This is a genomic window from Blastopirellula retiformator (genome assembly GCF_007859755.1).
Classification (GTDB): Bacteria; Planctomycetota; Planctomycetia; order Pirellulales; family Pirellulaceae; genus Blastopirellula; species Blastopirellula retiformator.
In genome coordinates this window covers 692057-749727 of the sequence record NZ_SJPF01000002.1, presented here as the reverse complement: position 1 = coordinate 749727, position 57671 = coordinate 692057, and the positions used below count along the sequence as shown (strand labels likewise).

Here is a 57671-nt window from a genome sequence, read left to right as displayed (position 1 = left end):
AGCTACGCACTTCTTCACTCCCTGCGAGTTTCCCCCGATGAAACGCCTCGCCGCGCTGTTTGTAGTGGTCTCCTGTTTCAACTTCGTGCAAGCGGAAGAGCCGGCCCCGCCGCAGACCCGTTTGGTGCGACCGACGAAGTTGATCTCGGCCGAAAAATTTGATCAGCCGTCCGCCTTTGGCGCCAAGGGAAAGCCGGGCGCCAATCTTTGGCGGGCCGGGATTGGCGAGTGGACGATCGACGATGGCGCCGCCTACGAGAAGTCGGAACGCCCGACCGCCAAACGCCCCAACGGGCACGAGGCGGTCAGCGAAGTGGTGACCGACTTGGGCGACCTGGTGTTGACCGGCGAGTTTCGCCTGGGCGAGTCGCCGCAGGTCGGTTTCGTCTGCCGCGATACGAATCAACCGAACCATCACCTCGGCCGCGTGGTAATCACTCCGACGGCGATCTGGATTCAAGAGATGAGCGGCATCGCCAAAGAGACCCGCCGCGAAGAGCTGATCCGCGTGAAGGCCGACATCGATCCCAACGCCTGGCACACGATCACGCTGGAGGTTTGCGGCGATCAGTGGATCGCCAAGGTCGACGACATCACGCTGGAAGCCCAGCACGAGCGGTTCGCCGATCGCAAGGGGCGCGTTGGGATGGTCGCGCGGAAGGATGGCGCGCAGTTTCGCAACCTGGCGATCTGGGCGGCGGCGAAGAAGGAATAGTTGAACGAACTACTAGGAATAGATGCATGGCGATGATTACGTGTGCCGGATGTCAGAGCGAAGTTGACGGCAACTTGGACGCCTGTCCCCAGTGCGGGCTGTCGTTTCTTGTCTCGTCCGAGCCCGTACTTAGCAGTTCACAACTGCATGAGATTGCGAGTGGGCAGAAGTGGGTGATTTATTCACTGTTGTTCAACTTCATTTTTCTCGTCGCAATGATTCTTGCCGGAGACTCGAACTTGCCTCCATTTTTGCGAGGACTGATCTATTTGCCGCTGACCGTGCTGCAGCTGTTCAGCTTCTGCAAGTTGGGGATTGCGTTACGGATGCATCCAGCGGTGATCGCCCTGAGCTGTATTGCCCTGATGATTCCCTGCATTTCTTTGATTGTGTTGCTGGTGATTAACCAAAAGGGGATCGCCGTACTTGAGATTGCAGGCGTCAAGATCGACTTTATGGGAGCAAGGATGGAGAGCCTACCGCCGATCGAACCGTAGCCTAGCGTCCCGATTCGACTATCCTAGAAGCATTACCCCGTCGTTTTCGTCTTGGAGTTCCCCGCATGTCGTTGAAAGCGAACACGCTTGTTGCGTTGCTCTTGTCCGTCGCCGTCAGCGCCGTGGCGACGGCCGCCGATCAAAAAGAAGTAACCATCGGCCTGATTGGTGACTCGACCGTCGCGACGACCTACGGCTGGGGCCCAGGCTTCAGCAAGTTGGTCAGCAGCGACACCGAGGTGCTTAACTACGCCAAGAACGGGGCGACGCTCGATTCGCTTTCCCACAAGCTGGATGAATTGCTGAAACAAAAGCCAGACTACGTGCTGGTGCAGTTTGGCCACAACGATCAAAAGCGATATGGTACGCAAGCGTACGCCGAAAAGCTGAAGTCGTACGTCGATCGGATCAAAGCGGCCGGCGCTGGGCCGGTGATCGTCAGTTCGGTAACGCGGCGGAACTTTGGCCCCGACGGCAAGATCTTGCCGCGGCCTGCCGGCGACCTGCTGAAGGCGCCGCTGTATGAGTACGCCCTGACGGCCGGCGAAGTCGCCAAAGCGGAAGAGGTCCCGTTTCTCGATCTCTACACGATCAGCGTCGCCCATCACAACAAGCTTGGTCCAGAGAAGACTTCGGCCTACGACTTTAGCGAAACCGACACAACCCACTTCAGCCCAGCGGGAACGGCTGCGACTGCCGAGTTGGTAGCGACCGAGTTAAAGGTGGTCGTTCCGCAGTTGGCTGGTCACCTGAAGTAACTTTGCAGATTTCCCAGCGACAACGTGGACTATCGGCAATACACCGACAAGGTGGAGCGCTATTTCGCGCGATTGGGCGAGGACTGTCCGGTGTACAAGGCGAATCTGCAAGCGATTCGTCTTTGGAAGTCGCTGTTGAAACGACAGAGCATTTCTAACGCAGAATTGCCGCAGCTAACGGACCTTATGCAGTCCGAGTCGCTGGGAGACAACTGCGCGCAAAGCGATATGCGTTACTTCTTTGAAAAGTGGCGAAGTCGCCGCAGCCTTCCGTAAATCGGGGTGGCAATGATGCATCTGGCCGGTGGCACTTGGGCGTTCGCCAAAGTTCCGCGCGTTACGGCGAAACCTTTGGCCTTTTTTGGTCATAGGTTTAAACTAAAGGTCTCATTTCGCTGGCAGGCGTTCCTCCTTCCAGGTCCCCCATCTTTCGGCAGTTGTGATGCAGTTCCGTTTTCTCTTGTGCTTTGTCGCCGGCTGTCTGACCCTATGGGTTTCGACAGCCTACGCCGAATCGCCAGCGACGTTTCAGCCCGACGAATCCGCGTTTCGCCAGAACGCCGCCGGTTTTCTGAAGCGGCATTGCCTTCGTTGTCATGGACCCGATGACGACCAGGGAGAGTTTCGCGTCGACACGCAGCTCTCGGCCGCATTTGACGACCTCACCACCAATGGCAAGTGGCGGGAAGTGGTCAACGTGCTCAACAGCCACTCGATGCCGCCGGAGGACGAGCCGCAACCGAAGACGGAAGAGGTCGCCCAGTTGGTTGACTGGGTTACGGCCGAGATGATCCGGGCCGAGCAGATCAAACGGGACTCAGTCATCATCCTGCGGCGAATGAATCGGGATGAGTATCACAACACGATCCGCGATCTGGTCGGCGTCGATTACGATACTTCCCACTTTCCGCAAGATCCGCCGACCGGCGGTTTCGACAATAACGGCGGGGCGCTCACCATCTCGCCTCTGCACATGGAGCAGTACTACGACGCCGCGCAAGAGATCTTGGACGAGGCGCTGGTCGAAGGGGACCAGCCGCCGGCGATTCGCTGGCGGTTCCAGCCCGAGTCGGGGCACTCCGACCGCAATCGGGTCGAGTACGACAAGCAGCGGTTGATCATCAACAGCGGCAAGAACCGGGATGAAGGCGAAACCATCGTGATGCACCATCACTCGTGGGATCGCAATATCAACGTCCGCGACTTCGCGGTGAAGAACCCGGGCAAGTACATCGTGCGAATCCGGGTTGGCGGCCGCGTGCCTAGTCGCGCAGAAGTGGTGAAGTCGGCGACCGGCTTTCTACAGAATCGCCTGGACGAGGGAATCAAAAAGAACCCCAGCCAAGAGAAGTGGAAGCGGCAAGAATTTGAACGGGGCGTCGAGCACTTTCAAACCTACCCCGACTACGACTATGGTCGGCCGCGGCTGAAAGTGACGCAGCACTTGGGAGGCCAGCCAAAGGTGATCGCCGAGTTTGACGTCGACGCCGACCTGCCCGAAATGCAGACGATCGAGATCGAGACCGAATTCTCGACCGAGAAGGCGGGCTTGACGATCGATTACGCCTACGACATTCCTCGTGAACTCGAAAACTTCTGGATGCAAGGGCATGACGAGTTCGCCCGACCCGAAGCGGCGATCGATTGGATGGAACTGGAAGGCCCGGTCCATCCCGAGTGGCCGCCGGCAACCCATGTTCGTCTACTTCCCGATTCGCCGCTGCAGGAGAGCGATCCGCGCGAGTACGCCCGCGGCGTGATCAGGAAATTCCTCCAGCGAGCTTACCGCCGCCCAGCCGACCAGAGCGAGGTCGAGCAGAAGCTGGCGTTGTTTGACGCGGCCTACGCCGATTCTAAGTCGATCGATACGGCGATTCGAGCGCCGTTGACGGCGATCATGATCTCGTCTCACTTCCTGTACCTGGCCGAACCGACGTTGCGTGACGACAAAGCGTCGCCGCTCGACGACTATCAATTGGCGTCGCGGCTGTCGTACTTCCTGTGGAGCAGCATGCCGGATGACGAACTGTTTCGGGCAGCGACTGCCGGCAAGTTACGCGACCCGGCCGAGCTCGATCGTCAGATCGACCGGATGCTGGCCGATCCAAAGTCGGAAGCGCTGGTCGAGAATTTCGCCGGCCAATGGCTGGGCCTGCGGGAAGTGGGCGCCAATCCGCCATCGCCCGATCTGTTCCGCCGCTACGATCGCCACTTGGAAACGTCAATCGTCGCCGAGACGCTTGGGTTCTTCCGCGAGATCTTGCAGAACGACTTGAGCGTGACGAACTTTATTGACTCCGACTTTGTCGTGGTCAACGAGCGGCTCGCCCGCTTCTATGGGATCAAGGGAGTCGAAGGAGACGAGCTGCGACGAGTCGAGCTGCCGGCCGATGTGCATCGCGGCGGCGTGCTCACGCAAGCGTCGATGTTGTCGATCACGTCGAACGGCACGCGGACTTCGCCGGTCAAACGGGGCGTCTGGGTTTTGAAGAACATCCTGGGGACTGATCCGGGGCTGCCGGTCGCCAACGTCGGCGAGATCGCGCCCAAGGCGCCGGGCATCGATAAGGCGACGGTGCGGCAGCGGCTCGAAATTCATCGAGAGCTGGCGCAGTGCGCTCGCTGTCACAACAAGATTGATCCGCTCGGCTTCGCTCTGGAAAACTTTGACGGCTCCGGCGACTGGCGCGAGCAGGAAGGGCATGGCTATCAAGGCCGCGTCGGCTCGAACGATCCGCGGATCGACGCCTCGGCGACGTTGCCCGATGGAACCGAGATCGATGGGATCGAGTCGCTCCAGGCGGCGCTGATGGAGAAACAGGACCTGTTCCTCCGCTGCCTGGCCGAGAAGATGTTCACCTACGCGCTGGGGCGCGAAATGAGTATTGTCGATCGCCCGCAAATTGACGAAGCGGTCGCGGCCATGAAGTCGAACGACAAGACGTTGCGGTCGCTGATTCACGCGGTCGTGCAGTCCCCCACCTTCCAAACGAAATAGCAAACGCAGTTATCAGTACGTTGATTTTCTCGACGGACTGCGTGGTCGCACGGATGCGAGCCGCGAAGAGCTATGCTCTGAGCCTGGCGAGGTTGAAAAATGCCACGATGGCATTTTTCAACAGGCAGTTATCGACCATTGCCGACAAGCGAAAGGATAACCAGAATGTCAAAGACCATTTCACGACGGATGGTGTTGCGTGGACTGGGCGTAAGCTTAAGCTTGCCGCTGCTGGACGCGATGATGCCGCGAGCCGCCGCCGCTCCTTCGCAATTCAAGCCGCTGGCCAAATCATTGGCGACGCAACCGCGGATGATCTGCTGCTATGTCCCCAACGGCGTCAACATTCTGGAATGGATGCCCGAGACCGCCGGGGCCGACTACCAGTTGTCGCCGACGCTGCAAACGCTGGCCGACCATAGGAACGACTTCACGGTTCTAACCGGCATGGGACATCCCAACTCGCAAGGGGGTCACAGCGGCGCCGATACGTGGCTGACCGGCGCCGACTTGAGCGCGACCCCGGGCAGCGATTACACCAACTGGGTTTCGGCCGATCAGATCGCGGCGGAGCATCACAGCAAAGAGACTCGCTTCGGCTCGCTGCAGTTGTCCGATAGCAGCGGAACTGGTTCGGCCGGCCATTCGCATACGCTGTCGTTCAATCGCCGCGGAACGCCGGTGCCGGCGGAGAACTCGCCGAAGCGATTGTTCGAGCGGTTGTTTGTTCCGGAGAGCGCCGGAGACCGGGCGGCGACGCTCAAACGCTACGCCGAACAAAAGTCGATCCTCGACAGCGTGCTCGCCGAGGCGAAGGCGCTGCACAAGAAGTTGGGCAAGAAGGATCAGCGGAAACTCGATCAATACCTTGGCAGCGTGCGCGAAACGGAGCAGCGCGTCGAACGGCTCGAGAACTGGATCGACGTGCCGAAGCCGGAGATCGACGCCAAGTTCCTGCAGCTAAGCAGCAAGTCGCACGACGCCCATGATCGGCCGATGTGGATCGACGTGATGATGGAGCTGTCGTACCTGGCGTTTTTGACCGACACGACGCGGGTTATCAGCTACGAATGGTCGCGCGAAGCCGGCGGCTTGGGGGGCGGCGGGGAAAACCATCACGAGCTTTCGCACCATGGGGGCGACGCGGGGATGTTGAAGAAGTTGGGCGTGATCGACCGTTTTCATTTGTCGCGGTTGGCCCGGTTCCTCGACTTCCTGAAGCAGACCGAAGATGGGGACGGCAACATGCTCGACCACACGATGGTCATGTACGGCAGCGGCATGAACTCGGGCGAAGGTGGCGAGCACTCGCCCAAGAACCTGCCCTTGCTCGTGGCCGGCGGACACCGACTTGGCCTCAAGCACAGCGGGCACGTCGCCCACGACAAAGACAACCATCCGCCGCTCAGCAATCTGTTGCTGACGATGATTCAGAAAATGGGGGTCGAGACCGACAGCTTTAGCGACTCGACCGGGACGATGTTGACCTAACGGCGCTCGTACCCTTCGATCACGTTGGCAATCAACCGCATGCACTCTTCCTCGTTGTGGAAGACCGCCATGCCGCCGTTCAGGTAGGCCGCGGTTAATTCCATCTTTGCCTTTTCGACGTCGCCGGTCTTGAAGAAAATCTGGCCACGTCGCAGGCGAACGGTCGGACTCGCCGCGCCGCCAGGGCAGAAGAGGACGTCATCGAGCAGGCCTTTCGCCTTCTCGTAGTTTTCGAGATAGTAAAAGCAGTCGGCCAGGCCGCTGAGGGCTTGCGTCGATTCGGCGTAGTTGCGCTGCGGCTCGGGGATCCGTTCATACGCTTCCTGAAACAACAGCCGTGCACGGTGATACTCGCCGGCGTTGAAGTAGGTTTCGCCGTCCGCCATGGCGGTTTGAAACAAATGTTGCCAGGGTTTCATCGTTTTCCCTCGGTCGCGGATCGATAAGCGTCGGGCCGAAGGCCGCCAAGGGCCAATTGGGGCTGGGATCTTTGGAAGAGATTTCCCGTGGGAATCCCCAAATTGTAGCGAAGTCGCCTCAATCCACAACGCGTCGACTTCCCGCATTCCGTCGACGCGGAGGCGAATTGTGAGATAGCGGCGACTTACGGCTTCGCCAGCCACGACTGCTGCAGCGATCCGTCGGCCAGTTTCCACAGACGAACTTCGCCTGCAAAGTCGCCGGTCGCCAGCACCCGAGCGTCGCCCGCTTCCTGTTTTGCGCCAAAAATTGCGGCGCTGAGCACCCAATCGCCATGACCTTCAAACTGCTGCGCGACCTTGTTTTCCTTCAGGTCGATCCGCCGCGTCCGCTTGTCGGCGGCGGGGACGAACAGGTCGTCGCCGGTTCGCAACAAGGCTCGACCTTCCGCCCCAATGCCAATCTCGGCGACCTTCTTAGCGTCGGCGATTTGCCAGCGGTGGACCTTCTGGTCGTCGCCAACCGAAACCACCTGCTGATTGTCAGGCAAGATGCAGACGCCGCGGACCGCAGCGGCGTGACCAGGATAGCTGGCCAGCACGGCCCCCGTTTCGGCGTCGAACACCTTGGCCGATTGGTCGAGACTGGCCGACGCCAGCTGCGTGCCGTCATCGCTATAGGCGATCGCGGTGACCCAATCGGCATGACCGGCAATCGTGCGCACTTCGCTCAGCGACGCCGTATCGACGACGCGGATCGAACTGTCGGTCATCGCCGCCGCCAACTGAGTCGAGCCGGGACGAAACGCCAAATCGAGCACCACATCGTCCGAGCGACAAACGACGCCGGTGACTCCGCCCGAAGCAAAGCGCACGAGTCGCACTTCGCCGCTAGCGCCAGGCTGGCCGCAGCCGACCGCCAGCATTTGTCCGTCGGGCGAGAAGCGGAGCGCGTAGGTTCGTTCGCCGAGATTACCGATCCGCCGCGCCAGCTTGCCGCTGGCGACATCCCAGATCGTCAGCTCATGATAGCCGCCGACGACCAACTGCTTGCCATCGGGCGAAAAGGTAACGGCGGTGATTGGCACGGCTCGCGGGTACGACGCTGGGGCTGCGGCATAGGTGGGGGGAGGAATGACCAGGCGAAGCGGCTGCGCCGGATCGGCGCCATCGAACTTCGCCCCGGCGGCGATCCATTTTGTGAACAGGGCGATTTGCGCGGCCGACAGTGGATCGCTATCGACCGGCATGCGTTCAAACTCATCGGTGCAGGTAATCCGTCGCAGCAGTTCGCTCGGCTCGGCAGCGCTGGCGCCGATCGGCGGTTCGCCCGAGTCGCCCGCTTTTTGCAATTGCACGAAGGTATCGACGCGATATCCGCCCTCGGCCTTCTTCGCTCCGTGACACGCCTGACAGCGATCCAGCAAGATCGGGGCGACGTCGCGCCGGAAACTAACCGGCGCCTCTTCGGCGACAGCCGAGGCCGCCGCCGACAACAGCGAGACGAGCGAAACGGAAAGTAACGAACGCATGATGACAATAGCCTGAGGGGATAGGCGAACGAAACGCCGATTGGGATTAGTGCTGCAGCAGGAATTCCTCGGTGTTCAGCAGCGCCCAGCAAACGTCCTCAAGACCCGACGCTGGATCGGGGCTCTGGCTGCAATGCTGAGCGGCCGTTTTCAATTCCAAGTCGGTCGGAGGGCGACAGACGGCGGCCAGGTAAAGCTCTTCGACCACCTGCGGTACGCTCTTTCCTTCGGCCAGCGCCTTGCGAAAGCGATTGCCGCCGCTCTTGAGCTTCTCATGTATTAGCGGACCATTGAACAGTTCGATCGCCATACTCAAATTCGTATCGTCGGAACGCTCACACGCACAAACGGTACTTCGCTCTGGCTGACCAAAGACCTTCAGGAAATCGACCTGCGCGACGTCGGGCGCCGGCAACTGCGTCGCCAGCGTCCCCTTGGCGGTGGAGCCGAAGTTCTGCTGCAGGCCGAGCGTTTGATTGATCGCGTCGAGCAATTGTTCGGCGCTCAGCATCCGCGGTTGTTGGTGCGAGAAGTAGATCGTCTCGTCGGCGTTCAGCGGGTTGGTCTTGTAGCTGGCCTGATAGGTTCGGCTCGATAGGATCGTCCGTAGCAGCTGCTTGCGGTCATAGCCGGTTTCGACCAACTCCTTCGCCAAGGCTTCGAGCAGCGGGGCGTTGGCCGGCGGGTTCGAGTCGCGGAAGTCGTCGATCGGCTCGACGATACCGCGGGCAAACAGCTGGCTCCAGATCCGATTCGCTTCGATCCGAGCAAAGTAGGGGTTGGCGGGATTGACCAGCCACTCGGCGAAGGGAACCCGCTGGTCAACGTCATTCTGTCGCTCGACGTCGCCCACTTGCGGCAGCCAAGGAGTCATCACCTGGCCAGTTCGCGGCTGCGTCACTTCGCCGGCGTCGGAAGTGTAGATGAACATCTCGCCGGGCCGTTCGGTCTTGCGATGCTGCACTCGATTGAAGAAGGCGCCCAGGCCATAGTAGTTGTCTTGCGTCCAGCGCTCGAACGGATGGTTGTGACACTTGGCGCACTGCAGCCGAGCACCCAAGAACACCTGCGAGATCGTCTCAACGCATTGGTTGAGGTCGGATGAGGTGCGATAGAAGTTGGCCGGCGGGTTGGCCAGCGTGCTGCCCGATCCGGTGATCAGCTGCGTAGCGAACTGATCGTACGGCATGTTGTTTTTCAGGGCGTCTTCGACCCAGCGATGGTACTTGTAGACGCCAGCATCGCCGACGTCCTTGCTGGTCATCTTCAGCAGGTCGCCCCATTTAAGCGCCCAAAACTTGGCGTATTCGTCCCGCTCGAGCAATGCGTCGATCAGCGCGGTGCGCTTATTCGCCGAAGTATCGGCCAGGAAGGCGTTCGTCTCGTCGACCGTTGGCAAGATGCCGAGCAGATCAAGATAGACCCGCCGCACGAAGACCGAATCGCTGCAGGTCTCCGACGGCAAGTATTGCAGTTGCTGCAGCTTGTCGTTTACCAGTTGGTCAACGTAGTTGTGGGGCGTGGGCGAAGTCCAGGCGTAGCCCGGCTGGTTTTCGACGAACATTAGCGAGACCGGCTCGATATGCTCGAGGAAACGGACCAGCACGACCACCTCGCCGCGCTCGTGCGGCGTTACCAAGCCATGAGCGTCGACCGTGGCGACCGACTTATTTGAACTTTCGTAGGCGACCAGATGGGTAACGTCGCGCGAGCGGCCATCGCTGAAGTGGGCCGTCGCCGCCAATTGCTGCGGCCCGTCGACCACCAGGCGTATCTGCTTCTCGGCCGGAAAGACCTCCAGACGCTCGATTCGCGGCATATCGGCCGGATCAGCCTTGGCGCCGGCGGCGATCCAGTCGCGCAGGATCGTGTACGCCTCGTCCTGCTGGTGGATCTGCTTGCCGCCGCCATGGGCGACGCTCATCAGCGGCTTCAGTAGCAGCAGACTCTTATCCGGTTCGATCAGGTTGATGCGCCGTCCTGACTCTTCGCGGATCAGCGTTAATTCGTCCAGCTGCATGTCGAAGGCTCGCAGCGAAAGGCGAAAGCCTCCTTTGCCGCTGGGCGAACCATGGCAGGCGCCTTGATTACAACCTTGCTTGGAAAGCGCGACCAGCACTTCCGATTCAAATTCAATCGGTCGCGTCGTCCCGCGATTGGCGACCTGCACTGGGATCGTCTGCCGCACGCCGCCAACTTGCACGGCGATCTCCGCTTCGCCGTCGGCGATCGGATAGATCACGCCATTGCGAATCTCGGCAACCTCGGGACGCGACGAGACGATGCGGGCAAATCGCGTCCAATCGCGGGCAGAACCTTGCTTGTCGGCGCCGCTGACCACCACTCGCTGTCGCCCGAGCGGATCATTCAGCAAAATCGAGGTTGGGTAGAGAGTCAACCGCTGTGGGCCCTCGATCATCGTCGGAACGGCGTGCTTCGAGCGAACCTCAAAGTCTTGGCCGTGATACTTGCTGGCTGCGACAAGCGAGATCGGCGGCGTCTGCAGGGACGCGGCGGCGGCAAACTGCAGGTCGAACTCGACCACCGTTTGATTGGCGGCGATGGTGATCGACTCCGGCGCGGTGACGCCAGATGGCAAGTCAACTAGGCGAAGCGTAATCGGCTGCGGTTCGTTGCCGGCGCGCGTCGCCGTTGCGACAACGCGGGCTGGGCCGCCGCGGATGATCGGCTCTGCGAACGTAAGGGCGACTTGCACCGGATCGAACCATTGGATCGGGATCTGGACCTGCTCCAAATAGCCTTGGCCGTGGATCTCGCCGAACGCGGTAACGGTCAGCTGTTCCGGATGCGGGGCCGTTTCAGCGCCACGCGTCACGGTCAGCATGTAGTTGTCGCCGTCCGCTTTGGCGGTTCCGCTCCAGCCGGTAGAGAGCGTGTTGGTTAGGATCTCGACGCCGGACTTGAACTGGTCATGAATCCGCTTCAGCGGAAGCGTCGCAGTGTGGGTTGGGACCGGGCGAGCTAGTTGAACGGGCGCCGTGGGCGAGAGCGAGAAGATCGGCGGCAGTTGCCCAATCGCGACCAATAGAATCGCGCCATCCTGATCGGCATTCGGTGCGAGCACAAACGGCTCCCTCGCCCGGTGAATCGCGTGACTGTTAACCAGGCGGCGATTGTTGGGATCGTCGGCGGCGGTCGCTTGCAACTTCAGCACTTCCAGCCGATCGGCGCGCCAGGCGTCGTCGATGGCGACATGCACGCGAAAGTCGTTGGCGCCCGCTGGAATGCGAGGATTGAGCAAGCGAAACCCTTCGCCGCCACTGACCAGCGACAGGTCGATTGGCCCGTCATAGCCAAACCGCGCGACGCCTAATTGAAACGCGCAGGCGCCATTTTTGACCGCGACCGGGAAGTGCTCGCGAGTCTTGGCGTCGCCAGCCAGGACGATCGCAAACGTGCCGACCGGGGCGATCTCGATGTGATACGTGAACGGGTCGCCGCCTCGTTTCAGCAGATCAGCTACTTCTAGGCGATACGGGCCATCGGCCGGGAAGGTGGCGTCCATGCTCCACTCGTCCGCGTCGGTGACCTTGGTTTGGGCGATGACCTTGCCGTCGGTCGCCAGCAGCTTCATGGTCAGCAGGGTTGGGCTATTCAAGCTGCGCGTCTTGGCGGCAATTCGTACGGTCTGTCCCTTCACGCCCTGCACAACGAAGGCGTCGACCTCTTTCGCCTCCGCCAAGCGGCCGGTGATGCCGACCGGCGCTGTCAGCGAACCAGCATCTGGCGATTCGACCACTTGCGGATAGCGGCTCGTGTGTAACGGAACCCAGGTCGACGATTTTCCGGAGGGGGACTTGGTAGCGACGTTGATCGTTGCTGGTGAGGTCGTCGCGGCGGTTACTTCGGGTGAGTTCGCTTGATCGGCAGTGGCGCCAACGAACGTGACGCTGGTCGGGTGATCTTGTTGCACCGCCAGCGGCCAGCTTTGGTTGACGACGGGGAAATCGCCGATCCGCAGTTGATAGAGGGCGCCGGCGGCGGCGTTGCCGCTGTCTTGGACTTCGATCCAGTACTCTCCGGCGGCCGAGAATGTGTGGGCGAAGCGAGTATCAGGTCCGACCTGCGTATCGTCGGCTTGCAGCAAGACGTCGCCGTTGGCATGCAGCAGACGCACGACTGGATCCATCGCGGAATGGAGCGCTTGCGTATGGATCTCGAACGAGAGCTGTTGCCCTTCGGCTGCAGGAAAGCGATAGAAGTCGCTGACCGCGGCGTCGCACTTGCCTTCGATTGACGCCAGGGTGGGGATCTCTTGCGCGGTATCTCGCGAGTGATTGCCGCCGTTATCGGACACTGCCGGCAGGTCGTCGATCAGGATCGTCCGCCCATGCGCGGCGCCGCCGGGACCGGCCAGCCAAACGGGCAGCGGGCCAAGGGGCTGATTGGCCGGAATCGTGACGGCGACGACTGCAGCGGTTGGCTCGAGCTGTTCCACCTTGGCTGTGACGCCGGGGCGACCAAACGCCAGACGCAGCGGCGCCTTGAGATCTTTGCCGGTGATCTTGATCTGCGTCGTCTGCCCAGGCGGGCAAGTCCACGGTTGCAGCGAATCGAAGCTTTGCCCTGCGGCCAGCGCTGGCCAAACTGCAAGTAGGACGCCAACAAGCCAGATCGAACTCGACGGGATTCGCATGGTTGGTTGTGGGGGCAGGAGGGAAGGGAGGGCGCTGCGTGGAGGACGCAACGTAGGCGTCTAGCCGATCAGCAAATCTTGCAGCACTCGGCCCGAGCATACGTGGTGCGGTCGATTCTCGCGGTCGAGCAGCGTCGCGGAGGTATCGACTCCCATCGCGTGCAGGATCGTCGTGGCGAAGTCTTGCGGCGTTACGGGATCGGAAACGGGATAGGCGGCGTGCTTGTCGCTTTCGCCATAGACGGCGCCACCCTGGATGCCGCCGCCGGCCAGCAACCCGCTGTAGCAGAAGGGCCAATGTTCGCGGCCGGCGTTGTTTTGGGAGATCCGCGGCTTGCGACCAAATTCGCCCACCCACGCGACGATCGTCTCATCCAGCATGCCGCGGTCTTCCAGGTCCTGCAGCAGCGCGGCAAGCGCCATGTCGGCCGGCGGCATCAGATCGTTCTTCATTCGATTGAAGTTGTCGCCGTGGGTATCCCAAAAGTTCTTGCCGTCGTTGTGCCAGTTGACCGAGACCAACGGCACGCCATGTTCGACCAGGCGGCGCGCCATCAAGACCGACTGGCCATGGATGTTGCGTCCGTAACGTTCACGCGTTGCGTCGGTCTCTTGGGTCAGATCGAAGGCGCTGCGGACCTTGGCCGAACCGACCATTTCGATGGCCCGCGACTGATGATTGTTGAAGGCGGCGCCAGCGAGCGACTGATGTAGGTCGGCCCGTTGGGCGTCGAGCTTCTTGAGCAGCGCAACGCGCGACTCGAGGCGGTCGAGTCCGAGGTCGGCCGGCAAACCAAGTCCTTGCGGTCGCCACTTCGGATCGTTCAGGTCGCCGGTCAGCAACATCCCGTCATACGCCGAACCGAGCCAACCGCCATGTTGCCCAGGAGCTTCGCCGCCGGGCGCGGCCGGGTGAAGCGCTTTCCAGGGCATCGCCACAAACGAAGGAAGCCCCGCGTCGCCGGGACGAAACTTAGAGATCAGCGAGCCGAGATGGGGTGAGTCTTTCGAGCTGGGTGGATCGGCGTCGCTCTTGACGACCGGCGCCAGTTGCCCAGTCAGCGTGGCGTGTCCGCTGGAGAGGTGAGCTGGATCGTTGTGGGTCAGCGAACGGATGATCGCCAGCTTGTCGGTCCACTGGGCAATGCGGCTGAAATGTTCGCAGATCTGCGTGCCGGGGACTTTGGTGGAGATCGGTTTGAAGTCGCCGCGGACTTCGGCGGGGGCGTCCGGCTTCAGGTCGAACGTCTCCAGCTGGCTGGGCCCGCCCCACATGAAGAGGAAGATGCAGGCCTTCGCCTTGGGCGCCGGACCGCCATTGGCTGCAGCGGCCGCCAGTTGGCTATGAAAGTCGCCCAGGCCCAATCCGAGGGCGCTCAAGGCGCCGGCTTGCAGCATCTGTCGCCGACTGAACCGCGTCGCTTGGCGAAAACCTGGACAACCGCGCACAGAATTGCTGGTCGATTTCGACATGATTGGATGGCCGCTGGAAGGAGTCGGAAGAAGGTAGGCGTGAGGTTCGTCGCAAGCGGCTTCTCGAGTTGCGAGGACGAACAGGGAGGGAAGGGACGCAGCGGCGTTTGGTGAGGAAGGATTTGTGCTGATTGCGGGGGCCAACTGCGTCGCTTCAGTATCCGTGATTGCACGTTCTAATGCAACAGAAGTAGGACGCCCATGGGGCTGGATCAGGTCTGTTGTTGTCCACGAAGTCTCGCCCCAGATCGCCCGGCTTCCATACTTTCCAATACCTCGCCCGATCGGTTTCTGGAGGTCGACCAAGCGGATTAGCAGGACTCGACGAGCCAACCTGTGGCGAGTTAGCTGGTGAATATTCACCAGGGAGGCGAATCAGCGTCCATTGGCGCCGGAAATATAGGCATTTCGCGTCAATCGTTGAATATCGCGGATTCATTGCGGAAAAAGGCCATTGTTTAAGTGGTTTTAATGCGGGCTTGATTTCACTCTTGGGAGACGAATCTGGCGAAAGTCGTGAATATTCACGGATATTTGTCTTGCTGGGGCAGCGGGGCTGGTAGGTTGGAGCTCCCCAAAGCGGCGGATGAACTCCGCAAACGCTTCCATCCTGCTCCTTTTGAGAAAATCACGGGAGGTACCGGTCGATGACTTCTCTGGCTCCGACTTCCACCAACGCCGCCCGCCGCCGCTGGCGCGGTTTTACGTTGGTCGAACTGCTGGTCGTGATCGCGATCATTGGCGTGCTGATTGCGCTGTTGCTGCCGGCTGTTCAACAGGCCCGCGACGCTGCGCGGCGAATGAGCTGCACCAACAACCTGAAGCAGCTGGCTCTAGCGCTGCACAACTACCACGATACTTTCGGATCGTTTCCGCCGTCGGGCATCGACGGGGGCAAGTCGCATGGAATGTGGATTCGCCTGGCGCCGTTTTACGAACAGTCGGCGATCTACGACCAGTACAACTTCACCGGCACGTGGCGCGACAATCTGCCGCTTTGCAGCGAGTCGTCGATGGATGCGCTCCATTGTCCCAGCGGCTCGACGGTGATTACGACGTTGGCTTCGGAGCAGCCCTGCCCGACGACGCACTACTTTGGCAATAGCGGGCCGATCGGGCTTAACGCGACGACCAACGCCAACTATGCCCGCGACACGTCGCGAGAGAACGTCTCCTCGTTTGGCGAAGTGGCCGATGAAGGGGTGTTCAAACTGCGCAGCAATCTGGGCCTGCGCGACGTGACCGACGGCAGCTCGAACACGATCCTGGTTGGCGAACTCTCATGGAATAAGTACCCGTTCTATCGGGCCTGGAATCGTGGTTTGCACTGGACGTCAAACGGCTTGTACATGGCGACGACCAAGAATCATCGCTATCCGATCAACATTGGGATCAAGACTCCGAGCTTTACGATGGTCGCCAACAATGGCGGTTACGGCAGTCAACATCCTGGCGGCGCCAACTTCGCCACGGCCGATGGAGCGGTGAAGTTTTTTCCCGCAACGATCGAGATGGAAACCTATTTGGCGTTGGCCAGTCGCGCCGGCGGCGAAGTGGTCGAGATGCCGTAGTCCCATGCGTGAAAAGGAAGATAGCCAGGTGAAACGTAGAACCGCGCTACCGATGTTGCTGCTGTCGGCGATGTTGCTGGGATGCAGCGGCGGCGATGCGGCCGACGCCTTTCGCATTCAGGGAACCGTCACGCACCAGGGAAAACCAGTGCCGATCGGATCGATCATTTTTCAGCCTGACGGTTCGAAGGGAAACTCCGGCGCCTATGGCAGCGCCGCGATCAAAGATGGTCAGTTTGATACCCGCAACAACGGTCAGCCCATGGTGGGCGGGCCCCATCTGGTGATTGTCGAAGCGTTCGACGGAGTGGATCCCAATCCCGACTTCGCGCCGTATGGTAAGTCGCTGGGCGAAAGTTACCAGGAGGCGTTTGAATTGCCCGAAGAAGATACGACGTTGAACATCGAATTGACCGATCGCAAACGCCAGGCAAAGTAGAAAGCGTATGACCAGCACCGTAGAAATTGCCGAGATCGCCGGCGTCTCGCAAGCGACTGTCTCACGCGTGATCAACAATCACGCCGGGGTGTCGCCGGAGACGGTCCAGATTGTAAACGAGATCATCAAGCGTCTCGGTTACGAGCCGCGCCCCCGCAAGGCCCGCCGCGAAGGCGGGGGCCAACTGCGGGTCAAGAACGTCGCGGTGTTGATGCTCGACGGCAGTTCGCAGCGTCACCCAACGTTGGCGATGGCGAAGCTGCGCGGCGTCGAGCAGGCGCTTTCGGCCGCCGGCATGAACATGATTCTGGCGGACGTCAGCAGCAAGCAAGCGTCGGCGCCGGCGCTGGAGCGACGGCAACTGGACGGCGTCCTTTTGTGGGGACATCGCGCTTCCAAGAAGTTGATGGAGAAGCTGACCGGCATTCCCGCGGTCTGGTTATCGTCGCACGTCAGCAGTTCGGATGGCGCCGTTTCGCAAGGCAACGCCGCTATCGGACGCCTGGCAGGCGAATATCTACTTCAACGAGACCTGGATCGTCTTTGCTTTCTGACGGTCAAGAGCGACCACCCCGGCTTCGCCGCTCGGGGTGACGGTTTTGGTTACGCCGCTCACTTGCAAGGCGTCGAAATCGAGCGATACGAGAGCGATCAAGATCCTCCGTTCGAGCAGATGTCCAGTCGCCAACTCGAGGCGGCCGTGGCGCCGCTCGTCGAAGGAATGTTGCGTGATCCGCGTCGCCCAATTGGTCTGTTCGCGCCGGATGATCAAATTACTGCGGCGATTTACCGGCAACTTCACCGGGCCAAAATCGAAATTGGTCGGGAGATCAACGTCGTCTCTTGTAACAACGAAGAGCCTTACCTGGCCGGGTTGCATCCGCGGCCGGCGACGATCGATCTGGCGCCGGAATTGACCGGGCGTCGCGCTGTAGAGCAATTGCTCTGGAGCATGCGTCGGCCCGACGACACGGATCGCCGTATGGAGTTGATCGTCGAACCGATTCTGATCGAAGGGGACGCTCTGCCAGAGAGTGAGTAAGTCGTTTCGCTGCGTCCCGCCGTCCTGTTTCCCACCCTTGGAGTTCTCCGCTCATGATTCGATTGTCGTCCCTGGTTTTGTTCGCTTTGTTGATGTCCGCTGCGGCGCCGGCTTGGGGGGAAGAGTCGACCGTGATGTTGCAGGGAGATTGGGTGCCGGAGAATCCGCATGATATCGACTTCGACCGGCTGCCGAAGATTCCATCTCAGCATGCGGTGGTCAGCGATGTCCGCGCCAAGCATGGCGTGAATCAACACAACTACTTGACGTACTTCGACGGTCGCTATTGGGCGATGTGGAGCGATGGCCCCGAGGTCGAAGATCGCGTCGGCCAGCGCGTCGCGTATGCGACCAGCAAAGATGGCCTGATGTGGAGCGAGCCGCAGTATATGACGCCGGTTCCGCCCAACTCGGGCGAAGATTCGCCGCTGTACAACACCCGCAGCGCGGAAGGCTTTCGTTGGATTTCGCGTGGGTTCTGGCAGCGCGATGGTCAACTGCTGGCCCTCTGCTCGCTCGACGAAGGGGCCGGCTTTTTTGGCAAGAGTTTAGAACTGCGGGCGTTTCGTTGGGATGAGCCGCAGCAACAGTGGATCGATCACGCGCTCGTCCACAAAAACGCAATCAACAACTTTCCGCCCAAGAAGATTCCGACCGGCGAATGGATGATGTCGCGAAGAACGTATGACTACTCGCGGCATGGGGTCGAGTTTCTGACCGGCGGCGTCGACGCGATCGACAAGTGGGAGTCGTTTCCCGTTTTGGGATCGAGCCAGGAGCTGGCCGCTGAGGAGCCCTATTGGTGGGTGCTGCCGGATGGTCGACTGACGGCCCTGTTTCGAGACAACTGGCAACGCGGCTATTTGTATCGCTCCTTCTCAAGCGACAACGGCCGGACCTGGAGTCGCCCGCTGCAGACCGATTTTCCTGACGCACGCTCGAAGTTTAGCGGCGTGCGACTGGCCGACGGTCGGTATGTGTTGGTCTCGAACCCGCATCCAAAACGCCGCGATCCGCTCGCGCTGTCGATCAGCGATGATGGAGTCGTCTTCACCAAGATGGGCTACCTGGTTGGTCGGCGACACGTTGATTATCCCCACGTGATTGAGCAGGATGGGCATGTTCTGGTCGCCTTCGCCGGCGGCAAGCGAACGGTTGAAGTGCTGAAGATTCGCCTGGAAGATATCGATTCGCTTCCCATGCCCAACAAGCCGCTGGCGAAACCGCCGGCGTTTAAGCCGACCGACAAAGACCTGATCATCGACAACCACCAAATCGATCTGGTCACGATCGAAGGAGATTGGCAAGCGAGCAGTCGCGACGAAGATCGCTACGGCGAGGACTATCTTTATCTAGAGCCGACCGCGACCGGATCGGTCCGATTTGCACTCAATCCAGAGCAGGCGGGCGAATACGAGGTTTTCGCGATCTGGAACAGCCGAGGTCATCGCTCCGATCAGGTTCCGTTTACCGTCTCGCATGCCAAGGGGCGAAAGACGATCGAGGTGAATCAGCGCCGCGAGGGGGGAACGTGGAACAGTCTCGGTACGTTTACCCTGAAGCCCGGCGAATCGTTCGTCGAGGTGGCGGCCGATCGCGTTGGCCAATATATCGTGGTCGATGCGATTGCGATTTCGCCCCGTTGAGGTTTTGTCGGTCGTCCTTCCTGCTGTTGATGTTGCACCTGAGAATTTCATGGACCTTACGCTTCGCCCGCTCGATGTCGCCGCCATTCTTGTCTATTTGGCGGCGATGTTCGGCATTGGGATCTACTTCTCGCGGCGGAATGAAACGACCGAAGAGTACTTTGTCGGCAATCGTGCGTTCCCCGGCTGGGTGATCGGGCTGTCGATGCTGGGGACGATCGTCAGTTCGGCGACGTTCCTGGCGCTTCCGGCCGCCGCCTATGTGCTTGACTGGAGACAATTGGCGGTCAATTTAGCGCTGCCGCTGATCGCAGTGATGGCGGTGCTGGTCTTCATTCCATTCTTTCGCCGCGGAAAGTTGACCTCGGCATTTGAGTACCTGGGGATGCGGTTTGGCATGGCCCCGCGGATTTACGGAACGCTCAGCTTTATCGTGCTGCAACTGATCCGGATGGCGCAGATCTTGTTTCTAGTTTCGATTCCGGTGCAGTTTATGACGGGGCTGTCGATTGAAGTGGTGGTAATCGGCGCTGGGCTGTTTATCGCGTTCTATACGATTGCTGGCGGGATCGAAGCGGTCGTTTGGACTGACGTCGTGCAGGCGATCGTCTTGCTTGGGGGCGGACTGCTCTGCTTTCTCTACATCGCTTGGGAGCTGCCAGGCGGAATGACGCAGGTCTTGGAGGTTGGCGTCGCCGAGGGGAAGTTCAGTCTCGGTAGCTTTGAGTGGAACTTGAGTGAGCGAACCTTCTGGACGGTCGCCATTTTGGGAATCATCAACTGGCTGGCGATCTACTCGGGCGATCAGAATATCGTCCAGCGGTACGTCGCCGCCAAGTCGACCTACGAAGCGCGGAAGGCGACGATCATCTACTCGGCGATTGCGCTGCCGATGTGGACCATGTTTTTCTTTATCGGAACGGCGCTGTACGTCTACTTTCAGACCTATCCCGAGCCTGCACTTGCGGGACTGGAGACCGATCAGGTCTTTCCCTACTTTATTTTGACGCGGATTCCGGCGGGACTGGCGGGCTTGATCTTGGCGGCGGTGGTCGCGGCCGCGATGAGTTCGCTCGATTCCGGCATTAACTCCATTTCGACCGTGGTGGTGGTCGATCTGTTGCGGCCCAATCTGGGAGACGTCTACAGCGATCGTTTCTATTTGCGAACGGCTCGCGTTATCGCGGCGGTGGTGACGGTGCTGGTGATCAGCGGCGGAATCGCCTTCAGCCGGATGGAAAAGGAAAGCATGAACGATATCAGCCTGATCGTGACCAGCCTGTTTGGCGGGTGTCTGATGGGGCTGTTCATGATGGGGTTCTTTACGCGGCGGATCGACGGCGTTTCGGCGACGATCGCGATGTGCCTGGCGGTCGTCTTTAACGCTTATCTAGGCCTGGGGCTGTTGGGTTGGCTGCCCCAGGCGTGGACGTTGGGCGTACATAGTTATTGGGTCGGCGCGCTGGTGAACTTGTTTTTTGCGGTGACCGCCTATTTGTTGAGTTTTGTCGTTGGTTCGTCTCGGCTTGACCTGACGGGGCTGACGGTCTGGACGCTAGGAGATCGGAAGGAGAGCCAAGACCGGGCGGCTCCGCTGACTCCGAGCGTCGATTGATTATTTGGAATTGAGGAAGAGGACTTTGAGCGAAATGGCGAATAGTTGGGATCTGGTCGTGATTGGCGGAACGCCCGGCGGCATTGCGGCGGCGATCGCCGCGGCGCGACAAGGGCGAACGGTCGCATTGGTCGAACGGCAGTCGCACATTGGCGGCATGTCGACCAGTGGACTCGGCAAGAGCGACATCGAACACCCCGAGGCGATCGGCGGACTATTTCTCGAGTTCATTGCGCGGATCCGCGAAACGTATGTCGCGTCGCTGGGCGCCGAGAGCGAGGCGTTCGCACTTTGCCGCGAGGGGTATTACTTCGAGCCGTCGGTCGCCGAAGCGGCGTTTCTGGAGATGCTGGCCGAACTGCCGACGATTGAGCTGTTGCTCGATCATCAGTTGGAAGGCGCGGCTGTTCAGCAAAATCGGGTTACCGCCGTCGAACTGCAAAACCGGATTACCGGCGAACGGATCCTGGCGTCGGCCAGTGCGTTTGTTGATGCGACCTACGAAGGAGACCTGCTGGCCGCGGCTGGCGCCGAGTTCCGACTGGGACGCGAATCGCGGGAAGAATATGGAGAGTCGCATGCCGGCGAGATCTTCTTTGACTATCGAAACGGCGAAATCTTGCCCGGCAGTACCGGTCAGGGAGACGATCGTCTGCCCGCCTACACCTATCGGTTGTGCTTGTCGAGCGACCCGGGCAACAGCGCACCGCTGACCCAGCCGCCGGCAGGGTATGACCGAACGAACTATCTGGGATATCTCGATGACCTGGAGTCGGGTCGACTGAGCGCTCCCAAGGTGCTCAAAGATGGCTGGGGTTACTACCCCGAACATTTCGATACGCTGGTGCGGGCGCTGTCGGTCACCGATCTGCCGAATGGCAAGGTCGACGCCAACATCAATCCCCGTCCGCTCGCCTTTCCGTTTGCCGAAGAAAACGTCGGCTATATCGAAGCCAATTGGCGTCGCCGCGACGAAATCGCCGATCGCCATCGGCAGTTGACGCTGGGGCTGTTGTGGTTTTTGCAACAGGACGACGCCGTGCCGGCCGAGCATCGCGAAATGGCGGGCAAGTACCATCTGCCGGCGGATGAGTTTACCGATAACGGCAACTTCCCGTGGCAGTTGTATGTTCGCGAAGGTCGCCGTTTGGTCGGTCTGGCGACCTTGACCGAGCATGACGTCACCTTCACGGGAGACGCGCCGGCCGCAGGCGACTACGAAGATACGATCGCGGTGGGAGAGTTTCCGATCGATAGTTTTCCGGTTCAAAAGCGACCGTCCGACTGTGGCGTGGTGCTGGAGGGCTATCTCGGCATGTTGGCCCACATCACCCGGCCCTATCCGATCCCGTATCGGGTGATGATACCGCAAACGATTGAAGGGCTGATCGTGTCGGTTGCGGTGTCGGCGACCCATGTCGCGTACTCCTCGATCCGAATGGAGCCGACCTGGATGGCGCTGGGGCACGCCGCGGGATTGGCCGCTCACAAGGCGATCGAAGCGGGCGTCGCACTGCGAGACGTCGACATCGACTCGCTGCAAGCGTCGCTTGCCGCCGAAGGGCAGGTGCTGGCTTGCGCTAACTTCTCTGGCGGAAGCCAGGCCGAGAAATCGGCCGGGTTTAACGTCAGTACCGAGGCGACCTTTTGAAGTGCAGGACAGGTGACGAGCCCGGTGATCGGGGGAGAGATTTCTAGTGCGCCGGCGAGCAGCGATTCGCACCCGGTGCGGGTAAAAACGTCGGCTTCGATACCGGCCGCATCGCAGCCGCTGTTGCGCAAGTTGGCGACCGCACCCGGAAGATCCGCAATGCCGGGGCGATCGTTGAGAATGATTTTCGCGCCTGATCGAGCCAGCGCCGCTGCACAACCAAGCCAATCCCGCGACCAGCGGCTGTATCGATGATGGTTTGCTGGAGCATGGTGGTGAATCGTGGTTTTAGAGCGACAGGTGAACTGGCTGATCGGCGACGGCGTCCGGCGCCGATTCGGTGGCGTGCAACAGCGCGGTACGCAGCCAGGCCGGCGATTGCCAGCTGCCTGTTGAGAAAATCAACGGACTGCTAGAGTTGCGGAGAGAACGCAATTAACTTGCAAGCTCAGGCGCCAGGTTTTCGAGCGCCTCTTGAATCTGCTTCCAGTGGAACGGTTTCGTAAAGAAGGCGTTGGCGCCCATGGTGAGCATTTGCCGGCGGATGTAGCCCTCTTTGCGTCCGGTCAGGACAATGACCGGAATGTGGGCGGTGGAAGGCGTTTCTTTAAGCCGCCGCAGCACGTAGGCCCCGTCTCCTTCCGGCAATTCGTAGTCGAGCAAGATCGCGCTGGGCGCCGACATGAACGCATTGCGATAACCGGACGTTCCTTCCATCGCATGCATCGACAGGATGCCCAGCTCCTTCAGTCGCATGCGGAGCGCAATCGCAACGTCTTCGTCGTCTTCGATCGTTAAGACCCAGGGGACTTTCTCGTTCGCTTCATTGGCGTTCAGGTCGACGATGGGGCTGTCGAGCGCTTCGGTTCCCAAAACCGCAAACAAGCGGTCGAGCATCGTGATGGCGTCGGGCGGCGATTCGTGTTGGCCAGCTGGCTGAAGCGGCGTAGGGGCATCCGCCTCCGGCGATAGCAGTTCGCACAAGACTGGTTCGACATGCATCCAAACGTCGGGCGATTTCGGAATGTAGTAGGCGCACATCTGATGGCAGCGGCGCATGATCTCGGTCGAAGACTCGCCGGTCAGCACGATCACTGGAATCGATTGAAAGCGTTCGTGGCGCGCGATCATCTCGCAGACCGAGAGCCCATCGCCGTCCGGCATGTTGACGTCGATCATGATCGCGTCGGGCAGATGCGTGCTAGCCGCGCGGACCACTTCGATCGCCGACGACGCGGTAATCACGTTCAAACCCAAACGTTGGCAGCGCCGCTGTAATATCTCAACAATATCAGGATGATCATCGGCAATGAGAATCGTCTTTTTCATCGTTCTTTCTCTGGGCGGCCAGGAAGGAGGGCAGCGGGTGGTTAGGCCATGCAGACGGGCGACAGCACGGCATGGACGGCGGAAAGAAGGCACTTCCCTTCGTACGGCTTCTGGAGGAAAAAGCGAGCCCCGGCGTCGAGCGCCCGAACTTCTTCCGTCAGGCTCGCCGAAAGCATGATGACCGGAATCTGACTCGTCATTTCGTCGTCCCGAAGTTCCCGTAGCGTGGTGATGCCATCCTTATCCGGCAACTGCACATCGAGCAGGATGAGATCGGGGCGATTACGACGTGCGATCTCGACGCCGCTGGTCGAGTCGCCGGCCGACAGCGGAGAGAATCCGGCGGCACGGAGCCGATACGAAACGCCTTCGCAGATGTCGTGTTCGTCCTCGATGATCAGAATCTGTTGTGACTCATTCATCACATTGCGCCTCTACAAAGGATTTCTTGGTTTGCTCAGCTAGTACGCCGCCAGGTAGTCGGCCACTGGTCGCGTTGACTGTTGCGCGATCAGCGCGTCGAAATCGGTCAAAATCGATTCCTTGTCGGCGTCTGCGAGCCAGGTCTTGAAGACGCTGCGACAAAAGCCCGGGATCGGCCCTTGGGGGCGATTCCGAACGAAGCGAGAGAAATTGAGGTCGGCCTGCGCCTCCCAGTGAGGGAGATCCAATTCGGCCATCGGTAACATCAACAGCCACTCTCGCGGCGCCAGGCGAAAGAGAATGTCTTGCCGGCGGAGCAAGTAGTTGGCGAAACGGTCGAAGTCTTCCGCGTGGGCCGCTTCGGCGTCGTCACCCAGCGAGATCTTCATGGCGACGAGCGGAGTGTCTGAGCTGCCCCTCAGTTCCATCCAACGCCAGAAGATCTCGCCAGGTTCCGCAACAGGGATCGTGAAGGAAAAGACGCTTCCTGTTCCTACCTCGCTGGCGACATCCAGGTCGCCAAGGTTGATGCGGGTCAACCGTTGGGCGATATTGAGGCCAAGCCCGTGCCCCTTTACGGTGGTTGCGACGTCATCTTTCAACTGCTCGAACCGCTGGAAAATCTGCTGGAGCGATTCTTCATCGATGCCTGGTCCGTGGTCGGTGACGCCGATGCGGATCTCACCATCGACGGGGTTGTGGCTGGCCCACAATACGACGGTCTGACCCGGCTGCGAGTATTTGAGAGCGTTGATCGCCAGGTTGACGATCACCCGAACCGCTTTCTCGCTGTCGCAGTAGGCTTCCGGCAGATCGTCGGGGCACTCGATGACGAGCTGGACGTCATGAATCGCAGCGCGTTCGCGCAGCAAACTCGAGGCGTGGGAAATGAGCTGCGGAATGGAGACGCTTCGTCGCCATGCCCCCAGCACTCCAGCCTCCAGCTTACTGGCGTCCAGGATATCGTCGACAATATTGTTGAGGTCATCCGCGCGAATCGCCACTTTGCCCAGCAGACGCATTTGTTCGTCGTTCACTTCTCCGGCCATGCCGTCGCGAAGGATCGACACGTAGTCTTTGATGACGGTAAGCGGCGTCCGCAAATCGTGCGAGACGTTGTCGACAAACTCTCGCGCGGTGCGATAGAGCTTGCGAAGTCGGCGGTTCTTGCGCTGCAGTTGTCTGGCTTGATCCCGAAGTTTCGCCCGCTGGCCTTTTAAACGTCGAGCCAACCGTCGATTCTGGTTCAGGGTTTCCTGGCGCCGTATCGCATGCAGGATGGCCCGGCTAAGCGAGTTGCCCTGGACTTCCCCCTTTTCCAGGTAGTCTTGCGCACCGGCCAGCAAGATCTTCTCGGCCAGTTCGGCATATTCCTTCGCGGTCAGGGCGATCAGTGGGGTCTCGCCGCAGTGGACGTGGAGCGTCTGAATGGTCTCGAACCCGGAACTATCCGGAACGTCCATGTCGGAAACGACGACGTCAAAATCGCTTTGGCGAATCTGCTCAATCGCGTCGGCCAGTCTCGATACGCAAGTGACTTGATAGTCGAACCGGTTGTCTCTTAGGTTACGAACGATGATTTGCTGGTCGGCCAGATCGTCTTCCAACAGCAGTACTTTCACGGTCGTTTGGCTCGATACCATATCCCTTACCTTTTTCCTAAGGTTTTCGCGTAGGGGATCATCAGAGCCCTAGGCGGCGACTACCCCAGCCAAGCCTGTTCCTGGCTAATGTGTGACGTACGAAGTAACGCCAGGTACGAGATGGGGCAGTCGCATCGACTTGGCAAAAAGAACCTACACCGCCACGCCCCGGTCGCAAGTTCCCACAGCTAGATTGCGGATTTACGCAGATCGGTGTCGATCAGATGCCCATTGGGGGAGTAAGATCGATGATTCGATGACGATTACCGATCCGAGAATCACTAGAGCCGCAAAAGGCGGAATCACGAGATTCTGCTGCTGGTCGTTCAACGACCGGCGAGCGATTTCCGCGTCCGAACGTAGCGACTGGTTGTGGCACTCTCCGCATCGTAGCGGCGTTGCGGCGTCCCGCCGCGCGAGGTCGAAACGGCACATCGCTCATTTCCGGAAAGGATGTCGGCCGGATATGATGCTTTGCTGCCTGCTGAAAAATGCCCTCGTGGCATTTTCCAACCTCGCCAGGCTCAGAGCATAGCTCTTCGCGGCTCGCAAAATAACGACTTCCGTCGCTATTTTGCGAGCGCATCCCTGCGATCCAGCAGTCCGTCGAGAAAATCAACGGACTGTTAGCGCGAGACCACCGGAAATAGATTCATAGGTTTGTTCCCTACTATTGGCGATGCAACATGCACTTGCTCATCATTGACGACAGCCTGGCCGACACCCGATTGTTGCAAGCGATGCTGAGCCAGGCCTGGCCGCAGCGGTTTGATGTGGCTCACTCGCTGAGCGGCACAGAGGGGCTGCACCAACTCGAAGAGAGCCAGTTTGACGCCGTTTTTCTTGATTACCGGCTTGAGGACGCGCACGACTGGGAGGTGCTGACCAAGATTCGCGAGTCGGGCAGCGACGTGCCGATCATCGCCATTTCTGGCCAGGGGAACGAAAACGTCGCCGTCGAAAGCTTGAAGCTGGGAGCACAAGACTATCTGGTCAAAGATACGCTAACGCCCGATACGGTTCGCCGCGCGCTTTCCAACGCGATCGAGAAAGTCAGTCTGGTGCGAGAATTGGCCCAGCGCCAGCGGGAACTGACCAATTTCGCGCGGATGGCGGCTCATGATCTGCAAGCGCCCTTGCGGCGGATCACCCAGCTTGCCGATTTCCTGCACGAAGATCTGGAAGGCAAAATCAACGAAGAGTCGGCGAGCTACGTCCAGATGATCGGCGTGAACGCCGAGCGACTGCAAGCGTTGGTCAAGAGCTTGATCGATTTCGCGCTGCATGGCGATCTTCGCCGTCCCCAGGAAATTGCCTCGCTGGAAGTGGCCAAAGAGGTCGCCCTGCAAAACCTGGTGGTGCCAATTGAAGAATCGGGGGCGATCGTCGAGTGCGATTGCCCCTTGCCCGCGGTTTGTGGCGATCTAGTCGCCCTGGGCCTGTTGTTCCAAAACCTGATCTCCAACGCGATCAAGTTCTGCCGTAACGCCAAGCCGCATGTACGGATTTCGGCGACGCGAGAAGCGACCGGCTGGCGGATTTCGGTCGCCGATAATGGGATCGGCATCGAGCCCAAGAACTGCGAATCGATCTTCGCTCCCTTCCAGCGTCTCCATACCCAAAAAGAATTTGAAGGATCGGGGATCGGCCTGGCGATCTGCAAACGCATTGTGCAAAAGCATGAAGGTCGCATTTGGGCCGAATCGGAAGTTGGCGAAGGTACGACCATCTCGTTCACGATTCCCGATGCTGAAGGCGAGCAAATCCGCAACTGACCGTACCGCTATCTTGTTTCGCCCAGCGCTCGCAGGCCCAAAGAGCAACGGCGCCGCTCCAATACGCCCGTCGGGAACTGTTCGACATGACTAGGAACGCATTGTCAGCGAGCTCACGTGAAATGCAGGTGGTTTCCGCCGCCTGGTTGTTGATCTTGGGGCGAATTCTTCTCGGCTTGTCGCTGGCGACGACGTTGATGGTGATGTTGGCTTGGCCGGCAGGTTGGATCACGCTCCGTTCGCTGATCGACGGTCTGCCGACGATGAAGTTCAACACGGCCCTCGGGCTGGCCGTCTTGGCGGCGATCGGCCTGTTAAGAGCGCGGATGAACGCGATTGGCGACCAGGTGAATTGGTCGGCGATTGGCTTGGCCGCGTTCGTCTTGTTGTTGGCGAGTCTGAGCCTGGTCGAAGACGGCCTGCAGATCGACTTGGGCATTGATACGCTGGTCAGCGCCGATGCCCGTTCGGTCGATCAGGGAAATCCACCGGGACGGATGTCGACTGGCACCGCCATTGGCTTGGCGCTGTTAGCGATCAGCCAGTTGATCTCTGGGTTCGTGCCGTCGTGGGTTCGCAAGACGATCGCATCACTGGCCGGCGTAATGGGTTTGATCAGCATCTTCTTGTTCCTGCTGCGTACCAACGTCCGCGACGCCAGCATCTTTTCGACGACGGCTATTCATACGGCGATGTTGCTAGCGCTGATCGCGGCCGGGTTCTTTTTGGTATGGCGCGGCTTGCGGTTTATTCGGACCGACGCTGATCGCCAGCTGGCGCTGGCCGAACTGCGCCGTTCTCGTCCGGTCGCCGGCATTATCATCGGTACGCTGGTCGTCGGTCTGCTGGTTACCGGCAACCTGGTGAGTGACGCTCAAAAGACGATTCGCGATTCGAGACAGGCGGAGTTCTCGTACTTCACCGACTTGGTTGTGGAGGATATCGAGCGCAACGTCAATCGCGTCGTATACGGCCTGCGAAGTTTGCGCGGCTTGTATTTGTCGCGCGAAGAGGTGTCTCGGAATGAGTTCGCTACGATGGTCAAGTCGCGCGATTTGGCTACCGAGTTTCCGGGGGCGATCGGCCTGGGCTTGATTCAACGCGTCGAACGATCCGAGTTGAAGAACTTCGTGCAGGAGGTGCGAGACGACGACGGCCCCGATTTCGAGGTGCTGACCAAGGGAGACGCCGCGGACTTATTCATTATTCGCTACATTTTCCCACTTGACCGAAATCGGCAGGCCTGGGGTTTCGATATCGGTTCGGAGTCGACCCGACGAACCGCCATCGAGCAGGCGGCGTTGACCGGGAAACCAACGATCACCGGGCGGATCGAACTGCTGCAAGACAACGCCAAGACGAGCGGCTTTCTTTACTACTTGCCACTCTATGATTCTCTGGAAACGCCTGACTCTGAGGCGGAACGATTGGCGCGGCTGCGCGGCGTATTGTACGCGCCGATCATTTTGAACAAAGCGCTCGCGGGCATCGATAGTCGGACTCAAGGGAACGTCGAGATCATGATCTTCGACATCGAAGAAAATGAAGCGGGAATCAAACTGTACGGCGATCGCACCCCTGACCAGGTCGAGGCCGAACTGCAGGGGCAAGGCTTTCGCAAGTTTGTGGAGCGAACCGTAATTGACGCTGGCGGGCGCAAGTGGGCGGTGACGACCGTTAGTTCACCGGTGTTTGAGAGTCGCATCGACCGCACCATGCCGGCGATGATTGGGGTTGCCGGCTCGATATTGTCGCTGCTGTTGGTCGGCGTCATGTGGTCGATGGGAAGAAGCATGGCCCTGTCGCACAATCTGATGGTCGAAGTTCGGCAAAGCGAAGAGGAGGCCCGCGAGGCGCGACGGATTGCGGAAAAAGCGAATCTGGCGAAGAGCGAGTTTCTGGCCAACATGAGTCACGAGATTCGGACTCCCATGAATGCAATCATCGGTTTGACCGACTCCGTTTTGCGAACCGACCTGTCGAGCGAACAACGCGAATATTTGAACACCGTCGCCGAATCTTCCAGTACGTTGTTGCAAATCATCAACGATATTCTCGACTTCTCGAAGATCGAAGCGGGGAAGTCCGATCTGGAGGAGGCGCCGTTTCAACCGCACGAGTTGGTCGCGAAGCTTCTCAAGCCGATGGCCGCAAAAACGCTGGATCAACCCGTCGAGCTGAGCTATCACGTCGCCCGCAACGTTCCCGGCGAACTCCGGGGAGATGCCCGCCGACTGGGGCAGGTATTGATCAATCTGACCGGCAATGCGATCAAGTTTACGACTCAGGGAACGGTCGATGTTCGCGTCGCCGCCGTCGAGCAGGAGGATCTCGACCCGCAGGAAATCCTGCTGAAATTCTCGGTCAAAGATTCCGGCATCGGCATCCCGGCGGAAAAGCAAGCGTCGATTTTCAACGTGTTTGAACAAGCGGATACTTCAACCACGCGGCGGTATGGCGGCACCGGGTTGGGACTGACGATTTCGTCCCGGCTGGTGCATCAACTGGGAGGAGAAATCGGCGTCGAGAGCGAGTTGGGCGTCGGCAGTACGTTTTGGTTTACGGTGCGCCTCCGTCGCAGTGAGGGAGAGATCTCGGAGCCGTGGTGGACGATTGTGGAAGGCCTGCGAGGTCGGCGAGCGCTAATCGTCGACGACAACGAACTCGATCTATTGACGCTGTGCGACGTGGCGGAGTCACACCAAATCGAGACGCTGCAGGCCCAATCGGGTGAAGCGGCGCTGCGCATCTTGCAGGCCGAAAAGCAGGCTCAAAGGCAAGTTGATCTGTTGGTTACTGACCTGAAGATGCCGAACTTTGATGGTCTGGAGTTGATCCAGACTGTTAACGGCGCCCCCGAGCGATATGGCCTACCGGTGGTGATCCTGGTCTCCGCTGGACGAATTGAAAGCCTCGGTAACGCCGCTCGAGTTCCAGTCGCGTCGAAGATTTGTAAACCAGTGAAACCGTCCGAATTGTTGGAGGCGATGGTCGAGGGGCTTGGCTTGAGTGGGAACATCGACCAGGCGGCGTCGACGCTTCCGCCGCCGGCCGAATCGGCCACAGCGGGAATGCGGATCTTGTTGTGCGAAGATAGCCGCGCCAATCAGCAAGTGGCGACCGCAATTCTAAGGCGTCGAAACCATCAGATCTCCATTGCGGAGAACGGCGTTGAGGCGCTACAGGCGGTCAAAGACGGTCAGTTTGACGTGATCCTGATGGATGTGCAGATGCCGGAGATGGATGGCCTGACCGCCGCCTATCTGATCCGCGAGTACGAACAAAAAACGGGCGGCCATGTGCCGATCGTCGCGACGACCGCCCACGCGCTGAAGACCGATCGCGAGCGTTGTCTGTCGGCTGGGATGGATGCGTACGTATCGAAGCCGCTTTTGCCGGACTCGCTGTTCGCGGCGATCGACAGCGCGATGCGAATTGCCGGCCCAGAGGCGGTCGCGGTAGAGGCCCAAAGCGAGCGGTCGCCGGAGACGCCGGCGGTGGTCAGCGAAGACTCGCCGGTGCCTTGGCGGAAAATCTTATCGCGCTTGGGGGACAATCGTCCCGTGCTGGTCGAAATTGTCGCGACCTATGCTGAGGAAATGGAGGAGAGTATTCGCAGCGTCCAGCAGGCGATTGCAGAGCAGGACGACCATCGGCTGACCGTCTCGGCCCACAAATTAAAAAGCGGCCTTCGCTTTTTTCACCAAATGGAAGCGGCTACAATAGCGTTAGATCTGGAGCAGCGGGGAACCCGCGGCGATTTCGATTCGGCCGACCAGCAAGCGGCGAAGTTAGCCGCGATGGTCTCGGGCCTGCTGCCCTATCTCCACCGCTATTGCCAAACCAATTGACGACGCTCGATTTCAGCGAGGGAACGGAAGTATGGTTGCGAGCGAGATGACGATCCTGATCATCGATGATGACGACATCGACGCCGATTCGATGCGGCGAGCGATTACGCGTCAGCGAATCGCCAATCGGGTCGTGCGAGTTCGCGATGGAGAAGAAGGTTTGGAAGTCTTACGGGCAACCGCAGCGGCGCCGGAGCATGATTCGGTCTACTGCATACTGCTCGACTTAAACATGCCGCGGATGTCGGGACAAGAGTTTCTGGAAGTGGTCCGAGACGATCCGCAGCTCCAATCTCATCGGATCTTCGTATTGGCAAGTTCCTGGTATGATCCGGGCGCACTCGACGCATGTAAGCCGCATATTTCCGGCTATCTGTGCAAGGGACGACAGTTCGCCGATCAACTGAGCAAGCTCGATGTTGAGTGGAGCTTACAAGACTCGCCATCGGATCGCTAATAGGCGCCTATGAGACCGATTGGAAAATAATTGCAAGTTTTCCATACAGATCGCACTTGTTTGATGTTGTCGAATTTCGTCAGTCCCGTTAGAACTCTTTTCCGACGAGACGCGGGGAAGTGATTCCCGGCAGGTTTCCATACCAGTCCGACTGGACGTCACGCTCTTGTCACGATGGCCCTCGGCTATGCAGACCGTCGTCTGCTCTACATGTCGGTGAGGTGCTATTCACGACGTCCAATCATTAGTCGGATACTAGCAGTTCAGGTAGGAAGTTGCCTGAAAAGTTCTCTTGGAAAGGAAACCCTGTATGCTCGTTCTGTCTCGCAATTCGTCCGAATCGATTGAGTTCTCAAACCTCGGAATCACCATCAAGGTTCTGCAGCTTTCCAAGTCGAAGGTTCGGCTTGGCATCGACGCTCCTCCCGAAGTGCATGTTCGCCGCAAAGAACTTCCGCCGAGCGAGTTCAGCGGTCTGGCCGTCAATCGCGACAAGCTCGGCCTCAGCCCGATATCCGATCATCTGCACCGGGCGATTCAATCGCTGGAACAGGTGCAAAAGGCGGCGGAAATTACCGACTCCGGGCATGTTCTGGCCCTATTAACGCGAATCATTCGTGATCTGGACGCGCTTGATCGCCAAGTCAAGCAATGGTCGCCGCCAGAGCAAGATGCTTCCGGCGCGGTGATCCGCCGGGCGCTAGTCGTCGATGACAACGTGAACGAGGCCCGCTTGTTGGCCAGCTTTTTGAGTCTCAAACAGTTCGAGGTGGCGACCGTCAATAATGGCGCCGATGCGATCCGCTACTTGGCGCAAAACACGATGCCCGACGTGATCTTGCTCGACATGAACATGCCGAAGTTCAACGGCGGATGGACCGTTCGCGAGATTCGCCGGAACGCCAAGTACGAGCATCTCAAGGTATTCGCCGTCAGCGGGATTCATCCGACCGAATATGGCGTCGAACTGGGGCCGCAGGGCTGCGATCGCTGGTTTCAAAAGCCGATCAATCCTAGCAACCTCGTTGAAGAAATCATCGAAGGTTCGGGCTGCCATCGCGAAAGCGTACTGAACTGAAATTCCGTCACCGACAGGAGCCTGGATCGCCACAGCGAGCACGGCGGCGATTGATAGGAAAAATGCGGCGTAGTACGGCTCTCTATTTGCTTCCCTATGAGGGGATTGTGGAGAACTGAATGGCAACCGGAAATCCAATTGCTACAATACGGCAGAAAAAAATTGTCGCTTTTGGGGCAGAATTGGATGACCACACCAGACGCCACGTCGCCTGCGGACGAGGCCGGCGCGGACGAAACGCCCGCTGAAGCTCCGTTTTATGTGGTAGGCATTGGCGCTTCAGCCGGTGGGCTGGAGTCGCTAGAACTGTTCTTCGATCATATGCCGAAGAATAGCGGCATGGCGTTCGTGGTCGTGCAGCATCTGTCCCCCGATTTCAAGAGCCTGATGGATCAGCTCTTGGCTCGGCACACGCAAATTGCGATCCATCGCGTGGAAGATGGGATGCGTGTCGAGCCGAATGCGATCTATCTGTTGCAACCGAAACACGATATCACGATCGAAGGCGGCGTTCTCCGCCTTACCCAACACGATCGGGACTCCGGCTTTAAACTGCCGATCGACGTCTTTTTTCGTTCGCTGGCGAAAGACCAGGGGAAACATGCCATCGGCGTCGTCCTTTCCGGTACCGGATCGGACGGATCGCGGGGGATTCGTGACATCCATCAAAGCGGCGGCTTGGTCGTCATTCAAGATTCAGAGTCGGCTGGATTTGACGGCATGCCCCGGGCATCGGCTGCGACCGGATTCGCCGACCTGGTATGCCGACCGCAATCGATGCCGGGCAAGATTTTGGAGTTTATCGGCAAGCCGGGCGATTTTCAGCGGGGTCAGGTCGAAGACGCGGGCTACTCGGACGAAGGTGCTCTTCCGGCGCTTTTTCGCCTGTTTCGTCAGCGGTTTGGGATCGATTTTACGCACTACAAGGCGGCGACGATTCAGCGGCGCATCGAGCGACGGATGCAACTTTCGCAGGTCGCCGACCTGGGCGACTACGTCAACAAATTGGACAACAACACCGACGAGCTCGACTTGCTGTATCGAGACTTATTGGTCGAAGTGACCTCCTTCTTTCGCGATCCCGAGGCGTTCCGCCGGTTGGAGACGGACGTCATTCCGAAAATTGTCGCCGAATGTGCCGCGGATGATGAGATCCGGGGGTGGGTTTCGGGCTGCGCTACCGGCGAAGAAGCGTATTCGATCGCGATGCTGGTGCATGAAGCCGCCGAGAGAATGCAGCGATCGTTGAGCGTCAAGATTTTCGCCAGCGACGTTCATCAAAAATCGATGGAGATCGCCAGCGCTGGGGTCTACGCTCCGAAATCAGTTGAGAATATGCCGGCGCGCTATCGCGACAAGTACTTTTCGCTGCACGGCGACTTCTACCATATCAAGCCCGAAATTCGGCGGATGGTCGTCTTTGCCCGGCATGATCTGACCCGCGACCCACCCTTTACCCGCATTAACTTGATCAGTTGTCGCAATGTGTTGATCTATCTGGAACCCGAAATTCAAAAGCGAATTTTGGCCATGTTCCACTTCGGTATGCGTGTCGGTGGAACGTTGATGCTGGGACCGAGCGAAACGATCGGCAACCTGGCGAAAGAATTTGAGACCATCGACCAGCACTGGCGAATTTATCGGAAACTGCGCGACGTGCGGCTACCCGAGTCGGCGCGAATGCCGATCGCTCCCCCGCCGGCCGCCATCTCGCAAGGGCGGACGCAGATTGGCGGCAATGGCGGATCGAAACCGGAGGACTCCTGGTTCCTGCCGGGCGCCTATGAAGACCTGTTGGCCAAGTATGTGCCGCCCAGTTTGCTTGTGAATGAGTTCTTTGAGTTGATTCACACCTTTGGCGAGGCTCGCAAGATGTTGGTCCAGCCGCCGGGACGAACCACTTTGGATGTGTCTCGGATGGTCGAAGGCGATCTGCAAACAGCCGTCACCGCGGCGCTGCATCGCGCCAATCAACAGGACGAGACGGTCACCTTTCGCAGCGTCATCGCGAAGACGGCGATCGGCGACCGCCGTCTGAATGTGCGGGTCGAGCCCTATTTAAAGGGTAGTCGCAAGTTGTTCTTGATCTGTTTGGAAGAGCAGCAGGAAGTGGCGCAGGCGCCTGTCGAGACGACGCAAACGATTGAGTTTGACCAGCAGCGCAGCGGTCGGATCGACGAGTTGGAGCAGGAACTCGATCATACCCGCGAGTCGCTGCAAACCACGGTTGAGGAATTGGAGACCAGCAACGAAGAGTTGCAGTCGACCAACGAAGAGTTGATCGCATCGAACGAGGAACTGCAGAGCACCAACGAAGAGTTGCATAGCGTCAACGAAGAGTTGTATACGGTCAACTCTGAGTATCAACGGAAAATCGACGAGTTGACGGCGCTGACGAACGACCTGGACAACTTGCTCACCAGCAGCGATATCGGCACTATTTTTCTCGACAACGAATTGCGCATCCGCAAATTTACCCCGTCGATCGCTTCCGCATTTCACGTTGTCGAACACGACGTCGGACGGCCGATTCAACACATCAGCTACAACCTGGAAAACTTCGACCTGATCAACGACCTCCGCGCTGTGCTGGAGTCGGGCGACACGCTCGAGAAAGAAGTGCGCAGCCGAGAGGGACGATCCTATCTAAAACGGGTGCGGCCCTACTTTGACGAGTCGGGCGCCTCGGACGGCCTGGTGCTGACGTTTGACGACATTACCGCCGTCAAGGTCGCCGCATCGCTGGCCGAGCAGGCGGAAGAGGATTTGGTTATCAGTCAGAAGGAGTTGCAAGAGTTCGCCTACGCCGTGTCGCACGACCTGCAGACTCCCTTGCGCCATATTCAGGAGTTCATCAGCCGCATCGACGAATCGGCGACGAACGTGGGAGACGCCAAGGAGCACTTGGAGGGCATACGCAACTCGTCGGTTCGAATGGACCGGATGATCCTGTCGCTGCTCGCCTATTCGCGGGTCAACACGCGCGGCGCCAACTTAGAGAGCGTTTCGCTCGACAAAGTGATCGAGACGGCGCTGATCGAATTGAACGCGGAAATCCAAGCGACCGAAACCACCGTGACGTACGAACCGTTGCCGCGGATCGAAGGCGACGAAGCTCAACTGGTTATCTGCCTGCAAGAGCTGATCCACAACGCGATCAAATTTCGGGACGATCGCCCCGCCAAAATTCATGTTGGGGCGAGAACTCGCGACGGCGGCTGGTTGATTTCGGTGCACGACAACGGAATTGGGATCGAGCAGCGAAACTACGAACGCATTTTCATCATCTTTCAGCGACTGGGGATGAAAGAGGATTGCGATGGAATCGGCTTAGGGCTCGCCCTTTGTCGACGCATCATGGACCGGCACCGCGGTTGGATGTGGGTCGAATCGACCCCGGGACGCGGCAGCACCTTTTTCTTGCAATTTCCCCGAGAGGATAAGACTGGCCTGGTGCGGGCCAAAAGGTAAGTCATCATGAATGAGCAAGACGCATCGAGTTCGCCGGGAGAACTTCTCCAACGCGACAAGAAATCCTTTTATGTCGTCGGCGTCGGCGCATCGGCCGGCGGGCTAGAGGCGCTGGAGCGGCTGTTTGACAACATGCCGGTCGACAGCAACATGGCGTTCGTCGTCGTCCAACATCTATCGCCCGACTTCAAGAGTCTGATGGACGAGCTGCTGGCCCGCCGCACCAAGATTCCGATCCACCGAGTTGAAGACGGCATGGAGATCGAGGCCAATGCGATCTACTTGATTCCGCCGAAGAAGAACATGGAACTCGCCGCAGGGAAGCTTCAGCTAATCGATCAAAACCTGGGAAGTTTGAACCTGCCGATCGACATCTTCTTTCGTTCGCTGGCCAAAGACGCCAAAGAGCGTGCGATCGCCGTGGTCCTGTCGGGGACCGGCAGCGACGGTTCGCGGGGGATTCAGGACGTGCATGAGGCCGGCGGGCTGGTCGTCGTGCAATCGATCCAGTCGGCCGGGTTTGACGGGATGCCGCGCAGTGCGCTAGGCACCGGATTGGCTGACGTCGTTTGCCCGCCCGATAGTATCGCGAGTCGGATTTTGGAGTATATCCAAAGTCCCTCGTCGTTCGTCGATCAAGCGGGGCAAGATGAGGAGCTGTCCGAGTCGGGCGAACTGGCGACGATCTTCCGGCTGTTTCGGAATCAATACGGGATCGACTTCAGCATGTACAAGCCGACAACGATCGTCCGTCGAATTGAGCGGCGGGTGAAGTTGTCGCGCTGCTCGTCGCTGGCCGAATATTCGCAGTTGGTGGAGGGAGACTCGCGCGAGCTGGACGTGCTGTATCGCGATCTATTGGTCGAAGTGACCCAATTCTTTCGCGATCTCGACGCGTTTCAGCTGTTGCGTAATAACATCTTTCCGCGACTGGTTGAGCGAGCCGCCGATACCGGCGAACTGCGGATTTGGGTACCCGGCTGCGCGACCGGTGAAGAGGCCTATTCGTTGGCGATGTTGGCGACCGAGTGTATCGAACGACAAGGGGTCGACGTCGATCTCAAACTATTCGCCTCGGATGTTCACCAGACTTCAATGGAGACGGCCAGTTCCGGCGTCTATTCTTCGGCCAGCGTTTCGCGAATGCCGATCGAGTTCCGCGACAAGTACTTTACGCGAATCGGCGATCTGTACCATATTTCGGCGGAGCTGCGGCAAAAGGTGATTTTCGCGCCGCATGACATCACCAAGGATCCTCCCTTTACCCGAATCGATCTGATTAGCTGCCGCAACGTGCTGATCTACTTCAACCAGGAAGTGCAAAAGCGCGTCCTCTCGCTGTTCCACTTCGGGCTCAGCGTGGGCGGCATCTTGTTTTTGGGACCGAGCGAGAGCATTGGCGATCTGGACAAAGAGTTTGAGCCAGTGGATCGTCAGTGGCGGGTTTATCGCAAGCTGCGAAACGTGCGCCTGACGGAAACGGGGCCAATCCCACCGCAACCGGCGCTCAATCGCGTCGTGTTCAACCGCCCCTCGTATGTGGCGACGCAGACGAGAACGGACAAGTCGTGGCTCGTTCCCGAAGTCTACGACCACCTGCTCGCCAAATATGTCCCGCCCAGTCTGTTGATCAATCAGCACCTGGAACTGGTCCATTCGTTTGGCGACTCGCGGCGACTGTTGGTGCAGCCCGAAGGGAAGGCGACTCTGGACGTCTTACGGATGGTTGAAGGGGACTTGCGGACGGCGATGAACGCCGCGCTGCATAAGGCCTCAACGACCGGCACGACCATCATGTTTGAAGGGGTTCGAGTCAATACGACGACCGGAGAGCGACTCTATCGGCTGGTTGCCGAACCTTACAACAAAAGTGCGGAGAAAATGTTTCTCGTCACGCTGGAGCTAATGCAAGACCTCCCGGTGATCGATGAGACGGTCGCCGTTCCTTTTGATTCGGCCGACCAATCGGCGCAGCGGATCGTCTCGCTGGAGCGTGAACTCGACTATACGAAGGAAACCTTGCAGGCGACCGTCGAAGAGCTGGAGACGAGCAACGAGGAACTGCAATCGGCCAACGAAGAGCTGGTCGCGTCAAACGAAGAGCTGCAAAGCACCAACGAAGAACTGCATGGCGTGAACGAAGAGCTGTTCACCGTCAATTCGGAGCATCAGAAGAAGATCACCGAGCTGTCGCAGCTGACCGAAGATATGGATCACTTGCTCAAGAGCACGAGGATTGGGACGGTATTCCTGGATAACGACTTGAAGATCCGCAAGTTTACGGCCGAGGCGAAAGAGGTGTTCCACATTCTCGATCAGGACATTGGACGCCCGATCAGTCATATCGCCCATAACCTGGTCGATGTCGAGCCGATCGAAGACGTGCGGCAGGTCTTAGAAACGCAACAGCCGATCGAACGAGCTGTCGAATCGCGCACAAAAGGGAGCTACTTAATGCGCGTTCTGCCCTATCAAGGAATTCGGGGCTTGGCTGGCGTCGTCCTGACGCTCATTGATGCGACCTCGATTCTGGCGATCCATCGCCGACTTGAGGATCCAGAGCTTTGAACGTCGCAAGACAAGACCCTTCATCGTCTAGTCGAAATGGGGTTAACCGCATTTCTAATGTGGCGGTGTGAGAATTGGAGGTCTTTGTATTGCAAAAAAAGGGGGGGGCACGACAATACAGTGCAAGTAAAATCGATCGCGAAACTGCAATAAATGTAGGCGTCTCTGGGGGCAGGAAGACGTGGATCAAATCGAGACGGTTTGTGAAGAGACGATGATCGTCGGAGTTGGCGCATCGGCAGGCGGGCTGGAAGCCCTGGAACGGTTTTTTCGCCAGGTGCCGGTCGACTCAAAATTCTCTTACGTAGTTGTTCAGCATCTTCCTGCGGAACAACCAAGCATGATGGGTCATCTGCTAGGGCGATTCACTTCGTTGCCGGTATGTCTAGCGACGAACGAACTGCGCGTCTTGCCGGGACACATCTATCTTATCCCGCCTGGCAAAGAAATGATCGTCGCGGACGGCAAGTTGTTGATTGCGGACCGCACTCGCGAAAACGGACTATCGCTGCCGATCGATCAGTTTTTTCGCTCACTAGCGCAAGAGTGTCGTGGCAAAGCGATTGGAGTCATCCTTTCCGGTACGGGATCAGACGGCTCACGCGGCATTTGCGAAATCCATGCGGCCGGCGGATACGTGTTAGTGCAAGATGCCCAGACCGCGAAATTTGACGGCATGCCGAACGCCGCGGTCAATACCGGCGTCGTCGACGGCATCTATCCGCCAGAGCAGATCGTCGAGCAAATTCATCAATTGACGACGCGACCACAGCAACTGCCGGTAGCGAACTCGGACGAGCCGGCGGCCCAAAATGGCGTCGATCCGAGCTACATAGCGATCATTCGCCTGCTGCGAAACAAATTTGGCATCGATTTCTCGCACTATAAATCGGGGACGATTTCGCGGCGAATCGAACGTCGTCTAATGCTGAATCAGGTTTACGATCTAGCGGCTTATGCAGACCGGCTGAATACCGACGAAGATGAACTGGACAAGCTCTATCGCGATCTGCTGATCGGCGTGACGCGGTTTTTTCGCGACCCCGAAGGGTTCGACCTGATTCATCGATCGGTCATCCAAGAACTGGTCCAAAACGCCACGCCCCAGCAAGAACTGCGATTTTGGATCGCAGGGACCGGAACCGGCGAAGAGGCGTACTCGTTGGCGATGCTGATCAGCGAGGAACTGGAAAGGCACCCCAGCTTCGTCCCGGTCCGAATTTTTGCGACCGACGTCCATAATCGCTCGCTCGAAGTCGCCGCCCGCGGCGTTTACACCGAAGACAACCTGCGCGACATCACGTCAGAGCGGGTAGCCAAGTATTTCGTCAAACGCCGCGATGGTTATCAGGTATCGCCCCATTTGCGGAAGATGATCGTCTTTGCGCCGCACAATGTGATTCGCGACGCGCCGTTCACAGCCATGGACTTCGTCAGCTGCCGTAACCTGTTGATTTATCTGCGTCCCGAAGCGCAGAAGAAGGCGCTGTCGCTGTTTCACTTTGCCCTCAAGGTCAATGGCGTCATGTGGTTGGGGCCGAGCGAAACGCTGGGAGATCTGGGCCCCGAGTTTGACGTGCAAGACGAACATTGGCATATCTATCGCAAACGCCGCGACGTCCGGCTGTCGGCCAGCGACCGCGGCGCTGTCAAAGTGGGCGTCGGTCAATACGGCAACCGGGCGCTGCCGCAGACCAACCGCGGCGGCGTCGCCCACCAATTGGAGATGTACGACCGGTTGCTGGAAGAGTTTATGCCGCCCAGCATTCTGGTGACCGACAGCCGCGATCTGCTGCATGTTTTTTCGGGCGCCAGCAAGTACTTGACTCACAAGGATGGACGTCCCTCGACCGACGTCGTCGAGCTGGTCCATCCCGACCTAAAAATGGCGCTGCTGACGGCGATGCAGCGCTGCGTCAAAGAGCAGTCGCCGGTGGTGCACGCGGGACTGAAGTGCTCGTCGATGCCGGACGAAGATCTGAAGTTGGTCATCAAGCCGTTCTTCAATCGCACCGCCAATCGGCACGAGTTTCTCATCGTGTTCGACGCTCAGCAATGCGATTTCGAGGAGCGATCGTACTCGATTATCGAGCTGGAAGAAGGCATCTCGCCCGAGCAGGTCGAAGTTCTCGAGGCGGAGCTTCAGTACGCCAAAGAGAGCCTGCAGGCGACCATCGCCGAACTGGAGTCGACCAACCAGGAGTTGCAGTCCTCCAACGAAGAGCTGCTGGCTTCGAACGAAGAGTTGCAGAGCACCAATGAAGAGTTGAACTCGGTCAACGAAGAGCTTTATACGGTCAATATGGAGCATCAGCGCAAAATTGCTGAGCTGACTGAATTGACCGACGATATGGAGAATCTGCTCAACAGTACCGAGGTCGACACTGTCTTTCTCGATCGTGAGTTTCGCATCCGGAAGTTTACGCCGGGCATCGCCAAGACGTTCAACCTGATCCCGCAGGATATCGGCCGTCGAATCGACAGCTTCACGCACAACGTCAAAAACCTGGCGCTGCTCGATACGTTGGAGCAAGTGCTACAGTCGGAAGAGCCGCTGGAGTTGGAAGTCGGGGGCGCCGACGAAGACTGGTACCTGTTGCGGATTCTTCCCTACTTCTCGAGGAAGACGGTCGAAGGGTTGGTCATGACGTTGATCAACATCACTTCGCTGAAGAGCGCCGAGACCCGCCTGACCGAGCTATCCGAAATCGTGCAGCAGTCTTCCGATGCGATTATCCGGTTTGATCTCGACGGGACGATTCGGACCTGGAACCGCGGAGCGAGCGAGATGCTCGGATATGCCGAGAAGGAAGCGATTGGACGCCCTTTCTCGATGCTGATGCCCGACAGCTGCGAAGTGGCGATGCAGTCGCTCTTGCGAGAAGTGGCCGAAGGCAAGCCGGTTAGCGATCATCGCACCGTCTGGCTTAGCCATGGTCAGCAAGCGCTCGACATGTCGCTGCACATCACGCCGATTCGAGACTCGAAAAAGATGGTGAGCGGCGCTTCGGCGATCGCCCGCGACATCTCGGAGCTGAAGAAGGCGGAATCGAAGATTCGGGAAGCGGTTCGCCGGCGCGATCAATTTCTGGCGATGTTGTCGCACGAGCTGCGCAATCCGTTCGCCGCCATTTTGAACGCCAACAGTTTGCTGAAAGAGGAAGGAGTCGATCAGTCGACCAGCGACGAAGCGCGGGAAGTGGTCGAACATCAGCTGCAACACATTTCCCGGTTGCTGGACGACCTGCTCGACGTCGCGCGGATTGCCAACGACAAGCTCGTGTTGCACACCGAGGTCATCGATATCTCGAAGATCGTGATGGACGTGGTGGATTGCGTCGGCCATCAGTTGGAGACCTGCAAGCAACAGCTCGATCTGGAACCCCCTGACGTGCCGCTGTTCGTGGATGGCGACATCGGAAGACTGCAACAGGCGCAGGTCAATCTACTGGTCAACGCCAGCAAGTACAGTCCGAAGGGAAGTACGATTCGCTACAGCGTGACCCGCGAAGGGGGCGAGGTTGTGATTCGCGTCGGCGACTCGGGAGACGGCATTCCTGTGGAAATTGCGGACCAGATTTTCGAGCCCTTCGTACAAGCCGAACAGACGATCGACCGCTCGCAGGGAGGCATGGGCCTGGGGTTGTCGCTGGTGCGAATGATCGCAGAAGCCCACAACGGCGGGGTCGAAGTGACCAGTTTCGGTAAGGGGATGGGGAGCGTGTTTACGATCCGGCTTCCACTGACGGCGGCGCCGCCGTCAAACGCTGCGAAGGTCGGATTCACGATTCTCAAGGGAACCCGGCTGCTGTTGATTGAGGATAGCGATAGCATTCGGCGGATGTTGGCTCGTTCGCTAGAGCTGAAGGGGTTTACGGTCGACACGGCGAACAACGGCGTCGACGGCTTGGAGCGATTCCACGCATTCGAACCACAGGTAGCGATCGTCGACATCGGGTTGCCCGACATTGACGGCTATGAGCTGGCGCAGCGCGTGCGAGCGAACATCTCCAAGAAGGTGCTGCTGGTCGCGGTAACGGGCTACGGGCAAGATCAAGATCGTCGCAAGGCGCTCTCCGCCGGTTTCGATATGCACTTGGTAAAGCCAATCGATCCGCTGGAGTTGGCCGGCGCGATTGCGCCCTTCCTAGGACCGGGCGATGCGGGACACCGCTAAAGGCACCCACAACAACGATCCGGCCAGGGTGAGGGTCAGCAACCCGCCCAAGATCTGTAAAAAAGAGACTGATTTAGATTGACCAAATAAACAGGGGTTGGTACGTTGACGGTCATGGCATGCGAGCAGCCGATCGCTCGTGATCGCAACGGATAGCTCACGCGAGGAATAACGAACCCAATAGGTAATTGCAGTACGCAATTAGGGTTCGGGGCAGGTATTTCCTACGGTGGGAGCCCTAGGCCTCCTATACCTCGTTTTGTAGTCACGCTCCGGTGACTGCAGGAAGGAGTCCGTTGTGCTAGTTGTTACACGCCATTCGAAAGAAAAGATTTCTTTCCCTCAGGTTGGCATCACCATTCACTTCATCCGAATTCATTCGGGGAACGTGAAGATTGGCGTCGATGCCCCGCGTGACATTGCTATTGTCCGCGATGAAATCGAAAGCGATGACTCCACAGCCTCTTTGATTCGTCGCCAGTTTCTTCGGCTGCCTCGCGAAATTCGCCATGGTATCCGCAACGAGTTGCATGAGATCAGCATCGGTCTGCACCTGTATCGAGAACTGCAGCGGGCGGGACATGTCGACGAGGCCGAAGAAGCGTTTCAATGCATCCAACACTCGCTGAAGCGACTTGACGAGAATCAGGTCTTTCAGCGGTCCCCAAGACGTGCGCCCACCAGCGGCAATATTCTGCTGGTCGAAGATGTCGCCAACGAGCGTGAGATGCTCGCCGACTTTCTGCGGTTGCACGGCTATGGCGTCCGTACCTTCGCCAACGGGCAGGAAGTGCTCAACTATCTCAAAGAGGCAACTCCGCCGAAGGTAATCTTGGTCGACATGAAGATGCCGGATTGCGACGGTCCGACGACCGTGCGTCAGATTCGGTCCGACTCGCGAATTCAAACCACGCAAATTTTCGCGCTCAGCGGAACGTCGCCCAAAGAAAATGGACTCGAAAGCGGCGCTCGCGGAATCGATCGTTGGTTTCCCAAGCCAGTCAACCCGCAGGGGCTAATCAACGCGATCGAAGCGATCGGCGTCGGCAAATCCAACTCAAACAGCGAACAGGAAGCGCTCTAAAGCAGGAGGCGAAGATATCGCAGGAAGCAATGTAGCCGATGAAGTACGCCGCAAGGAGTGCGGGAAGAAGTCCAAGGGAACGTGGACAGTACGCTTCGGCGGCTACCCAGTCGCCGGGAGAACCGAGCTTAGGACTCGGTTCTCCCGCGCATTTTTCAATTCGCTGGTTTCAGTTTAAGCGATCTTTCGATCGTGACAACAAAAATTCGCCAGCAAGTTGTTGGCGTCAAACAGGATGGAGACGCTTAATAGGTGAATGATGTTAGGTCGTACCATGTCATCGTATGAAAATGAGATGACGTAATCCCTTACTAACGCTCTTCTTGCGATTTTTCTTTCAGGGCACGCGGGCAGCCGATTCGCTCGCAGCGGCAATGGATTGCGCGGTTGGAGGCCGAGTTTCCTCCAAGATTACTTATCCTCAGACGCTTGAATCTGGTTTCGTGCCAGGTGCGAGACGTCCATGCCGCGCTCGGAAGCAACGCTTTCGCGACAACTGCGAGAACCGCCGTCGTGCTAATGCATCGACACCACTGCAGGATGCCCATCGTCCGCGACCTCGTTTGGCGACTGTTCTGTTGGAGAATTTCCAAGGAATGCCCTTGCCAAATTGGGTGGGGCTCTCTACAAACCTGCCGCCTGGTAGGCCATCTCGCATGCTCGCTCACGTCGCGTCGAGGTCATTCGAGCTCAATATGGAGCCAGCCATGAATCAGGAAGTCCCATCAATCGACCAGCGAGTCGTTCGTCTTCTTCTACTTGAGGATGACGACGCCGACTTTGCGGCCGTAAAACGACAGCTCGATCGAGGATCGATCAATTTCGACGTCTCTCGTGTCGATACGGTTCGTCAGGCCTGCAGTCAGCTGAAGAAGCGGCAATACGACGTGGTGTTGGTCGATTTGACGTTGCCTGATAGTTCCGGAGTCGACACGGTCGAATGCCTGGCCGAGCATACCCAACAGACGATCCTGCTGGTGGTCACCGGCCTGGAAGATGATGATCTCGAACAGGAGATCCTGCGCCGCGGCGTCTGCGGCTATTTCGTTAAACGGGAGGTGCAAGGGAAGTCGATCCTGCGGGTGATTCAGCACGCTCTGCAATACGAACGATTTGTGCGTCAACATCTTGCGCTGGTTGATCATCTGCGCGGCCAGCAGAAAAGTATGGAAGTGCTGGCTCGCCGACTTCGCGAAGAGAATAAGCTGCTCAAAGAAGCGCATGAGCTTCGCATTCAAGAGGAAGCGACGAATTTCAATCATCTCGTCAACCATGTCAGTAAGGAAGTGGTCGCCATGTTGGCGATCGAGTCGGCCCAGTCGAGTCGCGCCAAGAGCGAGTTCCTGTTGGCTTCGTGCCAGGAATTGAAAACGTCGCTTGAGAGCGTCTTGGCGGTTCATGATCATCTCGTTCGCTCTGCGCTTACTGACCAGCAGCGCGCGCTGGTCGATGCGAGTCTCGCCAGCAGCACGACGTTGCTACGGATGGTGGGCGAGATCATCCAGATCGCGCAAGTCGAGACGGGGAGTACCCAGGCGAAACCATTTCCCTGCGACCTCTCAGGCGTGATCAAAGAGGTTGGAGCCTCCGCCTACTCGTTGTTGCGATCGAAGGATATTTCTCTGAAGTGGAGTTGGGACGATCGATTCGCCCAAGTCGTTCAGTGCGATGGACAGATCGTTCGGCAGATCTTGGTGCAGCTGCTGTCCAATGCGATCAAGTTTACGACTCAGGGCCGTATCGACATTCGCGGTACGACGATGGCGCGGGATTGTAACGGTGGACGGATCCGGATCTCCGTTCTCGATACCGGAGTCGGTGTGCCCGCCGAATTGCTCGAAGAGTTACAGGCGGCATTCGCGCAAGGAAGGCTGAGCGGTCTGCCAACGCACATGAAGTCGAGCCTGGGGCTGTCGCTCGCTTTTCAGTTGGTGCGATTGCTCGGAGGAGAAATGGGAGTGGAGAGCGTGCGTTGGAAGGGCTCGCACTTCTGGTGCGACATTCCGGTACACGACCTGCCGAACGATTCGCATCGCCGGTTGAATCCGCCACGGCGCCCCCAAATCAAACGCCCCCATTTCCTGAAGCTGGTTGGCAACGGCGAAGATACCCCAGTGACGTCGACGAAACGGCACGTCTTGGTCGCTCATCCCAATCGCCCGCTCCAACTCTATCTGACCGAGCAGCTGCATCAGTTGGGCTATACGTCTGACGTCGCCAAGGATGGGAACGAAGTGCTGGCGATGCTGCGACGGAAGGAGTTCGACATTCTGATGGTCGACTGCAAGTTGCCGACGTACGATGTGTTTTCGATCGCCGGTCGCGTCACCCAACTGGTCAGTCAAACGGATAATGAGCAGCCTCCCAAGATCATCGCCATGTCCGATCGAATGACGCTTGAGGGGGCGGATCTCGCCGACTACGAAAACATCGACGCGTTGGCGTCGATCCCGATGGAGATCGGCAAGTTGCGCGCAACGCTCGAAGAATGCCTGGCCAGAGAGTTCAGCTAACAGTCCGTCGATTTTCTCAACAGGCAGCTAACGGGGCCGTGGACAAATCTCGGGAGGGGAACGCAATCCGACGATCGCCTAGTGCGGTCGTCGGATTGTCGCCTTTAGAGCGGTTTTCTTCCAGCTTTAGCGTTTTGGCTGGTTGTGGCCGCGCTGGTCGGCGTTGACCTGCATCGACGAATCTTGAGGATTCGCCTGCTTCGGTCGCCTTGAGCAGCTTGCCTCACCAACGCCAGAAACGCTACAGCTATCAGAAAAACGCGCTAGGAAAGCTACGAGACTCTCGCGCCGCGGCGACGACGGAGCAGCGCCAAGCTGACGCCGGCAATTCCTAATAGCGCCAAACTGCTGGGCTCGGGGGCGGCCGCAGCCGCAACATCAGCGAACGCGTCGATTTCAATCGCGCTGCCGCCGGCGAGGCTGACGCGAACGTACTGAATCCATTCGAGCCCGACGCTGCCAATATCGACGCCGGTTCCGCCGCCCGAGCCGTTGTAGGCGGCGTTGATCGCGGCCTCGGTCAGCCCGGTGGCGTCAAACGACGGATCGACCGGTTTCGTAAAGTCGGTCAGAATCGTGCCGCCCGAATTGCCGCTGCCGCTATACGCGGTGTCCTGGTAGCCGAGCGTCGGAAAGGCGGTGTCGGCGAAAACGCCCGAGATCTCGTAGTACGTCACGTTATCTTGGCTGACCGAGATGACGCCTGGCTCGGCGGCGACGGCGCCGGCGACGCCGCCAGAATTTAAGTAGAAGGCGTTGCCGAAAACTAGCAGGTCAATCCCAAAGGGATTCGCGATATCGTTGATCACGGGGTCTGCGAAACTGACGGTCAAATGACCGCCAGGACCGATCTGGGCGATCTCACTGCTTTGGTACGGAGAGTAGAAGACGCCGACTTGGCTGCCGAAACCAGTATCGCGAGTTGGCGCGCCGAGGGCTTGCGTCCCTCCGGCCGAAGTGTAGCCGCTGCTCGCCGCGTAACCCGGATCGTAGTCGACGATTGCATTGGCGAAGTCCGCCATGGCATGCCGCGAGGCGAGATGGCAGGTCGCCAAAATCGCCGCGATCAGACCGAGCAGGCGCAGATGGATGCACATGAGATTCCTAAGTGGAGTACGTTTTCAAAGATGAACGCGCATGCGATCTAGGAGTTGTTGGCGGACCGGCGACGACGGCGAAGCAGCGCTAGGCTGACGCCGGCGATTCCCAACAAAGCCAAGCTGCTCGGCTCGGGCACGGCGTTCACTTCGGCCGCGACCGGGTTGGTCGCAAAGTTGCTGAAGTTGAACGTCGGCGAAAAGGCGTAGCTGTCCCAATCGTTGTTGGCGAGTTCGCGACCTGACATCCCGCTCACGGCCCCGGTCCAAGAACCGCCATCGTACGGATTCGTCGGATCGCCGAGGCCATCCAGTCCAGCGACGCCATAGATCCAAAAGCCGGTGAACCAGCCTTCGTGATAGAGATCGCCGGAATCGAGCGCCATGCCGCCATCGGCAGGAGCCGCAACCCCTGCGATGCCGTTGGCGTCAAAGACGCTTCCATCGTCCAGGCCAAACATGCCGTCGTCGTTGTAGTCATAGCCGATGCCATACAACGAGACGCCGTACGGACCGACCACAGCATCGATCTTCGCGTACAAACGCTCGTCCGCGGCGACGATCGCGCGGAACATGTCTTCGCCGGTGGCGGTTCCGTCCCAGCGATAGCCCCAAGTGAGCGCTGGCGGGGTGTCGCTACCTTCGCCCCAGTCGATCACCATCGCCGCCTGGTTGGATCCCGATCCGACCCAATAGTCGATGTCGTCGAAATCAGTAACGGCGTCCGCAAAGCACGTCGCCGGCAGCAGCGCCAGTAGAAGGGCCGTGAAAAGTCGCATCCGTCTCTCTCCGCAAATGATTTGAATACAGGTGTAGTTGTGAATGTTATTGAATTTGATCCGAGGGAACTTCGCCGCCCGACTTGGTGAGAATGCCGTTCAGCGCTTCCTGATCGACCGTCTCGGCCAGAAATTGAACATGTCCGTCGCAAAAGACGAGATGGGCGCCGCCTGGATGGGGACTGCCGATGTCGTTGCCCAGGCCCGAGACCGCGTTGATCGGCGTTGATCCTTCTTGGGCGAACAGATTGTTCCCGTTGGCCCATTCGTTTTCGGTCACGCGGCGGCGAATGGTCTCGGCGACTAGCGCGGTGTGCGATAGTCCATCGGCGACATCGCGGTGTTTCATCGCTTCTTCGTACAGCATCACCCCCAGGTACTGAGGCGCCAGGTTGTGTTTGCTGTTGGGATCGGTCGCTTCTCGACCTGACCCTTCGACCCCATAGACGCCGCAGTAGTCGGTAAACGCCATGTCTTTCCACAGGCCTGTCGTGTTGAGCTCGGTCGGATCAGGCGTGCTAGGGCAAAGGAAGACCGTCAGCAGATTGGCGCCGGCTTCCCTGTTGGGCGACTGGTAGGAAGGGACCGACAGATCGAACTGCTGGTACAGGGCGTCTTGCTCCAGGTAGGGAAGGATCTGGATGTTCCACGACAGAAATCGTTGCGGCACGAACGGCTGGCCTGCCGCCGGCGCTTGGAACCGACAGCCAATGCAGCCGACCGGAAATTTCTTGAGAGCCGATTCATGGAGATGAATCGCCAGGCCGACTTGCCGCAGATGATTCTTGCAGGTCGTTTTTCGCGCCGCCTCGCGAGCGGCTTGGACCGCCGACAGCAGCAATGCGATTAGCACGCCGATAATGGCGATCACCACCAGCAGTTCGACCAGCGTGAAGCCATCGCGACGAGAGCGGTTGGTCAGGTTCGGATCGTTTCGCCGCTCGCGAGACAAACGAAGAATACGCCGCTTATCCTCGTCGTCGGCAAGCGGCCAACGAGCGATTTCCTGGATCGTTCGTCCACATCCGACGCAATCGTTCTCCGGCGTGCGCAATCGGCATACGCCAGTGCACGGAGAGAGGGGCGAACTCTCGACTACATGCAGATCGCAATCGGAATGACTTGCAGCCATGAGTGAATACCACAGACACTCGTGGAGCGAACAGGGAAGGGGACCCAATCCTGCAGGAATCAATGAATACGAGCGCGCGAAGGAGCGACTCCCGCGGCTTGATCGCAAACATCTCAACGACCGCCCCAATCCAAGAGGGCGCCAAATCGTCTGTTCCTCGGTAGGTCTTCTGACTTACCCCTGTTCCGCGCTCACTACCTTCTCATCCGCAAACCCTTTACCGGGCGACGCGAACAATGGTCTATCAACGTATGGAGCGACGGGTGCGATCACTCAAGATCGCGGGGGCACACAGCGGCCGGACCGTCCCGGAATTTCACCGGAGTTCCCTGTTCACCATTTTCACTAGCGAGTGAAAAGGCCACCGAGGACCGACAGAGTTTAACCAACCAGCAGATCGCGTCAACCAGACGCATGCCAGCGGATGCCTAGAGAGCGGCCGCGGCGATAGACGAGCACTCAATCTACTGGGCGGACCGAAACATCCGTCGGCCAACCAAGGCCGTTGAAACAGCCTCTTCGAAATAACACGGCCTCCATCGTGAAATGGAGGCCGTCAATTTTCACTTGGGCGCCGAGCCATGGCTCAACGCGCCCTTAATGTCCAGCAATTGCCAGCGTCCTAGGCGGCCAGCGCCGTCTGACGCTTGCGGAAGAACAGGGCCAAGCCAACCAGGCTACCCATGCCCAACATCGCCCAGGTACCGGGTTCCGGCACGACAGCGGCGAACTGCACATTGTCGACGGTGACCATGTCGCCGCCCGACAGGTTCGCACTGCGAAGACCGACATAGCCGATTTCGCTGAGGCTGCCGCCCACGCTGGTGCTGGCGTAAGCGTCGGCCGTACCGGCCAAAGTGACCAGGTCGGCCAACGGGCTGGTGTTGATGCCGCCGAAGACCCACATCTCCATCTGGTCGAACAGCGTGCCGCCGGTCTTGGAGAGCTTGCTGAGGATCGTGACCGTACCCCCTTCGGTGTCGAGATCGTAGTTGGCGAAGGTTCCACCGGTGCCTGATAGGCGAAGCATCAGGTCATTTGTTCCCGAGCCCCCTTCGTTTCCCTTCAGGCCGATGGTCGGATCGGTAAAGCCAGGGTTGAAGGTTCCGGTGTTGTTCATCCACAGGGTGACGAAGTCATTGTCGCCCATCGTTCCCAAGTAGGACGCATCCAACGTGAAGCTCATGTAGAAGTCGCTGTCCATCGTGGAACCGAGTTTCGCAACGGCCAACGAGTTGCCATTGCTTCCGGTCATCGTAACGCCGGAGGTCAGGTCGGCGCCCGAAACGATCGACAACGGGACTGGCATCGTGTCGGCATGAGCGGTCGCACTCATTGCCACGGCGATAACCGCCATCGATACCCAAGCAAAAAACGGTCGCTGCAGTTCCATTACTATGGCCTTTTTAAGCTGGATGATTTACGAGGACTGTTCACCCGCGATAGGGTGGAAGCCCAACGACTAACAGTGGACCGCTTTTCGACTGAAAAGTCAACCTGATCCGTTCCTGATTTCGCTAATTCTCTAACCGGTACTGTCAGGTTGATGGGTTTTCTTAATGTTTTCCCTTACGAATGCCGGAGGCGACGATTTTTCGATCGCTCGATATTGTCTCGAATCGTCAAGGGCGGCCCCGGAAAACGCCAATAATAGTCCTTTGATTTCCCTACCCATAGAAACAACAAGGGCTGTTGATGCGATCGAAGCGGCGAGGACAGAGGCAAGCAGGAACCGCTCAGAGAAAAAAAATGCCAGCGAGCCAGATCGATGCGTCGCATCCTTCGGCTGGATTCGCTGGTGGGCCAGCCTCATGGTTTCGCGGGCCGTCGATGCAAGATGCTCCGCGCTGCCATCGCGTCAACCGCTAGAGCGGTTTTCCTCCATCTGTATCGTTGTGGCTGGTTGCGGCCGCGCTGGTCGGCGTTGACCTGCATCGACGAATCTTGAGGATTCGCCTGCTTCGGTCGCCTTGACCAGCTTGCCTCACCGGCGCCAGAAACGCTACTGCTATCAGAAAAACGCTCTAACGCGACGGTTTTCGGGCGTCCGCCTGCATCTTTTTCCAGTTTTCACGATCTCGCGCCTCCGACCGTTGTAGCATCTGTTTCATTTGTTCTGGGGTCGCTGCTTTCTGCTGTTGAGGAGAGAGGGATGCGCCCAGTCGCCAAAAGCCAAGCAGACCGAGTCCCAACAGCAACAAGATCACCACCGATTTCAGCGATAGGTGCGTACGATTAGAACTCAACGACTTCCCCCCCAGATCTCGTCGCCAACGACTTCAACAGCAAACCGGCTTGGTTGGGATTTACCGCCCCACGTGATCCGGCGCCCGTTCCGACTGGATATTGGAAGCCCGAAGTCGCATCACGATTGATTTCCTCGGTGATGAAACGGACCGAACCATCGGCCAAGGCAAACATCGCTCCGCCCGGATGATCCGAGCGAAACGAGGCGAGGTAGCTAGCCCATATCGGCAAATCATCGCCGCCGTAGTGATTGTTAAGACGATTGGTCGCCAGCGTCGCATAGGTCGCGTAGGTGTCGGGCCATGTCGCGTAGCCAACGCCGGTCGTGATTGGCTCCTTCGTGTCGGCGTCGATTACCTGGCCCCACCGTTCGCCCAGCGCTAACGTATTTGAAAGTCCGTCGGTGATATCGGCGAAGCGAATGGTCCGACCCCCGCCGCGCATCGAGCAACCGCTGGCTGGATCAACGATGCCGTCAAACTGCAGGTGGTCCGCCGGAAAATAGACGCAGTAGTAGGACGACGCGTCGGCGCCGTCGCAGTTCCAGCTCCAAGCGTAGTTATTGCTCCCGCAGTTGATTCCATAGGAACAATAGGTGGCCGCGGCCCCTTGGGGCGGCGTGTCGGAAGCGCAGAGGTAGGCGGCGATCGACTGAGTCCGAATGTCCGGATTCTCGTCGTAGCCGGGCTGCTCTAAGAATGGCAACAGTAGCGCCAAAGGCGATCGCGCGGCAGTACATCCAGGCGTTCCGCTGGACGGGCCGAACTTGTACATATGCGGCAGCATGCCATACGTATCGTGAAAATTATGGAGTGCCAGTCCCATTTGCTTCAAATTGTTTCGGCATTGAACCTGGCGCGCCGCTTCGCGGGCCTGCTGTACGGCCGGCAATAGCAGGCCCAGCAAAATGCCGATGATCGCAATGACGACCAACAATTCCACCAGCGTGAAGCCGGTGCGAATTCGTCGGGTAGGAGAGGTCATACCGGTGATCCTGAAGCGGGAGTGGGCAAAAATCGAATCTGGCGGCGATCCGACGGCGGCGAACTTGCCGCTATCAGCCGCCCGGAATTCGCCGAATCAGAAAGTTCGGCGTTCCTGCCTGGCTTGGTTTCCATGCTTGATCTCGCCCAGCCGCCGCTGGGCGAGAAATCAGCTATCCAAATACGTTATCCAACGAGCGCGACGATACTAGCAGTCCGTTGATTTTCTCGACGGACTGCGTGATCGCACGGATGCGATCCCAAAATAGCGACGTAAGTCGTTATTTTGCGAGCCGCGAAGAGCTATGCTCTGAGCCTGGCGAGGTTGAAAAATGCCACGATGGCATTTTTCAACAGGCAGCTAGGCCGCAAGTTCGGCGTTTGCATTGCGGCGACGACGCAGGCACCAAATGGCTGCCGGAATCCCGCCCAACAGAAGAGCGAGACTTCCTGGTTCTGGCGTTGCAACCGGTTGATCCGACTGATCCAAGCGAAGCGTGAAGAGCGTTGCGTGCTGAACGCCGGTAAAGTCGATGGCGAAATCAGAAATCGTGCCAATGATCGAACTGAGGTCCCACGTCAGTAGATAGGTGTTGATATACACCGTCTCTTCGCCTGAGGGCATGGTGACAGTTCCGTTGTCGTATTGCTCCAGCAATAGCGATGTCGTCGCGGCCAAATCCTGTGATCCGCCGTTGTAGCTCAACGTCGGAAGGATGTCGTCAAAGAAGTCGTAAGTCCAGGCTTCGCCGATCTGAACCTGAAAGCTAACGGTCTGCAGATTGGCGACAGGAGTCGCATCGGCGACTTGCAAGGTTCCCCCATCGTTGTTGATCGCGGAACTGAAGCCGCCGAAATACATGCTGCTGCCTGAGGGAAAGGGACCGCCGCCAGAGCCATTGGCGGTTTTGTTGAGCGTTGCATCGCCAGAGCCGACGGCGTCGGAGCCAATCGGACTGGGCCAGGCGCCGCTGCCAGGGAAACCCGGGAATCCCGGATTGGAAGCGCCAATCAAACCCGTATTCGTCCACTCATCGTATTGCGTCGAACCAGAAAGGCCTGGATCGATCAGGGACATTGGCGCAGCGGAGACTGGCGCTGCCGCCAAAAAGCAGAGAACAGCGCTAGCGAATGGCAGCCAGCACACATTTCGAATCATCATGAAACACCTCGGTGGAAAGCGAGCGAATCGCTGGCGACGCACATCGCCTCAGCGGAATGGGCTCGGAAAAGTACGGAGTGATCCGTTGCAACACAGAGGCTGGCTGGCCCAATCGGCAGAACGATTGGCGAGCTGGCAAAGAGAGCTACGTTCCCTCGAAACGTTGAACGACGTTTGAAGGAGAGTTTGGCGACGAGGGAAGATTCTTCGCGAATCGATGATCGTCGACGGAGCGTGGGACACCGTGAATCGGGTTGAGACGCTGTCTCATTAGGATTCAATTGTAGGGGGCGTTACGCCGACTTGCAAGGGATCCCCTGCAAAAATCATGGCTGTTGCGGATCAGGCAGATAGAGCCGCTACTCAGCTTCCTGCAGACGGTTGAATGCGGGGATCTCGAGAGGATGCAATTGCGCTGGCGACAGTCCTCGCTGGATCGCTTCCGCAAACGTTTGCTTCGCCTTTTCCCCTTGCTCCAGTTCCAACTGGGCCCAAGCCAGGTGGAACAAGTTAGCGGCGGAAGGGCGGTAGGCGATCGATCGGCTCGCCTCGGCGGCTGCGTCTTGGTACTGCTCCAGAGCAATCAGCGCCATCGCCCGGGTATCGAGGAAATTGACGTTCGGCCCCGAGAGTTCGATTGCCTTGTCGATATGCTGCAGCGCTTCTTTACCATGCTCGCCTTGCATGGCGAGCAGCGCCGCCAAGTTGTTCAGCGCAACGACGTTCTTCCCGTCTGCGGCCAACACCTGGCGATAAATGTCAATCGCCGACGCAGTTTGACCCAGGCGTCCTTTCAGGTCAGCTTGCAGAATCGCTAATTCGATCGAAGTTGTCTCGGCGGCGTTGGCCTGCTGCGTCGCTGCATCTAACTGGCGCAATTGCGCATCGGTGGCCAGGCCTGACGAGGTGATGGTGCTGCCAATTACCGCCAGCTGGCCGGCGGGCGTGTTGTCGGGCGCAGTTTGCAACCAGCGGATAGCGGCGCCGACATCGCCGCGGCGGGCCTCTTGCAGGCCCCACATGAGATCGCTCTCTGCGTTTTCTCCGAGCGTATCTCGCCAAATTTGTCGCGAGAGGTCGGCTAAGCGATCCGTTAACTCGGCGTCTGCATTTTGAAGCCGCATTTTCGCGATGTACTCGTCGAGGAGCGACCCGGCGCCGATATTCCACCGCCGCTCCACCTCTTTGTTGGGAAGTTGTGGAGGCGGGTTGGACGCAAATTCGACCAGGCGTGACGTCAGGTCGGTCGGCGCCTTTCGCTTGGCCAGCAAAGAGGCCTCCAAACGGACCGTCGCCAGATGGCCCGGCGCCAAATGGATCAGTCGGTTCAGCCAAAGTTCCGCTTCGCTCGTTTGATCCTGCAGAATCAGCTCTTGGACGAAACGGCGAATAAACTCGGGGTTTTCCGGCGCGTCAGCAATCAAGGCCCGCATGAGTTCGGCGCCTTCTTCCAACTGGGCGTCGGCGAAATAAAGGTTCGCCAGCAGATATCGCTCTTCCGGCGGCAAGGGACTTTGTAGCGCGGCCGAGGTCAAGGTGGAGATCGCCTCGGTCCGCGACTGAGGATCCTGTGCCGCGGCGAGCACGTGTGCCATGGCGAACTTGTCCGCCGGATCAGCGCTGTTGCGTAGGTTCTCCTGCAACAAGGCCTTCGCTTCTTCCACGCCATCCCGCGTTCCGCTCGCGGCGGCCAGCGATGCGAGGTTTCGTCGTCCCCAAAGCTGTAGTTCGAGCGGGGGCGAATCAAGGCTCACCAATTTCTGAAGCTGGGTCTTCGCCTGGTCGCGATCGCCAACTTGGAGCTGAAATTGAATCGCGGCCTGGAGCGTTTCGGCGCTGTTGGGGTGATCCTGCAGGAGTTTTGCGAACTCTTGTTTGGCCGCCTCGGGGCCTTCCAGCGTGAAATAAGCCTGGGCAATGGCGATCGACTCTGCCAGCGAGGCTTCGGCGGAATCCCGATCCGCGACCGCCTTAAGAAACGCTTCCTTGCGACCGGCAGCTTGCAACAGTTTAATTTTTGCGACCCGCGCTTCCGGCTCTTGCGGAGCCAGTTCGATCGCCCGATCGACGGCGGCAAGCGCTTCGTCGACTTGGCCGTTGCGGGCAAGAGCTTGACCGAGCCAGAGATGCTCTCGGAAGCCGTCGGTCGTTTTCGCCAAGACGCGAGCACGCTGAATCGCGTCAGCAAGATCGCCGCGAAGCAAGCTGTTTTCGGCGATGATTCGGTTCATCGCCTCGGTCAGGGGGACTCCTTCTTGCTGCAGTTTGCCGACAACGTTTTCAAACTCCCCACTTCGTGGCGACTGCGACAGTGTGGCCAACAGGCGTTCGATGACGTTGGGTTCACGCTCTCCGGCCTCGAAGGCCTCCAGATAGTAGTTGGCGGCGGCCGACGACTTTCCTTTGCTTTCGGCAATTCGAGCCAGCAGCAGCGGAATTTGACGCAGGGTCGACAGCTGTTCGCGGGCTTGCAAGAGCAGCGTCTCCGCCTCGTCCAACCGTTCCGGCTGTTTCTCCAAGCTCGACATCATCGACAGGCGGAGCGCCTCGCCATACTTCCAATAGGGGCCGTCCCCATCGATCTTCTTGACGTCTTGCAGCGCCGATTCCATGGCGCTGAGATCCTTTTGTCGAAAGGCGAGATCGAACAGCGACAGTCGAATCGACAGGTTGGTTGGCGCCAGTTGACCGGCCGCTTCCAGCAGACGCCGCGCTTCGTCGGTTCCGCCAACCTGCCGCAGCATTTCGCTGACGCCGACCAACAGCGCGAGCTTTTCCTGCGGTTTGTATTCATCTGGCGCCACGGCCAGTTCGAGCAACTCTTCACGTCCTTCCAACTGGTCACGTCGGGCGATCGCTCGCGCGTGCATTAATCGCAATGGCAAGGGGGTTCCGATCGCCTGACGGGCGGCGATCAGCAAGCGATCGACCTCTTCCCATTGCTCGGTTTGCATCGCCAACAGCAGCGAACTAAGCCACAGCTCTTGGTGCTGTGGGAAATCGACTTGAGCTTGCTGCAAGACCTGCTCCGCCGCATTCAGATCGTTGCGTCGCAAACAGGCTTGCGCTTTCAAAATGCGCAGAATCGGGGCGTCCGCTTCCTTGATTTGCTGGTCCAATTTGCGATGTAGGGCCTCCCATTGTTCGTCACCAGCGCTCCGCTGCGCCAGGTCGTCGATCTGTTGGCGGATCTGGGCGGTCGCCTGGTCTTGTTCAGAGCCTGGCGCCGAGGCGATCCGCCGCATGTGATCGGCCGCTTCGTCCGAACGCCCCAGCTTGGCAAGGGCGACGGCCAGTTCTCGGCGCGGCTGTAGCCAGTTCGGGTCGATGGAGATCACCTTCTTGAGGGCGGTGACTTCCAGTTCAGCGCGGCGCAACTGGCGGTAGCCGTTGGCCTG

General features: G+C 58.8%; 35 protein-coding genes and 1 riboswitch (1 of these 36 cut by a window edge). Of the genes, 21 read left to right on the top strand and 14 right to left on the bottom strand.

Going from position 1 to position 57671, the window contains the following annotated elements; translation table 11 throughout:
- Positions 1-37 precede the first annotated feature (37 nt).
- The 6 genes from Enr8_RS10345 (at position 38) to Enr8_RS10320 (ending at position 6459) form a co-directional block, all read left to right on the top strand.
- Positions 38-715, top strand: coding sequence for a hypothetical protein (locus Enr8_RS10345; RefSeq protein WP_146431137.1), 678 nt, complete (start codon positions 38-40; stop codon positions 713-715).
- 26 nt (positions 716-741) lie between these two features.
- Positions 742-1212: a hypothetical protein gene (locus Enr8_RS10340; protein ID WP_146431134.1), complete on the top strand. Its 471-nt coding sequence runs from the start codon at positions 742-744 to the stop codon at positions 1210-1212.
- 65 nt (positions 1213-1277) lie between these two features.
- A complete protein-coding gene (locus Enr8_RS10335) occupies positions 1278-1970 on the top strand; it encodes a rhamnogalacturonan acetylesterase (protein ID WP_146431132.1) in 693 nt (230 codons plus the stop codon).
- Between the two features lie 24 nt (positions 1971-1994).
- On the top strand, positions 1995-2246 hold the full coding sequence (locus Enr8_RS10330) for a hypothetical protein (protein WP_146431129.1): 252 nt from the start codon (positions 1995-1997) through the stop codon (positions 2244-2246).
- A gap of 166 nt (positions 2247-2412) precedes the next feature.
- A complete protein-coding gene (locus Enr8_RS10325; RefSeq protein WP_146431127.1) occupies positions 2413-4968 on the top strand; it encodes a DUF1592 domain-containing protein in 2556 nt (851 codons plus the stop codon).
- 165 nt (positions 4969-5133) lie between these two features.
- Positions 5134-6459, top strand: a complete 1326-nt coding sequence (locus tag Enr8_RS10320) for a DUF1552 domain-containing protein (RefSeq protein ID WP_146431124.1) — start codon at positions 5134-5136, stop codon at positions 6457-6459.
- On the opposite strand, the gene Enr8_RS10315 is transcribed toward Enr8_RS10320, so the two are convergent.
- The 4 genes from Enr8_RS10315 to Enr8_RS10300 all read right to left on the bottom strand — a co-directional run bounded on the left by Enr8_RS10315 (position 6456) and on the right by Enr8_RS10300 (position 14540).
- On the bottom strand, positions 6456-6878 hold the full coding sequence (locus Enr8_RS10315) for an outer membrane protein assembly factor BamD (RefSeq protein ID WP_146431122.1): 423 nt from the start codon (positions 6876-6878) through the stop codon (positions 6456-6458). The two genes, Enr8_RS10320 and Enr8_RS10315, sit on opposite strands and share 4 nt — an antisense overlap.
- 185 nt (positions 6879-7063) lie before the next feature.
- A complete protein-coding gene (locus tag Enr8_RS10310; protein WP_146431120.1) occupies positions 7064-8410 on the bottom strand; it encodes a c-type cytochrome domain-containing protein in 1347 nt (448 codons plus the stop codon).
- Between the two features lie 46 nt (positions 8411-8456).
- Positions 8457-13067 carry a DUF1549 domain-containing protein gene (locus tag Enr8_RS10305; RefSeq protein WP_146431118.1) on the bottom strand — a complete coding sequence of 1537 codons (4611 nt, stop codon included), beginning with the start codon at positions 13065-13067 and terminating at the stop codon, positions 8457-8459.
- A gap of 60 nt (positions 13068-13127) precedes the next feature.
- Positions 13128-14540, bottom strand: a complete 1413-nt coding sequence (locus tag Enr8_RS10300) for a DUF1501 domain-containing protein (protein WP_146431116.1) — start codon at positions 14538-14540, stop codon at positions 13128-13130.
- Between the two features lie 647 nt (positions 14541-15187).
- On the opposite strand from Enr8_RS10300, the gene Enr8_RS10295 reads away from it, so the two are divergent.
- The 6 genes from Enr8_RS10295 to Enr8_RS10270 are packed head-to-tail and all read left to right on the top strand — an operon-like array spanning position 15188 to position 22504.
- Positions 15188-16111: a DUF1559 domain-containing protein gene (locus tag Enr8_RS10295; RefSeq protein ID WP_146431114.1), complete on the top strand. Its 924-nt coding sequence runs from the start codon at positions 15188-15190 to the stop codon at positions 16109-16111.
- A gap of 28 nt (positions 16112-16139) precedes the next feature.
- The gene (locus tag Enr8_RS10290; RefSeq protein ID WP_146431112.1) at positions 16140-16550 is read left to right on the top strand and encodes a hypothetical protein; all 411 of its coding nucleotides are present in this window, start codon (positions 16140-16142) and stop codon (positions 16548-16550) included.
- Positions 16551-16557: 7 nt separating this feature from the next.
- Positions 16558-17592 (top strand): LacI family DNA-binding transcriptional regulator, encoded by a 1035-nt coding sequence (locus Enr8_RS10285; RefSeq protein WP_146431109.1) that lies wholly within the window; start codon positions 16558-16560, stop codon positions 17590-17592.
- A gap of 53 nt (positions 17593-17645) precedes the next feature.
- Complete coding sequence (locus tag Enr8_RS10280; protein ID WP_146431107.1) at positions 17646-19238, top strand: golvesin C-terminal-like domain-containing protein; 1593 nt, start codon at positions 17646-17648, stop codon at positions 19236-19238.
- 49 nt (positions 19239-19287) lie between these two features.
- Complete coding sequence (locus Enr8_RS10275) at positions 19288-20853, top strand: sodium:solute symporter (protein WP_186767558.1); 1566 nt, start codon at positions 19288-19290, stop codon at positions 20851-20853.
- A 34-nt stretch (positions 20854-20887) separates the two neighbouring features.
- Complete coding sequence (locus Enr8_RS10270) at positions 20888-22504, top strand: FAD-dependent oxidoreductase (protein ID WP_146431102.1); 1617 nt, start codon at positions 20888-20890, stop codon at positions 22502-22504.
- A 435-nt stretch (positions 22505-22939) separates the two neighbouring features.
- Here the strand turns inward: Enr8_RS10270 and Enr8_RS10265 are convergent, their stop codons facing one another.
- From Enr8_RS10265 to Enr8_RS10255, 3 genes are read right to left on the bottom strand one after another with little or no spacing between them, the layout of a single operon-like run.
- A complete protein-coding gene (locus Enr8_RS10265) occupies positions 22940-23833 on the bottom strand; it encodes a response regulator (protein ID WP_146431100.1) in 894 nt (297 codons plus the stop codon).
- A 41-nt stretch (positions 23834-23874) separates the two neighbouring features.
- Entirely contained in the window at positions 23875-24255 is a 381-nt protein-coding gene (locus Enr8_RS10260) for a response regulator transcription factor (RefSeq protein WP_146431098.1), read from the bottom strand.
- Positions 24256-24294: 39 nt separating this feature from the next.
- The gene (locus tag Enr8_RS10255) at positions 24295-25878 is read right to left on the bottom strand and encodes a hybrid sensor histidine kinase/response regulator (protein ID WP_186767557.1); all 1584 of its coding nucleotides are present in this window, start codon (positions 25876-25878) and stop codon (positions 24295-24297) included.
- 707 nt (positions 25879-26585) lie between these two features.
- Between Enr8_RS10255 and Enr8_RS10250 the strand changes: the two genes are divergently transcribed.
- The 9 genes from Enr8_RS10250 to Enr8_RS10210 all read left to right on the top strand — a co-directional run bounded on the left by Enr8_RS10250 (position 26586) and on the right by Enr8_RS10210 (position 46873).
- Positions 26586-27674, top strand: a complete 1089-nt coding sequence (locus tag Enr8_RS10250; RefSeq protein WP_146431094.1) for a hybrid sensor histidine kinase/response regulator — start codon at positions 26586-26588, stop codon at positions 27672-27674.
- A 122-nt stretch (positions 27675-27796) separates the two neighbouring features.
- Positions 27797-31525: a CHASE domain-containing protein gene (locus Enr8_RS10245; RefSeq protein ID WP_186767556.1), complete on the top strand. Its 3729-nt coding sequence runs from the start codon at positions 27797-27799 to the stop codon at positions 31523-31525.
- A gap of 31 nt (positions 31526-31556) precedes the next feature.
- Positions 31557-31982 (top strand): response regulator, encoded by a 426-nt coding sequence (locus Enr8_RS10240; RefSeq protein WP_146431090.1) that lies wholly within the window; start codon positions 31557-31559, stop codon positions 31980-31982.
- A 310-nt stretch (positions 31983-32292) separates the two neighbouring features.
- Complete coding sequence (locus Enr8_RS10235; RefSeq protein WP_146431088.1) at positions 32293-33060, top strand: response regulator; 768 nt, start codon at positions 32293-32295, stop codon at positions 33058-33060.
- A gap of 186 nt (positions 33061-33246) precedes the next feature.
- The gene (locus Enr8_RS10230; RefSeq protein ID WP_186767555.1) at positions 33247-36531 is read left to right on the top strand and encodes a chemotaxis protein CheB; all 3285 of its coding nucleotides are present in this window, start codon (positions 33247-33249) and stop codon (positions 36529-36531) included.
- Between the two features lie 6 nt (positions 36532-36537).
- Positions 36538-39099, top strand: a complete 2562-nt coding sequence (locus Enr8_RS10225; protein ID WP_146431083.1) for a chemotaxis protein CheB — start codon at positions 36538-36540, stop codon at positions 39097-39099.
- Between the two features lie 181 nt (positions 39100-39280).
- Positions 39281-43276: a chemotaxis protein CheB gene (locus Enr8_RS10220; RefSeq protein WP_146431081.1), complete on the top strand. Its 3996-nt coding sequence runs from the start codon at positions 39281-39283 to the stop codon at positions 43274-43276.
- Between the two features lie 298 nt (positions 43277-43574).
- Positions 43575-44360, top strand: a complete 786-nt coding sequence (locus tag Enr8_RS10215; protein WP_146431079.1) for a response regulator — start codon at positions 43575-43577, stop codon at positions 44358-44360.
- A gap of 707 nt (positions 44361-45067) precedes the next feature.
- Positions 45068-46873, top strand: a complete 1806-nt coding sequence (locus Enr8_RS10210; RefSeq protein ID WP_186767554.1) for an ATP-binding response regulator — start codon at positions 45068-45070, stop codon at positions 46871-46873.
- Positions 46874-47145: 272 nt separating this feature from the next.
- Here Enr8_RS10210 and Enr8_RS10205 read toward each other — a convergent pair whose 3' ends face one another.
- The 7 genes from Enr8_RS10205 to Enr8_RS10175 form a co-directional block, all read right to left on the bottom strand.
- Complete coding sequence (locus tag Enr8_RS10205; RefSeq protein WP_146431074.1) at positions 47146-47970, bottom strand: PEP-CTERM sorting domain-containing protein; 825 nt, start codon at positions 47968-47970, stop codon at positions 47146-47148.
- Positions 47971-48017: 47 nt separating this feature from the next.
- A complete protein-coding gene (locus tag Enr8_RS10200; protein WP_146431073.1) occupies positions 48018-48749 on the bottom strand; it encodes a PEP-CTERM sorting domain-containing protein in 732 nt (243 codons plus the stop codon).
- 46 nt (positions 48750-48795) lie between these two features.
- Positions 48796-49881 (bottom strand): DUF1559 family PulG-like putative transporter, encoded by a 1086-nt coding sequence (locus Enr8_RS10195; protein ID WP_146431071.1) that lies wholly within the window; start codon positions 49879-49881, stop codon positions 48796-48798.
- 142 nt (positions 49882-50023) lie between these two features.
- Positions 50024-50265: riboswitch (cobalamin riboswitch) on the bottom strand.
- A 238-nt stretch (positions 50266-50503) separates the two neighbouring features.
- On the bottom strand, positions 50504-51238 hold the full coding sequence (locus Enr8_RS10190; protein ID WP_186767553.1) for a PEP-CTERM sorting domain-containing protein: 735 nt from the start codon (positions 51236-51238) through the stop codon (positions 50504-50506).
- An 878-nt stretch (positions 51239-52116) separates the two neighbouring features.
- Entirely contained in the window at positions 52117-53112 is a 996-nt protein-coding gene (locus tag Enr8_RS10185) for a DUF1559 domain-containing protein (RefSeq protein ID WP_146431067.1), read from the bottom strand.
- A 360-nt stretch (positions 53113-53472) separates the two neighbouring features.
- On the bottom strand, positions 53473-54189 hold the full coding sequence (locus Enr8_RS10180) for a PEP-CTERM sorting domain-containing protein (RefSeq protein WP_146431065.1): 717 nt from the start codon (positions 54187-54189) through the stop codon (positions 53473-53475).
- 443 nt (positions 54190-54632) lie between these two features.
- Positions 54633-57671: the 3' portion of a tetratricopeptide repeat protein gene (locus tag Enr8_RS10175; RefSeq protein ID WP_146431063.1), read on the bottom strand. Its footprint extends 1221 nt past the window's final position; 3039 of the gene's 4260 nt are visible here — the last part of the coding sequence; its start codon lies off the right edge, out of view — the gene reads right to left on this strand; the stop codon is at positions 54633-54635.

Bases quoted from the DNA above. Each gene is read 5' to 3' on its own strand.
- Enr8_RS10210 (WP_186767554.1), top strand. From the start codon at position 45,068: ATGAATCAGGAAGTCCCATCAATCGACCAGCGAGTCGTTCGTCTTCTT.
- Enr8_RS10230 (WP_186767555.1), top strand. From the start codon at position 33,247: ATGACCACACCAGACGCCACGTCGCCTGCGGACGAGGCCGGCGCGGAC.
- Enr8_RS10345 (WP_146431137.1), top strand. From the start codon at position 38: ATGAAACGCCTCGCCGCGCTGTTTGTAGTGGTCTCCTGTTTCAACTTC.
- Enr8_RS10270 (WP_146431102.1), top strand. From the start codon at position 20,888: ATGGCGAATAGTTGGGATCTGGTCGTGATTGGCGGAACGCCCGGCGGC.
- Enr8_RS10295 (WP_146431114.1), top strand. From the start codon at position 15,188: ATGACTTCTCTGGCTCCGACTTCCACCAACGCCGCCCGCCGCCGCTGG.
- Enr8_RS10265 (WP_146431100.1), bottom strand. From the start codon at position 23,833: ATGAAAAAGACGATTCTCATTGCCGATGATCATCCTGATATTGTTGAG.
- Enr8_RS10180 (WP_146431065.1), bottom strand. From the start codon at position 54,189: ATGTCCCTGATCGATCCAGGCCTTTCTGGTTCGACGCAATACGATGAG.
- Enr8_RS10325 (WP_146431127.1), top strand. From the start codon at position 2,413: ATGCAGTTCCGTTTTCTCTTGTGCTTTGTCGCCGGCTGTCTGACCCTA.
- Enr8_RS10190 (WP_186767553.1), bottom strand. From the start codon at position 51,238: ATGGCGGTTATCGCCGTGGCAATGAGTGCGACCGCTCATGCCGACACG.
- Enr8_RS10285 (WP_146431109.1), top strand. From the start codon at position 16,558: ATGACCAGCACCGTAGAAATTGCCGAGATCGCCGGCGTCTCGCAAGCG.
- Enr8_RS10240 (WP_146431090.1), top strand. From the start codon at position 31,557: ATGGTTGCGAGCGAGATGACGATCCTGATCATCGATGATGACGACATC.
- Enr8_RS10195 (WP_146431071.1), bottom strand. From the start codon at position 49,881: ATGGCTGCAAGTCATTCCGATTGCGATCTGCATGTAGTCGAGAGTTCG.
- Enr8_RS10280 (WP_146431107.1), top strand. From the start codon at position 17,646: ATGATTCGATTGTCGTCCCTGGTTTTGTTCGCTTTGTTGATGTCCGCT.
- Enr8_RS10335 (WP_146431132.1), top strand. From the start codon at position 1,278: ATGTCGTTGAAAGCGAACACGCTTGTTGCGTTGCTCTTGTCCGTCGCC.
- Enr8_RS10305 (WP_146431118.1), bottom strand. From the start codon at position 13,067: ATGCGAATCCCGTCGAGTTCGATCTGGCTTGTTGGCGTCCTACTTGCA.
- Enr8_RS10185 (WP_146431067.1), bottom strand. From the start codon at position 53,112: ATGACCTCTCCTACCCGACGAATTCGCACCGGCTTCACGCTGGTGGAA.
- Enr8_RS10260 (WP_146431098.1), bottom strand. From the start codon at position 24,255: ATGAATGAGTCACAACAGATTCTGATCATCGAGGACGAACACGACATC.
- Enr8_RS10340 (WP_146431134.1), top strand. From the start codon at position 742: ATGGCGATGATTACGTGTGCCGGATGTCAGAGCGAAGTTGACGGCAAC.
- Enr8_RS10275 (WP_186767558.1), top strand. From the start codon at position 19,288: ATGGACCTTACGCTTCGCCCGCTCGATGTCGCCGCCATTCTTGTCTAT.
- Enr8_RS10310 (WP_146431120.1), bottom strand. From the start codon at position 8,410: ATGCGTTCGTTACTTTCCGTTTCGCTCGTCTCGCTGTTGTCGGCGGCG.
- Enr8_RS10235 (WP_146431088.1), top strand. From the start codon at position 32,293: ATGCTCGTTCTGTCTCGCAATTCGTCCGAATCGATTGAGTTCTCAAAC.
- Enr8_RS10200 (WP_146431073.1), bottom strand. From the start codon at position 48,749: ATGCGACTTTTCACGGCCCTTCTACTGGCGCTGCTGCCGGCGACGTGC.
- Enr8_RS10250 (WP_146431094.1), top strand. From the start codon at position 26,586: ATGCACTTGCTCATCATTGACGACAGCCTGGCCGACACCCGATTGTTG.
- Enr8_RS10205 (WP_146431074.1), bottom strand. From the start codon at position 47,970: ATGTGCATCCATCTGCGCCTGCTCGGTCTGATCGCGGCGATTTTGGCG.
- Enr8_RS10225 (WP_146431083.1), top strand. From the start codon at position 36,538: ATGAATGAGCAAGACGCATCGAGTTCGCCGGGAGAACTTCTCCAACGC.
- Enr8_RS10300 (WP_146431116.1), bottom strand. From the start codon at position 14,540: ATGTCGAAATCGACCAGCAATTCTGTGCGCGGTTGTCCAGGTTTTCGC.
- Enr8_RS10320 (WP_146431124.1), top strand. From the start codon at position 5,134: ATGTCAAAGACCATTTCACGACGGATGGTGTTGCGTGGACTGGGCGTA.
- Enr8_RS10245 (WP_186767556.1), top strand. From the start codon at position 27,797: ATGCAGGTGGTTTCCGCCGCCTGGTTGTTGATCTTGGGGCGAATTCTT.
- Enr8_RS10315 (WP_146431122.1), bottom strand. From the start codon at position 6,878: ATGAAACCCTGGCAACATTTGTTTCAAACCGCCATGGCGGACGGCGAA.